Origin of the sequence: Streptomyces olindensis, assembly GCF_040645895.1 — a bacterium.
GTDB classification, from domain to species: domain Bacteria; phylum Actinomycetota; class Actinomycetes; order Streptomycetales; family Streptomycetaceae; genus Streptomyces; species Streptomyces olindensis.
Genome location: NZ_JBEYZD010000015.1, coordinates 1 through 57,671, shown reverse-complemented (window position 1 = coordinate 57,671; position 57,671 = coordinate 1). Strand labels below are relative to the sequence as shown.

Genomic DNA, 57,671 nt, shown 5'->3' with positions numbered 1-57,671 from the left:
CCTGATGACGGTGGAGATCACCTCGCACGACCCGGACACCCACCACCGCGACCGTGCGGAGAAGCCCCGGGCCTACGCCGGCGCCGGGATCCCCCTGTATCTGCTGGTCGACCGGGACACCCTCTGGACGGCCGTGCACAGCGATCCGGACCCCGCGCTCGGGTACCGGCAGGTTCACATGGTCAGGTTCGGCGGCGTCCTCACCCTCCCCGAGCCCCTCGGCATCACCCTCGACACCGAGGAACTCGCGGAGTACGCCGACTGATCACGCCGCCATGTCCCGCCGCCGCAACCCGGCGAGCCCCGCGGCCACCAGCACCACCGCCAACCCGGTCATCACCCCCACCGGCCCCCACTCCATGGATCCCCCGGGCAGCTTCGGCAGGTGGCCGAAGGGGGAGACGTCCAGCACCGCCTGCGGCACGTCCAGGGCGGGGCCGACCCAGCCGATCAGCAGGACCGCCCCGGCGACGGCCCACGCCGCCGCGGCCCCCCGGGGCAGGACGCCGTACAGCAGCACCGCCACCCCGCCGATCACCCACACCGCCGGGAGCTGCACCAGGCACGCTCCCAGGATCGGGCCGGTCTCCTTGCCGTAGCCGACGGCGAGGCCCGCACCGGCCAGCAGCATGATCAGGGCGGACCCGCCGAAGGCGATCGCCAGATGGCCGGCCGCCCACCGCAGCCGCCCGACCGCGCCCGCCAGGACCGGCTCCGCCCGCCCCGAGGTCTCCTCGCCGTGCAGCCGCAGCACCGACGCCACGACGTACAGCGCCGCGACCAGGCCGAGCATGCCGACCATCGACGCCAGGAACGCGTCCGTCAGGCCGGACCGGCCGCCCATCCGCTCGAAGATCCGCCGGGCGTTGTCGTTGTCGCCGACCAGGTCGGCCGCGCCCTCGGTCATGCCGCCGTAGACGGCACCGGCCAGGAGGAAGCCGATGCTCCAGCCGAGCACACCGCCCCGCTGCAACCGCCAGGCCAGGGCGCCCGCGCCGCCCAGCCGGCCGGTCGCCGGGCCGGACCGCGTCGGCAGGAAGCTCATGCCGATGTCCCGGCGGCCGGCCAGGGCGTACGCCACCGCCCCCTGCACCAGCACCGCCGCCCCCGGCAGCGCCAGCACCCACCACCGTTCGCCCGCGTAGGGCCGCAGGTTCTCCAGCCACCCCAGCGGCGACAGCCACGTCAGCACCGACGAACCGTCCCGCGTCCCCGAGTCGCCCGCCGCGCGCAGCACGAACGCGGCGCCCAGCACGGCCGCCGTCAGGCCGCGGGCCAGGCGCGCGCTCTCGGTCAGCTGCGCGACGACCGCCGCCATCGTGGCGAAGACCAGGCCGACGCCGGCGATCCCGAGCCCGAGCGCCAGCGCCCCGGTGATGCCCTGTCCGGCCAGCCCGGCGGTGAGCAGCAGCGCCAGTGCCGCGTTCGCGACCACCGCCGCCAGCAGGGCCGCCGTCAGGGAGGCCCGGCGGCCCACCATCCCGGACGCCACCAGCTCCTGACGGCCGCTCTCCTCCTCGTCCCGGGTGTGCCGCACGACGACCAGCAGGCTCGTCACGGCGGCCAGGGCGCCCGCGTAGACGCCCGCCCGCCACGCCGTCAGGGCGCCCAGCGAGTCGCCGAAGACCGGGCCGACCAGCGCCCGCAGCGAGGAGTTGGTCCCGACCTGCCGGACCAGGTCGGCCCGCTCGGCCGGGGTGCCGTACAGGCCCTCCAGGGTGCCCGGCATGGAGAGCACCATGAGCGCGTTCACCGCGATCCACACCGGGATCATCAGCCGGTCGCGGCGCAGCGCGAACCGCAGCAGCGTGCCCGTCCCGGCCAGGTGGCGGGTGCCGCCGGACCGCACGGCGAGGGTGGTCATCGGGCCGCCACCTCGGCTGCCTCGTCCTGGTAGTGGCGCAGGAAGAGTTCCTCCAGCGTGGGCGGCGTCGACGTCAGCGACCGCACGCCCGACTCGGTCAGCGACCGCAGGACGCCGTCCAGCCGGTCGGTGTCGACCTGGAGCCGGACGTGGCGCCCCCGCACGTCGAGGTCGTGCACGCCGGGCAGGTCCGCCAGTCCGTTCGGCGGGCCGGCGAGTTCGGCGACGACGCTGGTGCGGGTCAGGTGGCGCAGTTCGGCGAGGGACCCGCTCTCGACGGTGCGGCCCTTGCGGATGATGCTCACCCGGTCGCACAGCTCCTCCACCTCGCTGAGGAGGTGGGAGGAGAGCAGGACCGTGCGGCCGCGGTCGCGCTCCTCCGCCACGCACCTCTGGAAGACCTCCTCCATCAGCGGATCCAGGCCCGAGGTGGGCTCGTCCAGGATCAGCAGGTCGACGTCCGAGGCGAACGCGGCGACCAGGGCGACCTTCTGCCGGTTGCCCTTGGAGTAGGTGCGGCCCTTCTTGGTGGGGTCGAGCTCGAACCGCTCGATCAGCTCCGCCCGGCGCCGGGCGTCCAGGCCTCCGCGCAGCCGGCCGTAGAGGTCGATGACCTCGCCGCCGGAGAGGTTGCGCCACAGCGTCACGTCCCCGGGCACGTACGCGATGCGGCGGTGCGCCTCCACCGCGTCCGTCCACGGGTCGCGGCCGAGCACCCGGGCGGCGCCCGAGTCGGCGCGCAGCAGGCCGAGCAGGACACGGATGGTGGTGGACTTCCCGGCGCCGTTGGGGCCGAGGAAGCCGTGGACCTCGCCGGTGGCGACCTCCAGATCGAGCCCGTCGAGTGCGTGCGTCCGTCCGAACGACTTGTGCAGTCCGGAGACGCTGATGGCCTTCGTCATTTTTCAGAAGCTACGCTTTCTTCAGAAACTTGTGAAGTTAAGGAAGCGTATGAATCGCGGATAGGGTGATCGGCATGACGGAATCAGCCGGCACCGGCCGGGACGCGCAGGCCGTGTCGAGGTTCGTCGAGTCCTTCGCGGCGCACCTCGTGGAGGCCGGGATGCCCCGCATGCCCGCCCGGGTCTTCGCCGCGCTGCTCTCCTCCGACGAGGGCTCGATGACCTCCGCGGAACTGGGCGAGCAACTGCGCATCAGCCCGGCGGCGGTCTCCGGGGCGGTGCGCTACCTGTCCCAGACGCACATGGTCTCGCGCGAACGGGAACCCGGCTCGCGCCGGGAGCGCTACCGGGTGCACGGCGACCAGTGGTACGAGGCCCTGACCAACCGCGAAGCCGTCCTCAAGCGGTGGGAGAGCGCCCTGCGCGAAGGCGTCACCAGCCTCGGCGCCGACACGCCGGCCGGCCGCCGGATGGCCGAGACGCTCGCGTTCTTCGAGTTCCTCGACGGCGAGCTCGCCGCCCTGATGGAACGCTGGCGCGCGCACCGGAAGAAGACCTTCGGATCGGAGTGAGTTCCTCCGGGAACCGATCACGGTCGCGTGAGCGGTTGGCAACGCTGAGTGGCGTCTGGTCCGGGCCGAAGGGGAGGGCGCATCATGACACTCATGGCAGAGCGACCGGTGATGAGCGGCACCAGGCCCCGCAGTGGCTTCGAGGAGCTTCTGGACCTCCTCGACGAGCTGAACGTGCCCGACGGCTACAAGGCCGAGATCGTCAGCGGGAGCATCGTCGTGTCGCCGTGGTCCAAGGGGTACTACCTCGACGTCATGGAACTGGTCTGTGACCAGCTGCGGCCCCATCTGCCCGAAGGGCACCGAATCAGCTGCGCGCCGTTCCTCTATGCCTTTCCCGGCTCCGAATCCGCGTACGGACCCGATATCCACGCAGCTCACCGTCGGGCGTACCGGACCACGAGCAACCGGCTTGACCACGAAGCCCTGTCCTTCGTCGCCGAGCTCACCTCCCCCTCCACCCGGACCGGCGACCTGACCGACAAGGCCGAGGTCTACGGCAAGGCGGGCGTCCCCATCTATCTGATTCTCGACATGCAGGAGCAGCAGGCCATCGTCCACGGGTCACCGTCGGCCAAGGGGTACGAGCTGCGCCTCACCAAGCCCTTCGGCGAGAAGCTCTCCATCCCGGACCCGTTCGGCTGCACACTCGACACCGCCGGTTTCATGGCCCCCGAGCCGGAGGAAGCCGAGGACTGATTCACGGCGTCGCCGGCACCGTCAGCCCCCACGCTCCCTCCCGGACCACCCACGTCCGGGTGCGTACCGGACCCGACACGACGGCGTCCGCACGGTAGCGGAAGTGTGCCCCGGACACCGTCACCGTCCGGCCCTGTGCGAGCAGCGGCGAGGCCTCGGCGCCCACGGACACCGGACGGACCTCCACCGACGCCACGCCGGCGGCCCCCGGCGACACCGACACCGCCTCCACCGGCTGGTTCAGATCGACGAGGGTCTCGCCGTCGACCTCGACCCGCAGCCGGGAGGGGCCGGGCTCGGGTGCGGCGGCGGGCCGGGACGGGCGGCCGGCCGGGACCAGGGTGCGTACCAGGGACTGGCAGGTCCGCAGCCAGGGTCGGCCCGGGGCCGTCTCGGGCTCCGGCTGCCGCGCGGCGGCCGTCACCGGCGGTATCCGCAGCGCGCCGAGCACCACCCCGTCGCTGTCGTCGACGAGCAGGTCCATCCGCCGCTCGACCCCGTCCAGCACGGCCCGCGCCGCCGCCACCGTCCCCGTCGGCACGCCCAGCGACCGGGCCAGGGACAGCGCGCCCCCGACCGGCACCACCGACAGCGCACATCCGGCCAGCTCCCGGTGCCGGTGCAGCAGCGACACCGCGCGGATCAGGGCCCGGTCGTCCCCCACCACCACCGGGCGGCGCGAGCCCCGCCGGCGCAGCGCCCGGGCGAACTCCTCCGGCCCCTCCGGCAGGCACAGCTTCACCGCGGCACCCGCTCCGAGCACGTCTTTCGCGATCCGTACGGACTCGCCGTCCGACCGACGGGCGACCGGGTCGATGACCACCAGCAGCTGCTCGGACGTCGCGGAAGTCGCCACCTCGGCCATGCCTCGCTTCCTCGGGTAGCATCTTTGTGCAAGAGCCCCTTGCGCTATTGCGCCAGGGGCTTCGTCTATTCCGGGGCATCCGGTCCGACGGTTGGCGGCCAACGGCGGTCGCGGTGCACGCGGCTGCAGACGCTCCGCGTTCGCCCTCGACCATGGACATGCCCCGCCCGGAAGGGGTGTACGCGCGTGCCCGCACTTGTGCTGCTCGGTGCTCAGTGGGGTGACGAAGGCAAGGGAAAGGCCACCGACCTGCTCGGTGGTTCGGTGGACTATGTAGTGCGCTACCAGGGCGGCAACAACGCCGGCCACACGGTGGTCGTGGGCGACCAGAAGTACGCCCTCCACCTTCTCCCTTCCGGAATCCTGTCCCCCGGCTGCACGCCGGTCATCGGTAACGGCGTCGTCGTCGACCCGTCGGTCCTGCTCTCCGAGCTGAGCGGTCTGAACGAGCGTGGTGTCGACACGTCCAAGCTCCTCATCAGCGGAAACGCGCACATCATCACGCCGTACAACGTGACGGTGGACAAGGTGACCGAGCGCTTCCTCGGCAAGCGGAAGATCGGCACCACCGGGCGCGGCATCGGCCCGACCTACGCCGACAAGATCAACCGCGTCGGCATCCGCGTGCAGGACCTCTACGACGAGTCGATCCTGACGCAGAAGGTCGAGGCGGCCCTCGACGTCAAGAACCAGATCCTCACCAAGCTCTACAACCGGCGCGCGATCGCCGTGGACCAGGTGGTCGAGGAGCTGCTGGCCTACGCCGACAAGCTCGCGCCGTACGTCGCCGACACCGTCCTGGTCCTCAACCAGGCGCTGGAGGAGGACAAGGTCGTCCTGTTCGAGGGCGGCCAGGGCACGCTGCTGGACATCGACCACGGCACGTACCCCTTCGTCACCTCGTCCAACCCGACCGCGGGCGGCGCCTGCACGGGCGCGGGCGTGGGCCCGACGAAGATCAGCCGGGTCATCGGCATCCTGAAGGCGTACACCACCCGCGTCGGGGCCGGCCCCTTCCCGACCGAGCTGTTCGACGAGGACGGCGAGGCGCTGCGCCGGATCGGCGGCGAGCGCGGTGTCACCACCGGCCGCGACCGCCGCTGCGGCTGGTTCGACGCGGTCATCGCCCGCTACGCGACCCGCGTGAACGGCCTGACCGACTTCTTCCTCACCAAGCTCGACGTCCTCACCGGCTGGGAGCAGATCCCGGTCTGCGTGGCGTACGAGATCGACGGCAAGCGCGTCGAGGAGCTCCCGTACTCCCAGACCGACTTCCACCACGCCAAGCCGGTCTACGAGATGCTGCCGGGCTGGAGCGAGGACATCTCCAAGGCGAAGACCTTCGCCGACCTGCCGAAGAACGCCCAGGCGTACGTCAAGGCGCTGGAGGAGATGTCCGGCGCCCCGATCTCCGCGATCGGCGTCGGCCCGGGCCGGGACGAGACGATCGAGATCAACTCGTTCCTGTAGCCGCACCGGACGGCACGCGCACCACGCCCCGGCGACCCTCGCGGTCGCCGGGGCGTCGTGCTGTCTGCTCCCGATGGAGCACTCAGGGGGCATAACCGTCATATCGGGACATAGTCTGAGCCTGCGATTCGCGACAGCAGCCACCACCATCCCAGCCACCACCACCCCGAGACGGAAGAAGTGAGTGCTATGCGCGTGATGCTCAAGGCGACGCTGGACACCGACAAGGGCAACGACGCCATCCGGGGCGGCAAGATGCCGCAGATCATGCAGGAGGCCCTGGAGAAGCTGAAGCCGGAGGCGGCCTACTACGGCCCCTGCGGGGGCCGCAGGACGTGTTTCATGGTCTTCGACATGCAGGAGAGCGCCCAGCTCCCGCCCCTGCTCGAACCGTTCTTCACCAGCCTCAACGCCGACGTCGAGGTCTTCCCGATCATGAACGGCGACGACCTCCAGAAGGGCCTGTCCCAGCTGGCCTGACCCTCAGCTGAAGACGATCATCGACCCCTGCGCCAGGCTCCGGGTCACGGCCGCGTGCAGGCCGAGCCAGACATGGCGTTCGCGGGCGAACGGACTGGGGTCGTACGGGGCGGGGACGGCGGGTTCCTCCAGCTCCGTGGGCACGAGCGGCGGCTGGGGGGCCGCCGGCGGGTTGGCCGGGTCGATGCCGATGGCCGGGGCGACCAGTTCCAGCTCCCGCAGCAGGGCGTGCGAGGAGCCCAGCGGGCCGCCGCCCGCCAGGAGTTCGTCGTCGGCGAGCGGACTCGGGAAGTCGACCGGGACGTAGGCGCCCGCGTGGTCGTAGTGCCAGACCAGGTGCGACTGCTGGGCCGTCGACTCGAACATCTCCAGCAACTGCTCGTAGTCCCCGCCCAGTTCGTCCACCGGCGTCACCGGCAGGCCGCACACCTGGAGCAGGTAGGCGCGGCGCAGGAAGTGCAGCGCGTCGTAGTCGAAGCCCGCGACCGGGGCGACGTCGCCCGACAGGCCCGGCATGTACTGGTACACCGGCACCGGTGGGAGCCCGGCCTCGGCGAGCACCTTGTTGTATTGCGCGAGTTCCTCGGCGAACGGGTTGTCCGGCGTGTGGCACAACACGTCGACGAGCGGTACCAGCCACAGGTCACAGGCCAAAGAAGGCTCCTCGCTCAGCGCGGTGGTCGGGTAGCACGGTGGTCAGGGAAGGGTATCGGTGCGGCACGCTCACGGCTCCCGCCGTGCATGTCCCATACCCAGACGGACCCGGGCGACGCAGGTCACCCGGAGGCGAGCCGCTCGATCAGGGCCAGCGAGTGGGCGTTGTAGCCGGCGATGATCGTCCGGGCCGTGTCGTTGTCACGGGCGATCAGGGCGTCGACCAGCTCGGTGTGACCGGCCCACAGCTCGCCGCGCAGGTCGGTGAGGCGGCGCAGGTGCTGCACCGCGCACACCCAGGTCTGGACGCGCAGCCGGTGCAGGAAGTCGGCGAGGTAGGGATTGCCGAAGCAGGCGCCGAGCTCGCGCCAGAAGCGCAGGTCGTAGCCGATGAGGACGGTGAGGTCACCGGCCGCGGCGGCGCGCTGCGCCTCCTCGCCGCGCCTGCGGACCCCGGCGACGACGGCCGCGGCCCGGGGGTCGTCGGGCCGCACGGCGCCCGGGTGGCCCTCGGTCAGCGCCAGGAACATGCCCTCGATGACCAGGCCGCGCGCCTCGATCATGCCGCGGAAGTCCTCGACCGAGTACTCGTGGACCCGGAAGCCGCGGTGCTGGTCGGCGTCGAGCAGCCCCTGCGCGGACAGGTCGACGAGCGCCTCCCGGACCGGCGTCGCGGACACCCCGTACTGCTCGGCGATCTCCTTGACCGTGAACTCCTGCCCGGGCTGCAGACGCCCGGCCAGCACCTCGTCGCGAAGCGCTTCGGCGATCTGCTGGCGCAGGGTGCTGCGCGTGACGGCGCCGTTGCCGGTGCTGCCGGGCATGGTCAGGGCGTCTCCCTCGTCGCGTTCGGGTGGCGTGCGCGTATATGTCTACGGGCACGCCACCTTACGCGTTCGAATGAGGCGCGAGGATGTCTGTTACTGACGGGTTTACAGGTGTTTACTCGGTGTGCTCGTCCGCCACGGAGAGCGCCGCGTCCAGGGCGGCCAGGCCCTCCTTCAGCTCCGCCTCGCCGACGTTGCAGGGCGGCACCACGTGCGTCCGGTTCATGTTCACGAACGGCCACAGCCCGCCGGCCTTCGCGGCGGCGGCGAAGCGGGCCATCGGCGCGTTCGCCTCACCGGCCGCGTTGTACGGCACCAGCGGCTCCCGCGTCTCGCGGCTGCGCACCAGCTCCAGCGCCCAGAACATGCCGACGCCGCGCACCTCGCCCACGCTCGGATGCCGCTCGGCCAGCGCCCGCAGCTCCGGCCCGACGACCGTCTCGCCCAGCCGGGCCGCCTGCTCGACGATCCCCTCCTCGGCCATGACGTTGATCGTCGCGACGGCGGCGGCGCACGCCAGCGGGTGCCCGGAGTACGTCAGACCGCCCGGGTACGGCCGCCTGCCGAAGGTCTCCGCGATCGCGCCGGAGATCGCCACCCCGCCCAGCGGCACATAGCCGCTGTTCACGCCCTTGGCGAAGGTCAGCAGGTCGGGCGTGACACCGAACAGGTCCGCTGCGAACCACTCGCCGGTCCGCCCGAAGCCGGCCATGACCTCGTCCAGGACGAAGACGATCCCGTGCCGGTCGCAGATCTCGCGCACCCCGGCGAGGTAGCCGGGCGGCGGGACCATGATCCCGGCCGTGCCCGGGATGGTCTCCAGGATGATCGCCGCGATCGTCGAGGGCCCCTCGAAGGCGATCGTCGCCTCCAGGTGCTCCAGCGCCCGCGCGCACTCCTGCTCCTCGGTCTGAGCGTAGAAGCGGGAGCGGTAGAGGTAGGGCGCCCAGAAGTGCACCACCCCGGCCGTGCCGCTGTCGGAGGCCCAGCGGCGCGGATCGCCGGTGATGTTCACGGCCTGCTGCGTGCCGCCGTGGTACGAGCGGTAGGCGGAGAGCACCTTCGGGCGGCCCGTGTGCAGCCGGGCCATCCGGATGGCGTGCTCCACGGCGTCGGCGCCGCCGTTGGTGAAGAAGATCTTGTCCAGGTCGCCCGGGGTCCGCTCGGCGATCAGCCGGGCCGCCTCCGACCGGGCCTCGATCGCGAAGGCCGGCGCGAAGGTCGTCATCCGCGCCGCCTGCTCCTGGATCGCGGCGACGACCGCGGGGTGCTGGTAGCCGATGTTGGTGTAGACGAGGCCGCTGGTGAAGTCGAGATAGCGCTTGCCGTCGTAGTCCCAGAAGTACGACCCCTCGGCACCGGCGACGGCGAGCGGGTCGATCAGCTCCTGGGCGGACCAGGAGTGGAACACGTGGGCGCGGTCGGCGGCCTTCACGGCGGCACCGGCTTCGGGGTTCGGCTGAGGGGTCATGCGGGCGAGCGTAGGCGCCGTGGGGAGGGCGGTGGTATCGGCGGCCTGTCTGGCGTCGGCGGCATTCCGCGACAGGTTGTCCAGGCGGGGAGGGGAATGGATTGGGCTAAGTTGACAGCTTGCTGTCGAAATGTAAGGATGCTGTCATAAGGCACAGGGTCCGAGGAGGAGCCATGAACGCCACGCCAGCCACCACCGGCCATGACCGCAAGCCCGTCCATCTCGCCGTCTACGACACCCTCGCCGACTGGGAGACCGGCCACGCCACGGCCCACCTCGCCCGCGCCGGCCACGAGATCCGCACGGTCGGCCCGTCCACGGCCCCGGTCGCCAGCATCGGCGGCCTGCGCGTCCAGCCCGACCTCGCCCTGGACGGCCTACGGCCCGAGGACAGCTCCCTGCTGATCCTGCCGGGCGCCGACCTCTGGGACACGGGCGCCGACCTCGCCCCCTTCGCCCGCACGGCCCGGGCCTTCCTGGAGGCGGGCGTGCCGGTCGCCGCGATCTGCGGGGCCACCGCCGGACTGGCCCGGGTGGGCCTGCTCGACGACCGGGCCCACACCAGCGCGGTCTCCTTCTACCTCGCCGCGACCGGCTACGCGGGCGGCGAGCGCTACGTCGAGGCCGACGCCGTCACCGACGGCGGCCTGGTCACCGCGGGCCCGACCGAGCCGGTCGCCTTCGCCCGGGAGGTCCTCCGGCTGCTCGGGGTGTACGAGGGTGAGGTGCTCGACGCCTGGTACCGGCTGTTCCACGACTCCGACGCCTCGGCGTACGCCGTGCTGGAGAAGGCCGGGGCGGCATGAGCCGGGAGCGTCAGGACCTGTTCAGCCGCAGCGCCCTCGGGGTGTTCCGGCTGAACGGCCAGTACCTCGCCGTCGCGGAGGAACTGGCCCGGCCGGCCGGGATCACCGCCGCGTGGTGGCAGGTGCTCGGCGCGGTCCTCGGCGAGCCGCTGCCGGTCTCGGGCATCGCCCGCGCCATGGGCATCACGCGGCAGAGCGTGCAGCGCATCGCCGACCTGCTGGTGGAGCGGGGGCTCGCGGAGTACCGGCCGAACCCGGCGCACCGCCGGGCCAAGCTCCTCGCGCCGACCGGTGGGGGCCGTGCGGCGATCGCGCGGATCGACCCCGGGCACGCGGCCTTCGCCGACCGGCTGGCGGAGGAGTTCGGGGAGGCCGAACTGGCGGAGGCGGTACGGCTGCTGGAACGGCTGTCGAAGGTGCTGGACGGGCTCGGTCCGCCTGTTACGGAACCGTAGACATCGCCCAGGTCACCCCGCCCGGACCCCGCACTATTCTCGGTCTGTTGCTCGCGTGTGGGGGAAGGCGGCTGAGCGATGGAGACGTTGGGGCCCGGGGATCCGCAGCGGATCGGCGCGTACCGGTTGCTGGCGCGGCTGGGGGCGGGGGGTATGGGGCACGTGTACCTGGCCCGCTCGGAGCGGGGCCGTACCGTCGCCGTGAAACTCGTGCGCGAGGAACTGGCCGCGCAGGAGGAGTTCCGCGAGCGGTTCCGGCAGGAGGTGGGGGCCGCGCGGCGGGTCGGCGGGTACTGGACGGCGCCGGTGCTGGACGCCGACACGGAGGCCGCGGTGCCGTGGGTCGCCACCGGGTACGTCGCCGGACCGAGCCTGCAGCAGGTCGTCGGGCACGACCACGGGGCCCTGCCCGAGCGGACGGTCCGCATCCTCGCGGCCGGGCTCGCGCACGCGCTCAAGGACATCCACGCCGCCGGCATCGTCCACCGCGACCTCAAGCCGTCCAACGTGCTGGTCACCATCGACGGCCCGCGCGTCATCGACTTCGGCATCGCCCGCGCGCTGGAGACGGTGACGGACGGCGGGCTCACGCGCACCGGCGCGCTCGTCGGATCGCCCGGTTTCATGGCGCCCGAGCAGGTGCGGGGCGACCGCATCACCCCGGCGTGCGACGTCTTCTGCCTCGGCTCGGTCCTCGCCTACGCCGCCACCGGCAAGCTGCCCTTCGGCACCGCCAACAGCGGCGTGCACGCTCTGATGTTCCGCATCGCCCAGGAGGAACCGGACCTGGAGGGCGTCCCCGAGGGCATCGCCGACCTGGTCCGCGACTGCCTGCGCAAGGACCCCGCCGCCCGCCCGACCCTCGACCGCGTCCTGCAGCGCACGGGCGCGGACGACACCGTCTCCGACGGCCGCGCCCTCGACCCCTGGCTCCCGAGCGCCCTGGTGGCCCAACTGGGGCGCCACGCGGTGCGGTTGCTGGACGCGGAGAACCCGGAGGGGGAGACCGCGGCGGAGGGGGCCGGTGCCGCCGGCCTTCCTGTCCGGCGGCGGGATTCCGGTTCCGACGGGAGCCACGGGAGCCAGGGGAGCCCCGACCCAGACCCGGGTCCGGCACCCGAACACGCCCCCGCCGCCGACGAATCGTCCCCGGGCCCCGCGCTGCCCCCGGTCCCCGCGACGGTGCCCGCCGCACCCCCGGCCCCGCCTCCGCCGGGCCGCCCGGGCGAAGGGCCGCCGCTGAACCATCTGCCCACCATGGTCGCGGGCCAGAGCGCCGCCCCGGCGCCGCAGCAGGCCCCGGGCGCCCCGCCCCACCCGCGGACGCCCCCGCCCCCTTACCCGGCGTACGGCTACCCCCAGCAGCACCCCCAGCCCGGCCCTCCGGCAGGTGCCGCACCCCCGTACTCGGGTTACGGCGGCCTCGGCTCCACACCGCCCTACGGCCCACCGCCCTACGGCACGACCCCGCCCTACGGTCCGCCGCAGGAGCCGCCGCGAAGAAACGGCCGTTCCACCGCGCTGCTCGTCCTGATCGCCCTGGTCGTCGCGCTGGCCGCGGGCGGGTCGGTGTACGCGCTGATGCAGGGCGGCGGCGAGGGCGAGCGCGCCGACGGCGACCCCACCCCCACGCAGAGCACCGGCGCGTCCCCGACCACGCCGGGTCCGTCCCCGACGACCCCGGAGCCGGACACCTCCGCCTCCCCGGCGGACGGTGCGATCCCGACGGCGTACCTGGGCACCTGGGCCACGACCATCGACAACGCCGACGGAGCGCACAGCCGCTCGCTGACCATCCGGCAGGGCGAACCGGGCGACACGGTCCTGTCCCTCGTGGCGGACGGCCCGACCAAGGGGGGCGGCAGCTATCACTGCGTGTTCGAGGGCCGGCTGACCACGGCCCCCGGCGCCGGCGGCGTGCTGAAGATCGGTCCGTCCACCGTGAAGGCCGGGCAGCCGCGCAGCGCGTGCACCCCGGGCGCGGCCACCGAGGTCACCCTCCTCCCGGACGGCACGCTCCAGCGCGTCAACACGAGCAGCGGGGAGCGGCTGACGTACACGAGGGAGTGAGGCCTTGCGGCCTGGTTGGCGTGTCCACGACCATATGAAGGTCGGCCGGCACCCCCAGACCCGGGAGGATCCATGCGCCCCAGCAGGAGAACGCTGTTGACCGCGACGGCGGCGGTCGGGGCGGCGGGGGCGGCCACGGGCACGGCCGCGGGCACGGCCGCGGCGGAATCGCGGCCGGGATCCGGCCGCCCGCCCGTGACGGCCCAGCGCCCGTCCCGCGAACTCCGGGCGCTGCTCCGGGAGATCGACCCGGACCGCATCGCGGCGACCGTCCACAAGCTGGTCTCCTTCGGCACCCGCCACACCCTCTCCGCCCAGGACGATCCCGCCCGGGGCATCGGCGCGGCCCGCGACTGGCTGCTGTCCGAACTCCGCTCCCACGCCGCCGGATCGGGCGGCCGGATGACGGTGGAACTCCAGTCGTACGTCCAGGAACCGGCCCCGCGCATCCCGGTCGCCACCCGCATCACGAACGTCGTCGCCACCCTGCGCGGCTCGGTCACCCCCGACCGGGTCTACGTCGTCGCCGGCCACTACGACTCCCGCGTCACGGACGTCATGGACGCCACCTCCGACGCGCCCGGCGCGGACGACGACGCCTCGGGCGTGGCCGTCGTCCTGGAACTGGCCCGGGTGCTGGCCGGACGCCGCCCGGCGTCGACGATCGTGTTCGCGGCGGTCGCGGGGGAGGAGCAGGGCCTGTACGGATCCGCGCACCTGGCCCAGCGGTTCAGGGCGGCCGGGACGGACGTCCAGGGCATGTTCACCAACGACATCGTCGGCAGCTCCACCGCGGACGACGGCACCCGGGACCCGTACACGATCCGGCTGTTCGCGGAGGGCGTCCCGTCCTCGGAGACACCGGAACAGGCGGCGGTGCGCCGCTCGGTGGGCGGCGAGAACGACTCCGCGACCCGCCAGCTGGCCCGGTTCGTGCGGGACGTGGCCGACAACGACGCGACGGGCATGCACGTCCGCGTGATCCACCGCCGCGACCGCTACCGCCGGGGCGGCGACCACATCCCGTTCCTCGAACGCGGCTACCCGGCCGCCCGCTTCACCGAGCCGGCCGAGGACTTCGCCCACCAGCACCAGGACGTCCGCGTCGACGAGACGGGCAAGCAGTACGGCGACCTGCCGGAGTTCTGCGACTTCGACTTCACGGCGAGGGTGGCGCGGGTGAACGCGGCCACCCTGTGGACCCTCGCCCAGGCCCCCGGCACCCCGAGGGGCGCGAAGATCGTCACGTCGAACCTGACGAACTCGACGGAGTTGGTGTGGAGCCGGGGGCCGGAACCGGACCTGGTCGGCTACGAGGTGGTGTGGCGCGAGACGACGGCCCCGGAGTGGACCCACGTCATCCCGGTCGGCGACACGACGACCCATGAGGTGGACCTGTCCAAGGACAACGTGTTCTTCGGCGTACGAGCGGTGAACAGAGCGGGCCTGCGCAGCCCGGTGGCCTTCCCCGAGCCGGCTGCCTGACGGGCCCGGCCGCGGGCGGTCGGGCCGCAGCGGCCGGGCGCGGCGGTGCCGCTCACCGCGGCTCCGGCGGCCGCTGGCGCGGCATGTTCGGCCGGGCACCGCCGTGCGGCGGCACGGTGAAGCGCCCGTTCCCGCCCACCGTCTCCGCCCCGCGCCCGACCCCCGGGAACACCACGGTCTGCACCCCCACGGGCGCGCCCCCGCTCCGGAACTCGCCCATCCAGTCGGCCGTCTCCACCCGCACCAGCTCGGTCACGTCCTCGGAGAACCTCCGCAGCACCGACAGACACCGCTCGGCCGCCTCACCGGCCGTCCCCTCCGTCGGCCCCAGCACCTCCCGCACGCTCTCCGCCGCCCAGTCGAACTGCAACGCCTGCAACCGCCGCTGCACCGCCTGCGCCGTCGCCACGTCCCGCATCCACCCCGACGTCACCCCGAAGTACCGGTCGGCGGCCACACACGCCACCCCCAGCAGCAGCGCCAGGCACCCCCAGGGCGCGGCCCCGCCCACGGCCCCGGTGAGATCCAGCAGCGGCAGCGCGATGCCCGTGCCCGCCCCCACCGCGGTCCCGCAGCGCAGCGCCCGCGCGCACCGCCGCTTCCACACCCGGTCCCCGAGGTACCAGGCCGCCGTCTGCAGCGCCCCCCGCTCCACCCACCGGTACAGCTCGTCCAGCCGGGCCGCCGGCTCGCCCCAGTCGCCGTGCGGGAAGGCCCGCCCGGTCAGATCCCCCGGCCGCAGCCGGGCCGCCTGTTCGCCCCGCCCGTCCTGAGGCGGCCCCTCGGGCTGCATCTCCGGCTGACCCACCCGGCACTCCCTACTGACCACGAATGACCACGCGCGGCTCACTCACCGATCACACTGCGCGACGGACGACCTGCGCGCCGGACCCTTCCTACCCCCCAACGGGTGGCGAAGGCGTAGCTTTCGCCGCTTTTCCGCCCGGAAGTATTCCTTGATCGGTTATGGGGCGCGAGGGGGACTCACTCGAAAGAGTGCTGGGGCGACGGCAGGCCCGACCACGTAGGCTCGTGCCGAACGGGAAAACCCGTACCGAGCAAGGAGCTGATCGTGATCCCCGGTGGTGGCCAGCCCAACATGCAGCAGCTGCTCCAGCAGGCCCAGAAGATGCAGCAGGATCTGGCGCGGGCGCAGGAGGAACTGGCGCAGACGGAGGTCGACGGGCAGGCGGGCGGCGGCCTGGTGACCGCGACCGTCACCGGCGCCGGCGAGCTGCGCGCCCTGAAGATCGACCCGAAGGCGGTGGACCCCGAGGACACCGAGACGCTCGCGGACCTCGTGGTGGCGGCCGTCCAGGCGGCCAACGAGAACGCGCAGGCGCTCCAGCAGCAGAAGCTGGGCCCGCTCGCGCAGGGTCTCGGCGGCGGCGGCATCCCCGGCCTGCCGTTCTGAGACGCGTACCGCCTTCCTCAGGGAGGCGGCTGACAACTACGGTACGTACGGGAGGGTGCGTACCGACCTCGAAGACCCAGGAAGGGCAGTCCGTTGTACGAAGGCGTGGTTCAGGACCTGATCGACGAACTGGGGCGGCTGCCCGGCGTCGGTCCCAAGAGCGCCCAGCGGATCGCCTTCCACATCCTCCAGGCGGAGCCGACGGACGTACGGCGCCTCGCGCAGGCCCTGATGGAGGTCAAGGCGAAGGTCCGCTTCTGCGCGACCTGCGGCAACGTCGCGCAGGAGGAGCTGTGCAACATCTGCCGCGACACCCGCCGCGACCCGGCCGTCATCTGCGTGGTCGAGGAGCCGAAGGACGTCGTGGCGATCGAGCGCACGCGTGAGTTCCGGGGCCGGTACCACGTCTTGGGCGGCGCGATCAGCCCGATCGACGGGGTGGGCCCGGACGACCTGCGCATCAGGGAGCTCCTGGCCCGTCTCGCCGACGGCACCGTCACCGAGCTGATCCTCGCCACGGACCCGAATCTCGAAGGCGAGGCGACCGCCACGTACCTCGCCCGCATGATCAAGCCCATGGGCCTGAAGGTCACCCGCCTGGCCAGCGGCCTCCCGGTGGGTGGCGACCTGGAATACGCGGACGAGGTCACCCTCGGCCGCGCCTTCGAGGGGAGACGACTCCTAGATGTCTGACGCCACGCTGCACGCGACCGACCAGAACCCGGACGACTTCGCGGTCCAGATCGCGGACCAGGTCGAGAGCTTCCTGGTCGCCGTCACGGAGGTCGCCAAGGGCGACGAGCCGGAATCGGCCGTGCCCTTCCTCCTCCTGGAGGTCTCCCAACTCCTCCTGGCGGGCGGCCGGCTCGGCGCGCACGAGGACATCGTGCCCGACGAGCGCTACGAGCCCGACACGGGCCCGGACGCGGACGTCGACGAGCTGCGGGAGAACCTGGCCCGGCTGCTGGACCCGATCGACGTCTACTCCGAGGTCTTCGACCCCTACGAGCCGCGCAAGGCCCCGGTCCCGGCCCGGATCTCCGACGACCTCACGGACGTCATCACGGACCTGCGCCACGGCATGGCCCACTACCGCGCCGGCCGCACCACCGAGGCCCTGTGGTGGTGGCAGTTCTCGTACTTCTCCAACTGGGGCTCCACCGCCTCGGCCACCCTCCGGGCCCTCCAGTCGGTCCTCGCCCACGTCCGCCTCAACCAGCCCCTCGCCGAGCTCGACGGGCTGGACACGGACCAGGGCATGGGCGACGACACGCTGGAGATCGAGGCGGGCCGGGTCATGGCGGAGGAGATCGCGGGCCCGCTGGGTCTGCGCCCGGCGCAGTAGGCGGTCAGATCGGGACGGCTGTCCCGGTCACGCCGATCCCGGTGTGCGGTCCGGCCGGCACCGACACGGTGATCGTGCTCGGCCGTCCCATGTCCACCCCCTGATGGATCGTCAGGGTCGTGGGCGGACACACCAGGTCCAGCTCGCGCAGATAGCCGCCGAAGGCGGCGGCCGCCGCGCCCGTGGCGGGGTCCTCGACGACACCGCCCGGCGGGAAGGGGTTGCGGGCGTGGAACACCGTGGGGGACTCCCGCCACACCAGGTCGACGGTGGTCCAGCCCTCGCGGTGCATCAGCGCGGTGAGTGCCGGGCCGTCGTAGTCCAGGTCGGCGAGGCGCCCCCTGCTGCCGGCGGCGACGACCGGATGCCAGGCGCCGGCGAAGGCCGCGCGCGGCGGCAGCGCCGGGTCGAGGTCCTCGGCCGGCCAGCGCAGGGCCGCCAGCAGTTCGGCCAGGACGGCCTGCGGGATCGGCGCGGTCCGGGGTTCGACGCTCACCAGGGTCGCCACCACGGTGCCGTCCTCGGCGCGGTCGGTGGTGACGGTGATCGGCCCGGCCTGGGTGCGCAGCCGCAGGCGGCCGGTGCCGTGCGCCCGGGCGTGGGCCACGGCCGTCGCGATCGTCGCGTGGCCGCAGAACGGCACCTCGGCGAGCGGGCTGAAGTACCGCACGTCCAGCAGGCCGTCACCGGCCTCCACCGCGAACGCCGTCTCCGAATAGCCGACTTCGGTTGCCACCGCCTGCATCGCCGTGTCGTCGGCCCCGGCCGCGTCGAGCACGACTCCGGCGGGGTTGCCGCCCTTGGGATCGGTGCTGAAGGCCACGTAGCGCAATATCTCCATCCGCCGACCGTAGCGCGCGGCTGGGGGGCGGGCGCGGGATTTCGGGATGCGGGGCCGGGGCGGGGGAGGGGCGACGGCGGGGGTGACCGCGGGGCGGGGCAGGGGCAACCGTAGGGCGGGGCAGGGGGGGGCAACCGCGAGGCGCGGCCGGGCAGGGGGGGCCGCGGGGTGCGGCCGGGCAGGGGGACCGCGGGGTGCGGCCGGGGCAGGGGGGGCACCGCGGGGTGCGGGGCGGGGCTTGTCCGGCACCCGGGTTTCGCTGCGTTCCGGTGGTCGGCGGCGCGATGATGGCCCCATGATGACGGGGCGCTCGAAGGCGTTGATGTGGACGGGGATCGGGCTGTGCGTGGCCGGGGCCCTCGGGCTGCTCGTGGGGGCCGTGCTGGACGTCGAGGCGGCGGACCCCTGGGCGAGCGCGGCGGGGGGTGCGGCCGGGCTCGTCGGGCTGGCGCTCACCATTCACGCCCTCTTCGCGGAGAGGGCCGGCGGGACGCCCGGCGCGTCCCGGGTGACGGCGAGAGGCGCGCGGTCGGTCGCCGCGGGCGGGAGCATCGGGTCCGTCGTGACGGGGGACGGGGTGTCTGCCCAGGGCCCGGCGTCTGCGCAGGCCCTGGCTCCGCCGCCGGCCCCGGCGTCCCCGCCAACCTCGGCGTCCGCGCTGACTCCGGCATCCTCGCCGGACCCGGCATCCCCGCCGACCCCGGGAGCCCCGGCGTCTCCGCTGACCCCTGCTTCTGCGACGAACCCGGCGTCCCCGCCTGACCCGGCGTCCCCGCCGACCCCGGGAGCCCCGGGCTCCCCGCCCCCGGCGTCCCCGCCGACCTCTGCCTCCGCGCCGACCCCGGCGTCCACGCCTGACCCGGCGTCCCCGCCTGACCCGGCGTCCCCGCCGACCCCGGGAGCCCCGGGCTCCCCGCCCCCGGCGTCCCCGCCGACCCCTGCTTCCGCGCCGAACCCGGCGTCCCCGCCTGACCCGGCGTCCCCGCCGACCCCGGGAGCCCCGGGCTCCCCGCCCCCGGCGTCCCCGCCAACCCCGGGAGCCCCGGGCTCCCCGCCCCCGGCGTCCCCGCCGACCTCGGCCTCCGCGCCGACCCCTGCCTCCCCGCCTGACCCGGCACCCTCGCTGCCCCCGTCCGATTCCGGCTCCCCGCCCGCCGCCGCGCCGCGTCCCGGGGGTGGGTCCGTCGTCGCCTCCGGTGAGCGTTCCGTCGCTGCGGGCGGTGACATCGGGAACGTGTCCACGGGGGACGCGTGAGCGACGGGGCCGCGCAGGCCCGCGGGGAGCGGTCCGTCGCGGCCGGTGGGAACATCGGCCAGGTGATCACGGGCGACCACGTCGTCCAGCACACCACGCTGCTGCCGCCGGAGGCCCTGGCCCCGGGAGCGGATCCGGGGCGGGTGTGCCATCTCCCGTACCGCACCGCGCTGTTCGTCGGGCGGGAGCGGGAACTCGCCCGGCTGGACGAGGCGTTCGGCACGGCGCACGGCGTGGTCGTGCACGCGGTCCACGGCCTGGGCGGCATCGGCAAGTCGACGCTCGCCGCGCACTGGGCGGCCCGGCGCGCGGCGGACTTCAACCCGGTGTGGTGGATCACGGCCGAGACCCCGGCCGACCTCGACGCGGGTCTCGCCGCGCTCGGCCGCGCCCTCGAGCCGTCCCTGGCCGGGGCCCTGCCGGAGGAGGCGCTGCGCGAGCGCACCCTGCGCTGGCTCGCCTCCCACGACGACTGGCTGCTCGTCCTGGACAACGTATCGGACCCGGCGGACATCACACCGCTGCTCGACCGCGCTCCCTCCGGCCGTTTCCTGATCACCACCCGGCGGGGCGCGACCGGGTGGCGGGGGATCGCCGAGCCGCTGAGCCTCGACGTGCTCGAACCCGCCGAGGCCGTCGAGCTGTTCACGAAGATTCACCAGGGCCCCGCCGACGGGGTCGAGGACCTGTGCGCCGATCTGGGCTTCCTGCCGCTGGCGGTCGACCAGGCCGCCGCGTACTGCCGGGAGGCGCGGATCGGCCCGCGGACCTACCGCGAGCTCCTCGCCCGGTATCCGGCCGACATGTACGCCGCCACCGCCGAGGGCGGTGAGGCGCAGCGCACCGTCGGACGCGTCTGGCGGGTGACCCTGGACCGGCTGAACGACACCCCCATGGCCCTGATCGTGCTGTTCACGATCGCCTGGTGGGCACCGGACGGGATCCCGCGCCGCTACCTGGAGCCCTTCCACGTACCGGGCCTGGGGCCGCTGGGCTCTCCGCTCGCGGTGACCGAGGCGCTGCGGCGGCTGGCCGCCCACAGCCTGATCACCCTGCACGGCGACACTCTCTCGGTGCACCGGCTGGTCCAGGCCGTCGCCCGCACCCCGGACCCCGACGACCCCTACCGGGACGCGGAGATGATCGACTCCTGCCGGGCCGCCGCCGTGGGACTGCTCCTCCTCCAGGCGCCCAAGGAGGCGAGGCTCACCCAGGACCTCCGGGACCTCACCACGCACATCGAGGCGCTCGCCGGCCACACGGATCCCGCGACCGACACCCAGTTCTCCCTGCTGCTGTTCCTGGACGCGGCCGCCTACCTGCAGAGCAACCACTTCACCGACCGCGCGGCCGTGCTGCTCGAGCGCGCCAGGCCCGCGGCCGAACGCATCTGGGGCCGTGGGCACGGCGACACCCTGAACGTGGCCGGGCTGCTGGCCAGATGCGTGGAGGACCAGGGGGACCGGGCGCGGGCCGTCGCCCTGCTCGAAGAGGCGCTGGCGGAGAGCCTGGAGCACAACGGCCCCGCCGATCCGGCGACCTTCCGGATACGCCGCTGGCTCGTGCAGTGCCTGACACGCGGGGGCTGCGACCACGCCGGGGCGGCGGCCCGCGAGTACCTCGCGGAGGCGACCCGCCTGCTGGGACCCGAGCATCCCGAGGCCTTCGAGGCACGGCTGCACCTGCACTGGGTCGACGAGCCGTGGCCGCAGAGCCCCCAGGTCGAGGACTACCTGGCGGAAGCCAGGAGACTGCTGGGCGAGGACCACGCCTCGGCCAGGCGGCTGGAGGAGGACAGCGTGGTCGCCGCGCTGGTCGCCGGCGAGATTGAGGAGGCCCTGGCCCGGGCGGAGCGGCTCATGGCCAGGTGCCTGCGCGTCCTCGGGGACCAGCACGGGGACACGTACAAGGCGCGCCTGCTGCGGGCCGGCCTGGCGGCACTCACCGGTGACCCGGCGCTCGCCCGTGAACTCGTCCTCGGCGCGGGCCAGCCGTTCAAGATGGAACTGGGGCTGCCGCCCACCGAGCACTGCCGCCTGCTGATCCTGGCCCTCGCCACGGCGCTCACGCCGCAGGAGGCGTGAGCGCCCCGTCACGAAGCGTCATTTGGGTCCGCCTTGTACGCCCGCTGTACATCGCCTGCACGGGCCCTAACCGGTGCCACGCGAATCTGGAGTCACTTCCTCCCCCGGAAGCGAACCGGAGCCGACGGAGGGAGCAACACCCCTCCCTGATGAAGGAGTTCGCGATGGCCACCCGTTCCACAGGCAAGCGCATAGCCCTCGCCACCGCAGTCGCCGTCGTCGCCGCCGGCACCTTCGCCGCCGGTGCCGGCGTCGCCGGGGCCGACTCCAGGGGCAAGGCCCACAAGCCCGCCGGGACCGCCACCAAGGCACAGGTGCTCGGCCTGTTCGACAACTGGAACGCCGCGCTGCAGACGGGCGACCCGCAGAAGGTCGCCGACCTGTACGCCAAGGACGCGGTGCTGCTGCCGACCGTCTCCAACAACGTCCGCACGGACCGAGCCGAGATCGTCGACTACTTCGAGCACTTCCTGCAGAACAAGCCGTCCGGCACGAAGATCGAGTCCGTGGTCAACATCCTCGACCGCGACACCGTCATCGACACGGGCGTCTACGAGTTCGCGCTCACCGACCACAAGACGGGCGCGAAGAGCACCGTCAAGGCCCGCTACACCTACGCCTACGAGAAGCAGCCCGACGGCAGGTGGCTCATCGTGAACCACCACTCCTCCAAGATGCCGGAGGGGTGAGCCGCCTCAGCGGTCGGCCCGGTGGGACGCCCGGAGCGTGATCGTCACGCACAGGCCGCCCCCGGGAGCGTCCGTGAGGGACACGGTCCCGCCGTCGTCCGTCGCCAACTGCCGGACGACGGCGAGACCGAGGCCGGAGCCCGACTTGCCGGTCAGGCCCTGGCCCCGCCAGAAACGGTCGAAGGCACGGGACTTCTCGGCGTCCGACATGCCGGGTCCCTCGTCCAGGACCGACACCTCCACCACGTCGCCCCGGTGCTCCACCCGCACGGTGATCGTCCCGCCGTCCGGTGACACCTCCAGGGCGTTGGAGAGCACGTTGTCCAGCATCTGGTCCAGGTGACCGGGGCTGGCCAGCACAGACGACCGGCCGTCGGCACTCCCCCTGAGCGCGATGGTGACTCCGCGCTCGTCGGCGGCCGGTCTCCACACGGCGAGCCGTTCCCGCACGATGTCCATCAGCGGGAGCGGCTCGGCGGCCGACACCTTGGCCTCGGCCCGGGCCAGCACCAGCAGGCCGTTGACCAGGCGGCTCATCCGGACGACCTCCGCCGTCGCCTGCTCCACGTCCTCGCGCACGAACTCGTCGTCGACCCCGTCCGCGATGTTGTCCAGGGACAGCCGCAGCGCGGTCAGCGGGGTGCGCAGCTGGTGGGAGGCGTCCGCGACGAAGATGCGCTGGGCCGCGATCAGCGTGTCCAGGCGTTCCGCGCCCTGGTTGAGGGTGCGGGCCAGCGTCTGGGTCTCGGGCGGGCCGGTCACGGGGGAGCGGGCGGTCAGGTCGCCGTCGCTGAACTTGCTCGCCATGTCGTTCAGCTGGCGCAGGGGCCGGGTGAGGCGGCGGGCGACCACGACGCCGATGACGGCCGCGACGCCGAGCACGAGCAGGGCGAGGACCGCCCGGAAGCCCCAGATCTGCCACAGGCGGTCGGTCATCTCGCCGGTCGAGTACACGATGCGCACGGCGCCGACGACCCGGTCCGTGCCGGTCGCGCGGGCGGGCACCGTGACCACCAGCTCGGGGCCCCAGATGAAGGAGGAGCCCCAGTCGGTCGTGGGTTCGCCGTCCTCCAGGGCCCTGGTCAGTGCCGCGTCCGCCGCCGGGCGCGGCAGGTCCGCCGGGCAGCTCGCGGTGCGGGTGACCTGGATCTCGTCCTCGTAGGCCCGGGCCATCTCCTCCAGGGCCTGGCAGGAGGCGGGCCGGTCGTCGCCCAGCAGCAGGGCCATGGCGTCGGCCTCGCGCAGGACGGCCGACCTGGTGTCACCCCGCAGCTGATCGGTCAGGGTGAACGCCACCGGCACGGTGAACAGCGCGATGGCCACCGCGACGAGCAGGACGTAGCTGCGGACGAGCTGGCGGATCATGACCCTGCGGCGCCGTTCTGGCCGTTCGCCCGCGCCTCGCCGCTTCCCTCGTCCTTGACGATCTCCAGGCGGAACCCGACCCCGCGCACGGCCTCGATCGCGATCGCCCCGGCCAGCTTCCGGCGCAGCGCCGCCACGTGCACGTCCAGCGTCTTGGTCGGCCCGAACCAGTTCGCGTCCCAGACCGCTTCCATGATCTGTTCGCGCGACATCAGCGCCCCGGGCTCCTCGGTGAGGAAGGCCAGCAGGTCGTACTCCTTGGGCGCGAGGGCCACCTCCTCGCCGTCCAGGTGCACCCGGGCCGCCTTGCGGTCGACGGTCAGGCGCGGGCCGTAGCGGTCGGGGCCCGTGCCGGGGGCCTCGGCGGCGGGGGTGCGGGGCTGCACGCGCCGCATGACCGCTCGTATCCGGGCGATGACCTCCCGGACGCCGAACGGCTTGGAGACGTAGTCGTCCGCGCCGATCTCCAGGCCCACCACGCGGTCCGTCTCGTCGCTGCGGGCGCTGATCACGATGATCGGGACGTCACCGCGCTCGCGCAGCGCCTTGCAGACGTCCAGGCCGTCGGTGTCGGGCAGGCCGAGATCCAGCAGGACGACGTCGTACGGTCCCTCGTGCTCCAGGGCCGCGGCGCCCGTGCTCACCCACTCGACCTCGAAGCCGTAGCGCTTCAGGCCGCGCCGCAGCGACTCGGCGACCGGTTCATCGTCTTCCACCAGGAGTACGCGCACAGGCGAACCATAGTGCTTGAAAGTTTGCTCACCGGGACCGGACGGGTGTCGCCTGTGACGCCGGGCACTTTCTCGCGTGGCCCGTGCCCAGATGGGCATGAGCAGCTCTGGACGAGTACCCCGGAAATCTCACCATGCGATATCGCGGAAGGGATTTTCGGACGCTCGTTAGACTGAGCCGACCGCAGTACGAATGCGTATGAGCGGATAGAGACGGATTGAGCGAGGAGCGCACGTGGGCCTTGTCGTGCAGAAGTACGGAGGCTCCTCCGTAGCCGATGCCGAGGGCATCAAGCGCGTCGCCAAGCGGATCGTGGAAGCGAAGCAGAACGGCAACCAGGTGGTTGCCGTGGTTTCCGCGATGGGCGACACGACGGACGAGCTGATCGATCTCGCCGAGCAGGTTTCCCCGATGCCTGCCGGGCGCGAGCTCGACATGCTGCTGACCGCGGGAGAGCGGATCTCCATGGCCCTGCTGGCCATGGCGATCAAAAAGCTGGGCCACGAGGCCCAGTCGTTCACCGGCAGCCAGGCAGGTGTCATCACCGACTCGGTCCACAACAAAGCCCGGATCATCGACGTCACGCCGGGTCGGATCAAGACCTCGGTGGACGAGGGCAACATCGCGATCGTCGCCGGTTTCCAGGGCGTCAGCCAGGACACCAAGGACATCACCACCCTCGGCCGCGGCGGCTCGGACACCACCGCGGTGGCCCTCGCCGCCGCCCTCGACGCCGACGTGTGCGAGATCTACACCGACGTCGACGGCGTGTTCACCGCCGACCCGCGTGTGGTGAAGAAGGCCCGGAAGATCGACTGGATCTCCTTCGAGGACATGCTGGAGCTGGCGGCGTCCGGGTCCAAGGTGCTGCTCCACCGCTGCGTGGAGTACGCCCGCCGGTACAACATCCCGATCCACGTCCGGTCCAGCTTCAGCGGACTCCAGGGCACCTGGGTCAGCAGCGAGCCGATCGTCAAGAAGCAAGCGCAAGGGGAAACGCAGGTGGAGCAGGCTCTCATCTCCGGTGTCGCGCACGACACCTCCGAGGCCAAGGTCACGGTCGTCGGCGTGCCGGACAAGCCGGGCGAGGCGGCCTCGATCTTCCGCACGATCGCCGACGCCGAGATCAACATCGACATGGTCGTGCAGAACGTGTCCGCCGCCTCCACGGGGCTGACGGACATCTCCTTCACGCTGCCGAAGACCGAGGGCCGCAAGGCCATCGACGCGCTGGAGAAGAACAAGGCCGGCATCGGCTTCGACTCCCTGCGCTACGACGACCAGATCGGCAAGATCTCCCTGGTCGGCGCGGGCATGAAGACCAACCCGGGTGTCACGGCCGACTTCTTCACGGCGCTGTCCGACGCGGGCGTGAACATCGAGCTGATCTCGACCTCCGAGATCCGCATCTCGGTCGTCACGCGCGCCGACGACGTGCCCGAGGCCGTCCGTGCCGTGCACTCCGCGTTCGGGCTCGACTCCGACAGCGACGAGGCCGTCGTCTACGGAGGCACCGGCCGCTGATGGCCGCAGACGGGCAGACCGGCCGATCGGGCCGGCCCACGCTCGCCGTGGTCGGAGCGACCGGAGCCGTCGGCACGGTCATGCTCCAGATCCTGTCCCAGCGGGCGGACATCTGGGGCGAGATCCGACTCGTCGCCTCCCCGCGCTCGGCCGGCCGCAAGCTGGCCGTGCGCGGCGAGGAGACCGAGGTCGTGGCGCTCACCGAGGAGGCCTTCGACGGCGTCGACGTCGCCCTGTTCGACGTCCCCGACGAGGTCGCCGAGCGGTGGGCGCCCGTCGCCGTCGCCAAGGGCGCGGTGGTGGTCGACAACTCCGGCACGTTCCGGATGGCCCCGGACGTGCCGCTCGTCGTGCCCGAGGTCAATCCGCACGCGGTGCGGATGCGCCCGCGCGGCATCATCGCCAACCCCAGCTGTACGACGCTCTCCATGATCGTCGCGCTGGGCGCGCTGCACGCCGAGTACGGGCTGCGCGAGCTGGTCGCCTCCTCGTACCAGGCCGTCAGCGGCGCGGGGCGCGAGGGCGTGGCCACCCTGCGGCAGCAGCTGTCCCTGGTCGCCGGCACGGAACTGGGCACCAGCCCCGGTGACGTGCGGCGGGCCGTCGGGGACCGGACGGGGCCGTTCCCGGAGCCGGTCGCGCTGAACGTCGTGCCCTGGGCCGGTACGGCGCGTGAGGACGGCTGGTCCTCGGAGGAGCTGAAGGTGCGGGACGAGACCCGCAAGATCCTCGGCCTGCCCGGCCTCCCCGTGGCCGTCACCTGCGTCCGCGTACCGGTGATCACCACGCACTCGCTGACCGTGCACGCCCGCTTCGAGGGCGAGGTCACGGTCGACAAGGCCCGCGAGATCCTCGCCACAGCCCCCGGCGTCGTGCTGTTCGACGACCCGGCCGCCGGGGAGTTCCCGACCCCCGCCGACGTCGTCGGCACCGACCCCACGTGGGTCGGGCGGGTGCGGCGCGCGCTGGACGACCCCACGGCGCTCGAACTCTTCGTCTGCGGCGACAACTTGCGCAAGGGCTCCGCGCTCAACACCGCGCAGATCGCCGAACTGGTCGCGGCCGAGCTGCCCTGACCCGGCCGCTCACCGCCCTGCCGGGGGTCTCGTGAGCCTTCGCCGTGGTGAGACCTAAGGCCCGTGTCACAGGTGGTTTGTAGGATCTGTGTACGACATGTGAGCCGGTCGATGGTTCGGACCACTTGTCCGAGGCGCTTCGGCATCAGAGGATTTACCTCCCCGCCCTCCGCAACCGCGCGGAGGGCGGGGAGCGTCTTTGCGGTCGCCTCTTGGGCCGTGGGAGCGCTTCATCAGGCGTGGGGACGCCTGGAACCGGACGTGGGGACGTCCGTTCACATCTGGACATAGGGGAAGAGCGGGACGCATGAGGGCATTTGATGCACTATCGGTTGTGCTGCCTGACGCGGGTAGACCGTCGGCGACGACGGTCGGCGTGAAAGTGACGCCCGGCACGTACAACCCTCGCGGGGGTCAGCGTGTCCAACAGGCGTGGCAGAGGTACTCGACTTCAGCGCGGCACGCGGCACGGTCCTTCGACCGCCCCGTCCGGCGGCTCTCCGACCCCGCATGCCCGGTACGCCCGGTGGCATGCCGGTGATCGCGCCCGTGCCCGCAGCGCGGCCGGCCCGCATACCGAACCAGCGTGACGGCGCCGAGGACGGTGTCGCGGCCGGTACGACCGTCGACCACCTCACCGAGACCTACCGCGCGCACTACCGCTCGCTGCTGGGTCTCGCCGCGCTCCTCCTCGACGACACGGCCTCCTGCGAGGACGTCGTCCAGGAGGCCTTCATCCGTGTCCACTCCGCCCGCAAGCGGGTCCGCGACCCCGAGAAGACCCTGGCGTACCTGCGCCAGACGGTCGTCAACCTCTCGCGCTCGGCGCTGCGCCGCCGCATCCTCGGCCTCAAGCTGCTGTCGAAGCCCATGCCCGACATGGCGAGCGCCGAGGAAGGCGCCTACGACCAGCTGGAGCGCGACTCCCTCATCAAGGCGATGAAGGGCCTGCAGCGCCGCCAGCGCGAGGTGCTGGTGCTGCGCTACTTCGCGGACATGACCGAGGCGCAGGTCGCCGAGACGCTCGGCATATCCCTGGGCTCGGTCAAGGCGTACGGCTCGCGCGGGATCGCGGCGCTCAGGCTGGCCATGGAGGCGCCGGCATGAGCGAGTCAGACGGCGCGCGCCGTGACGGGCGCCACCGGCACGAGCCCTTCGAGTGGCACGAGCCGACAAGGCTGCACGGGCAAGATCCGAAGCAATCGCACGCTGGGAACGGAACTGTGAACCACGGCCCCGACGACCAGGGCCCTCAGGGGCTCGACTCGGACGAGCTGGACCTGCGCACGATGCTGCACCAGGTGGTGCAGGAGGTGGAGCCGCGCGACGGCACCCTGGACTACCTGCGCAAGGCGGTGCCCCAGCGCCGGGCACGCAAGCGGCAGGCCGTCGTGGGCATGGCCGCCGCCGCGCTCTTCATCGGCACCGCCATCCCCGCCCTCGTACACGTCTCCAACGCCACCGGCTCCGACGCCAACCCCTCGGCCATAGGCCACGCCTCCGAGGCCCAGGGCGGCGCGAGCGAGGGCAAGGGACCGGACGGCGGCGAGAGCAGCGGCGCCGGCACCTCCGGCAAGCCCGAGGGCAAGGACAAGGACGGCAAGAAGGAAGAGGACAAGGGCCAGGGCTCCGGCGCCGCCACCGGCACGCCCCAGGGCGCCGGCCCGTCCTCCACCGCCGCCGCCGGCATCCCGGCGTGCACCCCGGCGCAGCTCGGCCCCGCGGCCGGCAGCAGCGCCGCCCCCGACTCCACCGGCGCGGTCTACGGCTCCTTCCGCGTCACCAACGTCTCCGCCGCGAGCTGCACGGTCTCCGCCCCCGGCTCGGTGACCGCGCTGCCGCAGGGCGCGGCCGACCCCGCCAAGATCGGCGCCGCCCGGCACGTGGCCGGGGACGCGGCGGCCGGTCTGCCCAACCCGTCCCTGGAGGCCGCCGAGCTGGTGCTCCAGCCGGGCACCGCCTACGACGTGAAGTTCGCGTGGGTCCCCACCGAGACCTGTCCCACCCCGGGCGGCGATCCCGGCGACCCCGACCCGACGCCCGACCCCACGCCGTCGGACGGCACGACGACGACCACGGGCGGCACCTCCACCGGCGGCGACGCGGGCGTGGCCCCGCAGCTGGCCACGGAGGACGGCACGACCGACGGCAGCGTCGTGGTGACGTACTCCCCGGCGTCCGGCTCGGCCGGGAGCACGGTGACCGTGCCCAACGCGTGCGCGGGGACGGTGTACTGGACGGGGCTGCTGGCGGGGGCGTAGACGCGCGGTCGCCGTTGCGTCACCCGCGCGGCGGCACCCCGTCACGGCGGGTCGCGGACGGTTGCGGACCACCCGGCGAACGCCGCCTCACTTCACGGCGGCGTCCACGGCGACAGGCTCCTCCTCCGGCACCAGCCCCAGCTCCGCGTCCCGCGCGAACTCCACCTCACGCCGCAGCAGCCGGAACCACATGAAGATCACGAATCCCACGAAGGCGAACCACTCCGCGGTGTAACCCAGGTTCTGGAACGCCTTCAGGTCCAGCCCCGTGTCCGGCGGAGCCGCGGCGGGCACGGCCTTCATCCCCGCATCGCCCTCGGCCAGCGTGACCCACGCGTCGTACACGTCGTAGGGCACCAGGTTCACCAGGGACGCCGCACTGATCGCCGCCGTCTGCCCGGCCGGCAGTCCGCCCTGCGCGCTGACGCCGTTGTCACCCGGCGTCTCGGACGCCTGGAGCGCCCCCGTGACGGTGACCTCACCGGCCGGCGGGGCGGGGGCCTCGGCCGCGTCGGCGGCACCGGGCAGCCAGCCGCGGACCACCGGCAGCGCCTCGCCCGAGTCGGTGCGCAGCAGCGTCAGGACGTAGAAGCCCTGCTTGCCGTCGAGCTGCCGCCCCGGCACCAGCAACTGCTTGCCGTAGCGCCCGGTCGCGGTGACCAGCTTGCCGGACGTCGCCTTCGTCACCGGCAGCATCTCGCCGAGCGGCCGCGGCGCCTCGCGCTTCGCCTCGGCGACCTGCTCGGTCGCCGTGCGATGGTCCTGCACGCGGTCCTCGAACCGGCCCAGCTGCCAGGACCCCATGAAGATGCAGAAGGGGATCGACAGCAACAAGAAGAGGTTGATCCCCCACCATCGGGGCGTCAGCAGAAACCGGTACACACCCCCACGGTACGGGGCCGCCGGACCGCTCCCGCCCGCGGGGTCGGCAACGGGAGGCGGCCGCCGGGCCGTTTACCCGACCTGCCCGGAAGGGGAACCGGTGGAGGTTATCCACAGGCTGGGGACCTCGCCAGCGAAATGTCGGTGACGGCGTGCAGTATGGGGCCATGACTGAGAGCAACGGGTCCGACGCTCGGGATCAGCGGGACCAGCACGAGCAAGAGGTACAGGCGGGACAGCAGGAGCGGATGCCGGACTGGGAGAAGCGCTTCCGCGCGCCCCGCGTCTCCCTGCCCGACTGGGCGGAGGACGCGCCGGACCGCTCCCTGTTCGTGTCGAACGCGACCGGGACGTACGAGCTGTACGCCTGGGACCGGTCGACGGGCGAGCAGCGCCAGGTGACGGACCGGCCGAACGGCACGACGGACGGCGTGCTGTCGCCGGACGGCGCCTGGATCTGGTGGTTCGACGACAAGGACGGCGACGAGTTCGGCGTGTGGCGCCGCCAGCCCTTCGAGGGCGGCGCCGACGAGCCGGCCGCCGAGGGCCTGGACGCCTCGTACCCGGCGGGCCTCGCCCTCGGCCGGGACGGGCGCACGGCGGTGGTCGGCCGCTCGACGGACGAGGACGGCACGACGATCCACCTCGTCCGCACCGGCGAGGCCCCGGCGGAGATCTACCGCCACCGCGAGTCGGCCGGCGTCGGCGACCTGTCCCACGACGGCTCGCTCATCGCCATCGAGCACACCGAGCACGGCGACGCGATGCACTCGGCCCTGCGCGTCCTGCGCCCCGACGGCACGCCGGTCGCCGATCTCGACGACACCAAGGGCGGCACCCGCGAGCTGGGCCTGGAGGTCCTCGGCTTCGCCCCCGTCGACGGCGACACCCGCCTGCTCATCGGCCACCAGCGCCGGGGCCGCTGGGAGCCCCTCGTCTGGGACGTGGCCACCGGCGAGGAGACGGACCTGGCGCTGGAGCTGCCGGGCGACGTCGGCGCCGAGTGGTATCCGGACGGCAGCGGCCTGCTCATCGTGCACAGCTTCGAGGCCCGCAGCGAGCTGTTCCGCTACGACCTGGCGAGCCGCGCCCTGGCGGAGATCCCGACCCCGCCCGGCACGGTGTCCGGTGCCTCGGCCCGGCCCGACGGCAGCGTGGAGTACCTGTGGTCGTCGGCGGCCGAGCCGTCGGCGGTGCGTTCCACGGCGGGCGGTGTCGTGCTCGACCCGCCCGGCATGAAGTCGCCCGGCTCGGTGCCGGTGGAGGACGTGTGGGTGGAGGGCCCGGGCGGCCGCATCCACGCCCTCGTGCAGAAGCCGGCGGGCGCCACCGGCCCGCTCCCCACGGTCTTCGACATCCACGGCGGCCCGACGTGGCACGACAGCGACTCCTTCGCGGCGGGCCCGGCGGCATGGGTCGACCACGGCTACGCGGTGATCCGTGTCAACTACCGCGGCTCGACGGGCTACGGCCGCGCCTGGACGGACGCCCTCAAGCACCGCGTCGGCCTCATCGAGCTCGAGGACATCGCCGCGGTGCGCGCCTGGGCCGTCGAATCGGGCCTCGCGGACCCCGACCGCCTGGTCCTCACCGGCGGTTCGTGGGGCGGCTACCTCACCCTCCTCGGCCTCGGCGTCCAGCCCGACGCGTGGACGCTGGGCATCGCGGCGGTGCCCGTCGCCGACTACGTCACGGCCTACCACGACGAGATGGAAGCGCTGAAGGCGATGGACCGCACGCTCCTCGGCGGCACCCCGGAAGAGGTCCCCGAGCGCTTCGAGGCCTCCTCCCCGCTCACCTACGTCGACCAGGTCAAGGCCCCGGTCTACATCTCCGCCGGTGTCAACGACCCGCGCTGCCCGATCCGCCAGATCGAGAACTACGTCAAGCGCCTGGAGGCGAGAGGCGCGGTCCACGAGGTGTACCGCTACGACGCCGGGCACGGATCGCTGGTGGTGGACGAGCGGATCAAGCAGGTCCGGCTGGAGCTGGAGTTCGCGGAGAGGCACCTGAAGAGCGTCACCGGGTGAGGTGACACGCGTCTCGTGACGCCGAGCCGTGCGCGGCACCGCTCGGCGTCACGTCCCGGTCCGCTCCCGCCGTCTGCGCCCCAGCAGCTCCGCGAGCCCCCGCCGTGTCGCCGCCAGCACGACCCGGTCCCCGGACCCCAGCACATAGGTGGACGGCAGATCCCACACCAGCCCCGAAGCCGGAGCGCCGTCCTCCTCCGCGCCCTCCCCGTCACCGCGCCGCCCGGAGGGAGCCGTGTTGAGCGCCAGCACCCGCCACGCCCCGGCCCGGAACGCGTCCCCGACCGTGCGCCCCTCCAGCTGCGGATGCCCGGCCACCTCTACCTCCGCGAACAGCAGCACCCGCCGCTCCACCGGAATCGCCCCCAGGATCTGCCGCCCCATCATGGCCCCGGCGAACGCGGGCGCGGCCAGGTGCGACACGCTCCGGCTCCGGGTCAGGGCGAACGGGTGCGCGGCCCGGAGCGTCCGGTACACGGCCGTCGCGAAGTCGTCGTCGTACAGCCGCAGCACCACCCGCAGGTCCGGCCGCACGGACCGGGCGTACAGCGCGGCCTCCAGATTCGTCGTGTCCGCACTGGTCAACGCCAGCAGCGCATGGGCCCGATGGATCTTCGCGGCCTCCAGCACCCCTTCCTGCGTGACGTCCCCGAGCACCACCGGCACCCGCAGCCGCCGCGCCGTGGCGAGACCCCGCGCCTCCGGATCGGACTCCACGCACACCACGGGGATGTGCAGTTCCCGCAGCCGCGTCAGCACCCGCGTGCCGATCTTGCCGAGCCCGAGCAGCACCACGTGCCCGCCGAGCCCGCGCGGCGGCTTGCGCAGCGCGGACGCGCTGCGGAACGTGCCCAGGGCCTCCAGCACCGCGGCCAGCAGCACCGGCAGCAGCAGCAACCCGACCAGCCCGGACAGCAGTTGCAGGACCTGCCGCCCCGTCGACGCGTGGAACGCGGGGTCGTTGATGCCGAACAGGTCGAGCAGCGTCACGTACGTCGCGTACAGCGGATGCTCCCCGGTCACGAACATCAGCGCGACGGCGAGCGCGAGCACACATCCCACCAGACCGGCCAGCGACCAGCGCAGCCGGCGCGAGAACAGCGAGGCGAACGGCGGCACACCGCCCCGGCCCGACGGCAGGGACGGCCCGGAGTACGACACCTGCTCCAGGACCACGGTCCCGCGCCCGGTCGCCGACGCCACCGCCGCCTCGTCCGGCAGCAGCCGCGGCCCCTGCTCCCCGCTGCCCTCCGAACCGTCCGCCCCGGCCGGGTCGTTGCTCGTCGCGGACAGCAGCGCCAGGGTGCACAGCCCGGGATCGGCCACCTCGCCCGGCCGCGGCGGCTGCCGCTCCACCGCGCGCAGTACGAGCCCCTCCGTCTGGACGACCTTGCTGGTGCCGACCAGGGCGGTCGCGGCCAGCGCGGGCGCTGCCGTGTCGGCGTCGGAGAGCACGGTCGTGGACGCGTCGAGTCCCGCGGAGCCCGGCCCCGCCGCGCCGGCCAGGGCGGCCGTCTGGTCCAGCAGTTCCTCGATGTGCTGCCCCAACCGCCGGTTGTACAGCCGGAGTACGAGACGCAGACGGGGGTTGAGGCGCCGGGCGGTGAGGGCGGCGCGGATGTTGGTCTCGTCGTCGTCGTACACGAGCGCCAGCGCGGCCGCCCGGTCGGCGCCCGCCTCGCCGAGCACGGCCTCGGTGATCTCGGCGGCCTCGACGACCTGTTCGGCCGGGGCGGGTTCGGCGCCGCCCGTGCCCGAGCGGTTGGCGGCCGCGTTCACGAACCGGTCGAGCAGCGCGGCCGACGCGGCCCGGGCCCGTCCGACCACCGGCTGCCGCACCCGGCGGCCCGAGGGCGGCACCACGAGCGTGACCTGTTCGCCGTAGACGCCCCGGAGTTCGGCGGCGAGCCGGTGCGCCAGCCCGTCGTCACCGCACACGATCATGTGCGTGGCCGTGTCACCCGGCTGACCTTGGTTCGGAACGCTCCCCACGAGGAGAAGACTGCCTCACCGGGACGGCTGGTTCCAGAAAAGGGCCCTGGGGCTTGAACGCCCGGGCCCGTCGGCGCGTACAGAAGGGGAGGGAATGGGAATGCCCGTGCGCACAGGCGGAGGTACCGGGCCCGTGGCCATCACGAAGACCGCCCCGCCGGAGAGCGGCGAGCGCGCGGACAGCGAGCCGGACCGCGAAGAGGGCAGGCACTTCGACTCCCCGCTCCTCCTCACTCTCCTGCTGCTCACGGCGGTGATGTTCCAGGACCCGATCCGCGGGGCGCTGTCCGCACCCGTGATGCAGAGCTGGATGACGGTGTTCGTCGCGGTCATGGTCCAGGCGCTGCCGTTCCTGGTGCTGGGCGTGCTGCTCTCGGCGGCGATCGCGGTGTTCGTGCCGCCGTCCTTCTTCGCCCGGGCCCTGCCCGCCCGCCCGGCCCTGGCGGTCCCGGTCGCGGGCGCGGCGGGCGCGGTGCTGCCGGGCTGCGAGTGCGCGTCGGTGCCGGTGGCCGGGGCCCTGGTCCGCCGAGGGGTCACACCGGCCGCGGCCCTGGCGTTCCTCCTCTCGGCGCCCGCCATCAACCCGATCGTGCTGACGGCGACGGCCGTCGCGTTCCCCGGCGACCCCGAGATGGTCCTGGCCCGCTTCGTCGCGAGCCTGCTGGTGGCCTGCGCGATGGGCTGGCTCTGGCACCGCCTGGGCCGCACGGACTGGCTGCGCCTCCCGGCCGGGACCTCGCACGAGGGGCAGGGCAAGGGGGCGGCCTTCTGGGACGCGGTGCGGCACGACGTCACGCACGCGGGCGGCTTCCTGGTGGTCGGCGCGATGGCCGCGGCGACCCTGAAGGCGGTGGTGCCGGCGGGCTGGCTGCGTCTGGCGGCCGACCACCCGGTGCTGTCGGTGCTGGTCCTCGCCGTGTTGGCCGTGCTCCTCTCCCTCTGCTCGGAGGCGGACGCGTTCGTGGCGGCCTCGCTGACCCAGTTCTCCCTGACGGCCCGTCTGACGTTCCTGGTGGTGGGGCCGATGATCGACCTGAAGCTGTTCGCGATGCAGGCGGGCACCTTCGGCCGCGCCTTCGCCCTGCGGTTCGCCCCCGCGACCTTCGCCCTGGCCGTCGTCGTGTCGGCCCTGACCGGAACGGTCCTGCTGTGAACCGCCTGGCCCAGTCGGCCCTCCTGTTCCTGCTCGGCGCGACCCTGCTGCACGCCGGCACGACCGACCTCTACCTGCGCTACGTCAAGTCGGGCCTGCGCCCGCTGGTCCTGCTGGCGGGCGCGGTGCTGATCGCGACGGCGGCGGCGACGCTCTGGTACGACCGCCGCCGCGGCAAGACGGCCGTCCACCACCACGAACCCCGCGTCTCCTGGCTGCTCACCCTCCCGGTGCTCGCCCTGATCCTGGTCGCCCCGCCGGCCCTCGGCTCCTACAGCGCGGCCCACACGGGCACGGCCCTGACGAAGCCCTTCGGCTTCCCGGACCTCCCCGACCGTGGCCCCCTCCGCCTCGGCGTCGCCGACTACGCGGGCCGGGCGGTCTACGACGACGGCCGCTCCCTGCGCGGCCGCCAGCTGAAGATCACCGGCTTCGTCACCCTGGACCGGGCGGGCACCCCCTACCTGGTCCGCATGGGCCTCAACTGCTGCGCCGCGGACGCCCAGCCGGTCAAGATCGCCCTCACCGGCGACGTCCCCCCGGTCCTGAGCCCCGACACCTGGCTGGAGGTCACCGGCCGGTACACCCCCCGCCGCACCAAGGACCCCGTCAACGACGGCCCGATCCCGTACATCGAGGTCACCGGCTCCCGCCCGGTGCCCACCCCGCACGACCCGTACGACGAGACGTGGAACACCTGACGCCGCCGTAGTAGAAATGCCCCTCCCGGGTACCCGGAGAAGCCGCTGTTCAGCGAGGGGGACTCATGACCACACTCGAAGACGAGCGCACCGCCGCACTCGACCCGGCGCCCCTGACCGAGGCCCGGGAGCGACTCGCGAAGGCCGACAGCAGAGCGGGACTGACCCTGGCGACGCTGGGCGCGGCCCTGACCGCCCTGCTCGGCGCGATCACCGCCGGCGTCATCGCGCCCGGCCAGTACGCCGTGATCCCGCAACTCCTCGTCTGGTCCGGCTGCGCGGCCTGCGCACCGGCGCTGGTCCTGCTCGGCCTGGCCGCCCGGCCCCCGTTCCCGTCCGGTCACCAGACCCGCCCGGAGTTCCTGTCCCGCGCGACCGCGCTCAAGTACCGCCGTATCCGCCTCGCGATGGTGTGGGGCGCGGCCTTCCTCACCCTGACCCTCGCGGGAACCCTGGCGGGAACGCTCGCCTGACCGGGATCTGACCGGGATCTGACCGGGATCCGACGGGGATCACCCCTGACCTGCGGCGCCGGGGTCGTACACCCACACGGCGACCTCGCCCCCGCAGTCCAGACACGCCGTCATCGCCAGCGCCCGGGCGACCTGCCGGGCGCCCTCCGCGCTGCTGACGGTCCCGCCCATCGGCCTGCCCTCACGCTTCAGGTCCCGTACGTGGATCAGATGGGGCGAGTAGGTCCGCAGGCAGGTCACACACTGCAGCGGGGCGCGCAGGACGGCCCGGGTCTGCGGCGCCTGCTCACCGAACGCCTTCGACAGGGCGTCGTACAAGGGGTACAGGTCGCTCGCCGACGCCGCGTCGATGGTGGTCCTCAGCAGTGCGACGTTCCCCGCCACGGCGTCGCGGCGGAACGCGTCGACGTCCTCGTGCGGGACGCAGTGCCGTTCCCCGACCACGAGTTCCCGCCGCGGCACCCCATCGCCGTCCTGGCGCGTCGTCTCGTCCCCGACGAACCGGACGAAGACGCCCCCACGATCATTGAAGGTGTTGCGGACGACCCGGTACCGCGACGTCGTCACGTCGTCCCGCAGCCCGTGCCACGCGAGGATCTCCCCGATGGGGATGTCGTCGGCCCGTCTCACGTCGGCGATCCACAGGGCTTCCAACTCCCCGGCGGCGTCCCGCATCAGCACGTACTCGTCGCCGACGGCCCGCCCCGCCTCCGGCTTCTCGGCCCTCTCCCCTTGCTCCCGCAGCCGCTCCCGCCGTCTCCGGAACCACGCCACCACGACCACCGCCTCCGAGTCCAGGCCCTCGTCCGCCCGAGGGAACGCCTACGCCAGCTTCGTTCCGCCGCGCTTCTCGGCGCGGGACAGCAACTCCCACGGCAACAGCGGCATCACGTTCCGGTCGGCGGCGAGGTAGGCGAGGTGCAGGGCGCGCTGCGGCTCGTCCACGCAGACGAGCCAGTGCGCCACGTCGACGCGTCCGAGCGGCGCGCCGGCACCGCGGAACACGCCGTCCACCCACTGGATGTAGCCGCCGGACATCAGCCGCCGGATCCGCCGCGGCCTGGCCTGGGGCAGCACGCTCACGACCACGTGCACGTCGTCGCCGAACGGCCGCCCGGCCCCGTCCGGCGCCCCGGCGACGAACGCCAGCGCGCCGTCCTCCGCGAGCCGCCGCCACCCCGGCCGCCGGGTCAGCGCCATACCGGTGGCCTCGACCTTGCGCAGGTGCTCGGGGACGACCCGCCGCACCCAGCCGTGGGCCTCCCCCGCCCACACCACCACGGCCAGGGCCACCCGTCCCCCGGACACCTCGTACCGGAACGTGGCCGTACGGGACAGGGAGCCGGGCGTGAGCCCGCCCTCCCGCTCCAGCCGGAACACGAGGGCCTCGGCCAGCCCCTGGCTCGGCTCGCCCGCCGGATAGGTGGTGAGCCGCGTCCCCTTCAGATCACCCCCGGACTCCCTCTCGATCGAGTCCACGAGCCCACGGATCTCCTCGACATCGAGGTCGTCCCCCTGATGCAGAATCAGCACACGCTCCGCGCCCATGCCCGCATGGCACCACGGGTCGGCCGGGACCGGTCCCGGCCCACGGGGCCTCGGGCCGAACGGCCGGCCTCGAAGCCGTAGTGGCGGACGTCCTTGATGATCCAAGTGGCCGTTGCCGGGGGGCAGTCGGGCGGTGGACGCCGGTCAGAGGCTCGCGCGCAGGTGGCTGACCGTGACGAAGTGGAAGCCGCGGGCGGTCAGCGTGCGCAGGATCTGCGGGACGGCGGCCACCGACGTGGGGTGGATGTCGTGCATCAGGACGACGTCGTTGCGCTCCGCCTTGCTGATGACGGTCCGGGCGACCTTGGCGGCGTCGCGGTACTTCCAGTCCTCGGTGTCCACGTCCCACAGCACGGGGGAGAGCCGGGTCGCGGCCCGGACCCGGGGGTCGATGGCGCCGTAGGGCGGGCGGAAGAGGGTGGGGGCCTTGCCGGTCGCGGCCTTGACGGCGGCGCTGGTGCGGCTCAGCTGTGAGGCGATCTGCTGAGGGCTGAGCTTGGTGAGGTCGGGGTGGTTCCAGGAGTGGTTGCCGATCTCGTTCCCGGCGCGGGCGGCGGCGCGGACCAGGTCCGGGTGGGCGGCGACGTTCTGGCCGGTGGTGAAGAAGGTGGCGCGGGCCTTGTACCGCGCCAGGTAGGTCAGCAGGGTCGCGGTCTCCGGGGCCGCCGGTCCGTCGTCGAAGGTCAGGGCGATGCACTTGGCTTTCCTGCAGTCGGTGTCGTCGTCGCCGGAGGCGGTGTGGGTGGGCACGGCCTGCGCGGGGGTGTGGCTCGCGCCCAGGTCGAGTGAACGGCCGGGCGTCCTGGTCTGCTCCTGGACGCGCCGTCCGAAAGCGGACAGCCAGGGGCTGACCGTCTCCCTGGGCAGGGTCACCACGTAGGCCCCGGCGGCCGGAGCGCCCACATCGCCGCGGTCGAAGGCCACGCGCAGCCCGCCGTCGGCGGTGAACGCCATGTCGTCCAGGACGGCGGAGCGGGAGGCCGGGTCGGAGAACGCGCCGTCGAGGGCGGCGTCCACGCCTTCGCGCCCCTTGAGCCGATCCTTCAACGCGGTGACGAAGCGGTCCTGTGACTCCCCGGCGATGAGACCGAGGGCCGTGCGGTGGGCGCCGGCCCTGCCGTCGTACCAGTACGTCCTGTTCGACAGCCCGGACCCGGCGACGCTGCCGTCCTGGGTGGTGAGCCGGACGCCGAGGACGTCGCCGGACGCGACGAGGAACTGGTGGCTGATGTTGAGATCAGGACCCTCGGTGTCGCCCGCGCCGCCCTCGCACACCACCGAGCGGAAGCGGTCCAGGGCCCGCTGCACGTCCTTCTTCATCGCGGCCGTCATCGCCTCCGCGCCGGGCACGGCCGGGTAGCTCGTCGCGAAGGGGCAGGAGCTGTGCTCGCTGCTGTCGCCGACGATCTCCAGACCCTTGATCTTCGACGGATCGACACCGCGGACCGGCGACGGGGTGGGGGCGGAGCCGGGGCGTCCGTCGTCGGCGGACGCCGTGACGGAGGGGCCGTCCGGTCCGGCCGAGCAGGCGGCTGTGAGGGACAGGGCGCCGAGCAGCAGGAGCGAGGGGAAGAGGGCGTGAGTGCGCATGGACCAGAACCTCAGGGGAGGGGATTTCGCGACGTCACCGACGGGAGGCCGCGGTCGTTCTGGTCACTGATCGTTCAGGCCGGAGGCGTTTTTCAGCGACCCGCGGGGCACTGTGAACAATCAAATCCCTCACTCGTCGGGGCAAATCTCCCGATATGGCGCGTCAGGAACGTAGGTCCGCCACTGCGCCTCGGTCAGTCCGCCGCCGGTGCGACCGCAGATGGTGCGGACGGCCCGGTCCGGGTCGATGGGGAGACCCAGGAGCGGTACATAAGGACCGGCGGTGTAGACCGTGCCGCCGTCGCCCGCGAAGGCGAGGGAGCGGATCTCGTCGCCGGGCGTGGGCAGGTCCGCGCCGAGGAGCTGCTGCGACTCGGTGTCCCACAGCCGCACGGTCCCGTTCGCGCCGCCCACGGCCAGCGTGCCGCCGTCGGAGGAGAAGGCGAGCGCCCCCACCGCCTCCGGATCGCCCTGGGCGACCGTGTCGGAGGTGCCGGTCAGCGCACCCGTGCGGTGGCGGAGTGCGCCGTCCCAGAGGGTGACGTGCCCGGTGGAGTCGCCGACGGCGAGCCGGCTGCCGTCGGGGCTGAAGGCCAGCGCTGTGACCTCGCGGCCGTCGGCGAGCGAGCGCCCGGTGACCTTTCCGGCCCGGAGATCGGCGTACTGATCGTCGGAGCTCACGAGCAGCGCTCCGTCCGGGCGCGCGGCGAGCACCTCCCCGGCCGGACCCCGCACGTCCCGCGACCGCCGGTGGTGCTCGGTGTCCCACACCTCCGTCGTGGAGCTGTCGCTGTCGTAGGGGGAGCGGACGACCCACAGCGTGCGGCCGCCGGGCCCCAGGGCGAGGCCGGTGACCGGGCGGTCGGCGGCGCCGGAGGTGTCCACGACACTGCGCACCTTGTGCGTCGTTACGTCCCACACGGTGAACCGGAGCCGCAGGGAGCCGCGAGAGGACACGGTGTCGGCGACGACGAGCGCGCGGCCGTCCGGGCTGAAGGCCGGCCGGGGGACGTCCTCGTCGGACGAACTCGGCAGCGGGCCGAGCGCCGCCCGGGCGAGGACCGCGCCCGTGCGTGTGGAACGCAGCTCGAAGCGGTAGCCGCTGCCGGACCGGGCGACGGTGGCCAGGGCGGTGCCGTCCGGGCTGAGCACGCTCGCGTCGGCCGGGGTGCCCTGCCGGTGCGGGGTGAGCCGGTCGGTCAGGTCGAGGGTGTGGACGGTGGCGCCATCGAGGTAGCGCAGCAGGCGCTGCCTGCCCGGAGTCCAGGTCAGCCAGTGCGTCTCGTCCGCGGCCAGCCGCTGACGGAAGACCTGCGTGCCACCGGTCGCCAGCCGCCACACGGCGAGTTCCTGTCCGTCCGCCGTGGCCAGGAACTCCCCGTCGGGAGAGAGGGCGGCCTGGGAGAAGCCGGTGTCGCCGCCGCTGGTGAAGTCGGCGAGCGCGCGTCCGCCGCGCACGTCCCAGACCTGGGCCCGGGTGCCGTAGACGGCGGTCAGCCGCCTGCCGTCCCCGCTGAGACCCAGCAGACGCGCGCCGCCGTCCGCGCCGGATCCGGTGCCGCACACCGTCGCGTCCGCCTTCTCCCAGGCGCCCGGCAGCCGCTTGCCGCCGGCGGTGTCCCACAACTGGAGCGGCCCTTCCGCGGGGCAGAGGGCGAGCAGCCGGCCACCGGGACCGACGGCCGCGGAGGAGAGGGTGCGCGGGATGTTGGTGCTGAAGAGGACCTTGCCGTCGTCCGTCCGGTGCAGCCGGAGCGTGGCCGGGCCGTCCGCCGGGCCGGTGAGGTACGCGCTCCCGTCGGACGCGCTGCCCTGCAGCGACGCGTCGCCCAGCTCGGCGGCGGGCCTGCCCAGCGGAAGGTCCCACAGCCTCGCGCCCCCGTCCGGTCCGATGACGTCGAGGTGGCGCGCGTCGGGACCGGCGTCGCCCGCCTCCGTACCGTCCGGCAGGTGGTAGGTGGCGGTGACCTTGTGATCGGCCACGTTCCGGGCGGTCACCGTGGTGCCGTCGACGCTGAGCAGGGTCCGGCCGCCGTCGGCGAGGAAACGCCGGACGCCCTTCCCGGTCCGGGGGTCGGTGAAGGCGTCCCGTTCCGGCTGCGCCAGGGCGCCGAGCAGCGCCGAGCGGGACTCGGTGAGCGGGGCGGTCCGCCAGGCGGCGACCCCGAGCAGCGCCGCGGTGCGCGGATCGGTGGAACGCAGACTCCCGGCCACCGTGGCCAGGCGGCGGGCGGCGGCCTTGGCCGCCTCCTCCTGGCTCGCCCGGTCGCGCTGCCAGGCGATCAGGCCGGCGGCCAGCGCCAGCACCAGGAACACGGACAGACCGACGGTCAGCGAACGCGTCCGTCGCGCCGTGCGCAGCCCGGCCTCCCGCTCGGCGTCCCTGGCCGCGAGGGAAGCGGTGAGGAAGGCGCGCTCCAGCGGGGTGAGGTCGTCGTCCGGTTCCTCGACGCGGGCGAACAGCTCCTCGGCCCGGGCCAGTCGCGACCCCCGGTACAGCGCACCGGGGTCGCGTTCCAGTTCCTCCCAGCCGCGGGCGGCCTCGCCGAGCCGGCGCTGCGCGCGCAGCCGCTCCCGGCCCTCCTCGATCCAGCCGGCCAGCCGCGGCCAGCCGGTGATCAACGCCTCGTGCGCCAGCTCCACCGTGTCGCCGTCCAGGGTGACCAGCCGGGCGGCGGCAAGGCGTTCCAGCACGTCCTGGGCACCGCCGCCGAGTTCGGCACGGGACGCCGGACGGCGGGTGTCGGGTGTTCCCTCGCCGGGAGCGATCAGCCGCAGCAGGATGCGCCGCGCGATACGGCCCTGCTCCGCCGGCAGTCCGCCGTACACCTCCTCCGCGGTAGCGGCGATCGCGCCCCGCACACCGCCCGTCTCCTCGTACGCGGCCAGGGTCAGCAACCGGCCGCGGCGCCGCCGCCAGGTCTCCAGCAGGGCGTGGGAGAGCATGGGGAGCGCGCCCGGCCGGTCGACGACTTCCTCGGTGATCCGGGCGGTGAGGGCGTGCTCCACGTGCAGACCGGCGGAGGCGGCCGGTCCGCTGATCACCTCCCGCAGCTCGTCCCGGCTCATCGGCCCGACCAGGGAAGCGGCCCGGCAGACGGCCTCGGCCAGCTCACGGTGGTCGGCGCAGTGGCCGTAGAAGTCGCCGCGGACCGCGATCACCACGCGCAGCCGGCTCTCCGGCCGCCGGGCCGCGAGCAGCAGCTCCAGGAACCGGTCGCGTTCCGCGCGGTCGTGGCACAGGGTGAACAGTTCCTCGAACTGGTCGACGATCACCCAGGTCTCCGCGTCGCCGGCGCGCGGGACGAGGGCGGTCTCGTGCGTCCGGGCAGGCCGCTCTCCGGGGGTGAGCACGCGGATCACCGCCGGCCGCTCGGCACCTTCCGCCTGCAGCAGTCTCGGTATCAGTCCCGCCCGCAGCAGCGACGACTTGCCGCTGCCGGACGCCCCGAACACCGCCGCGAACCGGTGCTCGCGCACCAGGTCCAGCACGCCGGTGACGAGCGCCTCCCGGCCGAAGAACAGATCGCTGTCATCCGGTTCGAAGCGGGCCAGTCCCCGGTACGGCGGCCGCTCGTCCGGCGCCGGCGCCCGGACCGCGGCGTCGGCCTCCCGCCAGCGCCGCTCCCACTCGTCCGGATCGGCGTCCAGCGCCTCGGCGTACGCCCGGACGACCGCCGGGGACGGCAGTTGATCACCGGCCGCGGCCTGCGACAGCGCGGTCACGGAGAAGCCCGCCCGCTGGGCCATCTCCCGGTACGGCGGCTTCCCGGCCTTCTCCCGCAGGGCCCGCAGGTCGTAGGCGAGCCGCTGCACGGGACCGGCATCGGGGTCGACCGGCTTCTCGCGTCGCCCCACCGAGAGCACCTTTCACGTTTCACCCCGACAACAGGCGTTCAAGCTACGTTTCCACCGCATCCTGCGCAAAGGTCCAGCCCTGTGAGGCTGCCCACGGGGCGGGCCGGAACGGGGGGGAGGTGCGGGAGCCGCCATCGGGATCTAGCGGTCAGCCGTAGAGCCGACCTTAGAGTGCCTTCGATGACATTGGTCGCTTGCATAACGGGACTCTGCCGTCGAAAGCCCCCTCGGCCCGAGGACATTTCCGGTGTGCTGGTGCGGACTGGAACGTGTTGCCAATCAGATTGACCTTTTACCCTTCGGGCAGCATAGGCAAGCGAACACGGAACGTCGCGCCGCCGAGCTCGCCGTACGCTTCAGCAGATACCTCACTCTCCTCGACCACAGGCCGTCGACCACACATATCGGATACTGCATCCCTTACTACCGTTAGTCCAAGGCCGGTACTTTTTCTCCCCTCGCCCGTCACGCCAGGCTGCCACATATCGGTGAGGTCAACGTCGATGATACCTGGACCTGAGTCCGAAAACTCTAGCACTGCGCGATCTCCGACAGCGTCGGTCCGCACCAAAATGCTTCGACCATCAAGATCGTTGGCGTGTGCGAATGAACTAACGGAGTTGATGGTTAGGTTCCACACGATAGAGGTCAGGTCTGAGATAGAGCCAGCCACGAGAATCGACTCGTCTCGAAAGTCTTCGACTAGGGTAATCCCTTGCTTCTCCAAGATGGGGCGGAGGGCGCTCAGCGAGCGCTCGACCGCCTCGTTGAGATCGAGAGACTGGACTCGAAACCTCTCGCTGTCGATCGCCGATGCTGCGATGGTGAGGGTTTGATTTTCTGCTGCGCCTGCTGCTTCGGCTACAGGGATAGTCGTAAACGTGGCGGAAAGGATGCCTCTTGTAGCGAGCCACCTGTAAAGAAGACGCTCCAGTGGGACAACCGGCAATACTGGCTCTTGGCGCCGGGTGAGTGGACTCGGCACGAGGGGAAGAAGTTCTGTCTGTCCGTCGTACTCTGTAACTCTGCTGTGGTCCGTGGAGACCCTGCGTGGTGGCTTATTCTGAACACTATAACTAGACTCGCTACGGCTTGCAGGCGCGGGTTTCCCTAGCCGTTCGTTATCCCGGATTCTCTTCCTCTCCCTGGCGGCCCAGTCTGTGGCACTCCGGGCGAACTCTCGCAGTTCGATAAATGCAGAATTCTCCTGGAATCCCATCCGGTCCGTCTTAGGGACGAGAAGTCCGTCCGGGTCTTCTACGGATACCCGACCGACACTAGTGTTCGTCGATGGCCTCAGCTCAGGGCTGCGGGCGCGGAGCAGATTGAGATCCAGCCAGTCGAAGCCCTGATCTCCATAAGGGTGCACGCGCAGCCCTCGGTGGAACAGGTGAACACCACCTACGACTCGAAGCCATGGCCGCAGGTCTGTGTACCGTCGTTTTGATCCACGAAGCTCGAAGGATCGCTTGTTCAACAGGAACATCCACAGCTCGAATGATGCGGCTGGTGCCTGATAGCGCAGAGGAGATTGAAGGCGTCCGCTGCTTGTATCTGGTGCAACGTCGATGTGGTCGCCCCGCGTGATTACCTGGCCTCGCCAATCATAAAGAACGGCACTCGCGAACCCATCTTCGTCAAGATGGGCCTCCAGCTTGTACTCGCACTCGTCGAAGAAGCTGTGGTTCACTGCATTTGATACCTGCTCAAATTGTGGGGCAATGAGCGTTGCAGTGAAATTTGTGAGCTCGTCGTTGAAGAAGCCAGTGAGTAGTCGCATTGCGCGTGCGAGGCGCTCCATCTGCTCGTTGTCGAAGCCTTGCTTGAGGCGATGCACGGTGAGCGACGTACCGGCAGCCTTGGAGGTTGGCCGGCTCACGATCTCAAGCTCCACCTCCTCGACGGAGCGGACCGCTTCGTAGTCAGACCAGTCAATGACGAGGGAGTGCTCCACGCCGGGCTCGCTGCGTGGACGCGACACCAGCTCTACCCGGCGGCCAAGACGGAGTGCCGCCAGCCGACCGAGACCCTTCTCTCCAATCCGGCGTCGATTGGAGCGACTGTCTGGCGTACCAGGCTTGGACGACCTCCCGATGAGCAGAAAGCCTTCGCGGATCTCTTCGGCCGTCATGCCGTCCCCATCGTCCTCAACCACGAGCGTTCCGCCAGGTTGCGTGGCGTTGTGAAGCTGGACGACGCTCCTCGTCGCGTCCGCGTCATACGCATTACGAACCAGCTCGATCACCCCGAGGTCGGGATGCGGGATCAGCTCCTCACCCAGACGGATCAGAATTTCCGGTGCAAAGCGCAGATGAGTACTCAAGCTTCCCCCTCCATATTGGATCCGCCAGGGTCACAAGATCTCTGGAGGCATGCAGCGTAGCTATCTGAAAGCACGAAGTAGGATGCATGGCCAGATAACTCCCCTACTGACGACCACAGTTGGCCGATTTTCGACCACGACGCCCACGCCTGGCATGGACACGACGTAAAGGGCGAATGCTTGCGTCGCCCTACGCATGACGCGGAAGCCGGACCGTACGCTCCGTCGGCGCCTTCGACCGGCTCTACGCCCAAGGCGCCGCCTCCGGTGCCGGCATATGCCGCGGCTGTACGGCAAGCCGGTTAGCGAGTGCTGTGACATCCATCCGAGGTGGGCCCGCAGCAGACGAAGGATTTACGCAACCACTACGAGGCTTGCCCTACACGCTCCTGCATGGCTGGCGCAGCGACGAGCAGGTGATTGCACTGCGTACGCTGATCACCGATGCACTCGCCGGCACTACGGAGGACGGCCCGAGGAGATCTACCCACTTCCCGGCGCCGTGGGAGACGCGGTCGCTATCGGCTACGTCGATCAGAGAGTTCCGCCTTGGCCAGGCTCGCCGTCGGTACTCTCGAGCACCTGTATGATCGAGGTGTGAGGTCACCCACTTGTAGCGGGTGCCAACAAATTTTCGGTGACCACAGCGGTGGGGAAACGCCCGGCAACATTCCGAACCCGGAAGCTAAGCCTGCCAGCGCCGATGGTACTGCGAGGGGGACCTTGTGGGAGAGTAGGTCGTCGCCGATCCATAATTGAGGGCCGTCCCGCCTGTGCGCGGGACGGCCCTTGCCAATCAGCCTAGTCGCCGTAGGGCCCCAGGAAACGCTCCCCGTTGAAATGCACCATATGGGTGCTATCTTCTGCGACCCAGACCTCTGTCTCCCAGGCGATATCGGCAGCGAACTGGCGGAACTTCTTCTTGGTCTGGAATGCCGTCACGAACACGAGCCCCGGGCGAGCGCCAGCGAAGAGATCCTTGAGTTGCGCAACTCGGAGGCTGTTGACCGGTCCGGTCGAGATGACGGCCTCGACCAACACCAGCCAATCCCTCTCCGTGTAGTGGATCACCACGTCTGGCATCTTGCCGTGGGGGTCTACCGCCACACCTAGCTCGGCAAGATACTCCGGTCTCTCGACGATCCACTTGGATCCAGTGTCTCCCAGGTACACGACCTCGCCGCCGGGAGTAAATTGGGGCGCGAAGGATTCGACGACAGCTCGGATCAGTTCGCTATGATCGCCAGGGCTCAGAGACCTCATGCTGCCGTCAGGCAGCACGACTGGGACGCGATGAGCCTCTCGTTCGGCAGCCCACTTTTCGCGCAGCTTTCCCCATTCTTCATGGAACTCTGCTAGAGCGGCATTCCAGGAAGGCGTGCCAAAGGTGGCAAGCGCCTTTATGGCGAGCGGGCTTGGGTGGTATCGGTTATTCTTATCGTTCGTTGCCCTGTCTGGGGCGTCGGAGTTCTTGAAAAGGACACCTGCAGAGACGAGTTGATGCACAGATTCTTTGCGGACCGACTCCCGGCTGTTCGGTGCATACCTGATCGGGTCTTTCGTGCCCTTCGGGATGTCAGGATAGTGTTCGGCCATCCAGTCCATACATTCAGTTATTCCGAGAGCATTGACCTTGACCTCCGACCAATCCTGAGTGGGTCTTAGGTCGAACATTGCGAGCAACACAAGAGCAGTCCGGGTGTTCTGTTGTTTTAGAGGCATTCCGAGAGCTGCCAAAACCTCCCTCGCCTCCCCGAGCTTTTTCTCTTGGTCTTCTCTCGTCACTTTGCTCGCCCTCCCCAGGCAATCGAGTGCATAAGCCGGGGTCACACTACAGGGCGCCTCGGGCGGGGCTCTGCACAGGACCCGCCAGCCTGCATGTATCGACTGATACGTTTTCGGCCAACGTATCGGGAATCAGCCAGCGGTCACCAGGCATCGTCAGTTCGGTGCGGCGTCTAACCCTTACTGCAGGTGGTGCTCAACGATGTCGTCGATCCTCTCTTGGCGCGGCAACGTTCCGTGCGGCCAGTCGCGACCGATGGCCTCTAGCTGGCTCTTGCTTGGATAGCGGAGGTTCCTGAGATCGGTTGCGTTGACTTGGGTGTGGCCGTTGAACCGCCTGATGAAGCGATCCAGGAGGGTGGAATTCAACCAAAGGCAGAGACCGCGGGTGAAATCACGAGTAAGTCCTCCGCCGTCACAATGGAAGACATTCACGTGGTTTTCGAACCCAATTCGTTCGCATGGTGTGTTTTCTGGATCGAACACCGCGGCGACAACCCGACGCTTTTCTTCCTTGGAGGATAGGCGCTTCACGACGACGTAGTGGCCGGGCGGAAAGGTCAATTTCCTGGTGTCGCCGTTCAGCATGATGGCGTTATTCTTTTTCGCCTCGGGAACGGGCCAATTGATGCCCCCGTCGCGCATGTGAAGGGGGTAAATGAGTGGTACTGCTCCATTAACTGGGTTGGGTCGGAGATGCTCCTTGCTGCGGAAATCTACTACGCGTCCCGTCGATACTTGGCAGTTAATTTCCAGTAGCGTGGCTTGGAGACTTGCATGGGCGGCGGCGAGTTGGACGTCTTCCTCGTCGGCGCTAATGTGAATGAAATGCTCTGGATCTGACGGGTGCACCATATCCTCGTACCGGACTTTGCGGCTGCGGACCTCGCTCGAGTAGCTGCGGCTGCTCGAAATCGTGACGGGTCCTCGGTCCGGAGAGTCGGTGCGAGTGGCTGAAAAAATGACGTTCTCTTGAAGTACATCTGTGTCGGCGAAGACCTTGTTCCGGGCCTCGAATACATGTACGTGGTCGATGTGCATGCGATCAAGGAAGTATCGACGGAATGGTCGGAAGTACGGGCCGTTGGCAAAGCTGCGGGGCGTGATCGCCATCAGCTGTCCACCGGGCGCAAGCAAGTGAGTCCCGAGCGCCATGAACGCCGAGTAGAGGTTGGACGTCTCTGTGCAGGCGGCTGTCACCGCCTTGCGCTCACGCGAGTTGGCGGCAAGCTTCTTGTATGGGGGGTTCATGATCACCAGATCGAATGGGCCTCGGCGCTCACCAAAGATCCCTTCCGCTTCCGTCGCCCAAGCAATGAAATCGCCTCGCACGAGGTTTACCTCGACGTGGCTGTCGACGGCGCGCCCTGCATTGACGCAGTCTTCGAGCGTGGCTACCAAGCTGTCGTGCAACTGAGGGTCAACTTCGCAGGCGGTGACGTTGATCCGCGTACCGGGCAGATGGCGAAGGGCTCGCATCACAAGTGACGCCGTGAGTGAGCCAACGCCAGCACCCGGGTCCAAGATGCGGATGGTATCCGCAGCTTCCAGCCTGGCCAGTGAGGCAATGAATTCCGCAGCCGGCGCTGGTGTGAAGTACTGGCCCAGCTTCGCGCGCTGCTTGGCGTCGAGCGCGGAAGAGAGCTGCTGCCTACGAGCTTCGGTGCGGAGTACAAGATCCGTTGCGACCTCTGGTGCTTCTGTTGCCATGCGGCACAGCCTAGCCAGCGGAAACCAGCACCGGTGGCCCTGTGGATAACCGCATCAAGGCGACACCCGGTCCTGCGTCCGAGATGTGTTATGTGCGGTTCGGTCTTCTCGCCATCGGATGACCTCATGGTCTCTCCGGTGCTGTGTCCGCAACGTTTCCTTAGTCGCGCACCGGCACCCTCCGCAAGAGGCGGTATCGGCGAACCGCCAGCTGGTGCCCTCGCTGTAGGCGGTGCAGCCGAGCGCGGCCATGGCTGCGACGGGCACTGTGACTGACGTCATGGCTTGTGGCGCCCGACGGCGTCGCGCAGGTGCTGGCGGAATTTGGTGGTCAAGGACGGCCCGACACATCCCTGACGCACTGAAGCCACGCGACCACGTCTCCGTCGACTCCGCTGTGCGTGGCGGTGAACCGGTCATCGAAGGAACCCGGCATTCCGCCGCAGAGTAGCGACCCTGGTCAGGGACGGTGTACCCCGGACCGAGTCAGCGACTTCTAAGGGGTCAGCGCGGCAGCCGCCCGGGACGCGGTCGATTTCAGCGACTACGTGGATAGCTACGCCGATGGCTCTCGGCAGGTTGTCGCTTGAAGCTGCTGCTCGATGAGAACGTCCCCAGGCCCATAGTCGGGATCGTGCGCATTCTTCTGACCGCGCACGACGTGGTGCACGGCCACGAGCTGGACGGTTGGGCCGGCACGAAGGACATCGAGCTGTACGCGAAGGCCAGGTCGGAGGGCTTCCAGGCGATCATCACCAATGACGCCAAGCAACTGAACCGGCCCATGGAGGTCGAGGCGATCGCGCGGTCGGAACTCCATCGCATCAAGTACCGCCAGAACAGCATGGCGGCTTAGTCGGCCTTGGCACCGCCATCGCCACCGTATGTGCGGCGCTTCCTCACGCCTTGGCCGAGCTGGAGGAGGCGGACGGTCAGCGACTCGTCTCCCTCACGGCCGTCGATCCCTCCCGACGCAGCCGATTGCAGGTCACAGACCCTGCTGTGGAGAGCCGCCGAAGCACTGGCTAGGTCGCTGAACACGACGTCTACGACGGCTGCACCGCCGACATCAGCCAGGCCGACTGCCTGGCGCGATGCGTAGTGCACGTGATTGAGCGGATTCCTCCCCGTCCCCTGGGACATCCCTGCCAGGATCGGACACGTGACATACGTAGTGACTGTGGACACCCACATCCCGAAGGGCACTCCGGAGATGGACCCACTTCAGCGCGCCGGCGCCGTGGCGCTCATTGAGGACGGCTTCGACTCGGTCGAGGCCATCGAGGGTCCCGACGGCATGGAAGTCGACCTCCTCGACAGCATCGTGGCCGTCTACCCGGGCGGAGCGCTTCTGAAGGTGTTCGTGGACGCTCCGGCTCTGGAATTCGCCGAGGAGGCTGTGCGCTCGGTCGTGGGTGAACTGCTGGAACAGTCTGAGCTGTTGGCTGACTGGCAGATCGAGCGATGCGAGGTCGAACTGCACCCGGATCTCGCCCAAGAGAGTCTCGCCGCCGCCGACGGTCCCGATGTCCCGCCCGATGATCCGGCTGACCGTAAGGCCCGGCATGCCGAGCGTCCCACGGTCGAGGACGACAGAGAGGGCTATGACGCCAAGGCGGAAGCTGAGGCAGTACGCGGGCAGATGCTGGCACTGGCAGACGAGCTGCGCTCCTTCCCGCCCGTGATGTTCGGCGTCCTGGACGACGAAGACGATGAGGAAGAAGACCATGACAGCGAGTTCGCCGTCTCGTCGGAGGACGCCAAACTCGCCGCCGGTGCCTTGGTGTACGCGACGGAAATCTTGGTGGACGAGCTGTTCCAAGACGTGCAGACCCTGACGGAGGAGGACACAACCGCTGCGGAATGCGACGGTCCCCTGTGGCTCTTCGAGGACCTTCCCGAGCGATACGCCCTCCAGTACGACGCCCGCTTCGCCCGCCGCTTCCTGGTGACGGTTATCGCCATGACCACCCGCTTCACGGACGGCAGCTTCCAGCAGCTGAGCTGCGTCGCCGAGGAACTCGCGCTGAAGCTGCTGCTGAACGAGACAAACGTGACCCTGGAGACCTTCGGGTTGCTCGACGACGGCGTCTCGGCCGCACTCGACGCGTTCACGAACAATGTCTACGAGGACATGGACCACGAGTGGCTCTACGACGACTCCATGGACGGCATCGACGAGAGCGCCGTCGGGGCGGCTCTCGGCGTCGCACCGATGGCGTTCAAGGCGTGGTTCACCCCGTTCAACCAGGGCAGGTACGTCCACCCGTCCGCGGCTAATGAACCGGAGGGGGCAGCGCAGTGAGTTGTCCCGTTGCCCGCCTCTTACGCAGCCAGGTTCTGCCGGAGCCACGGGCCTGACATCGAGGACGAGCCGCTGCTTCACTCACAGGTCGAACAGTGCGTCGCCCGCATCCGATGCCGCTTTCAACGCCTTGGTCGCCTCTGTGGGCACGGGAAGGATGCCCGCTGTGGTCAGGTCCGTCACCGTGATCAGTGGGCCCGCGCACACCTCATTGAAGAGGTCGGCCTGTGCCGACTCCTCGCGCACGAGCAGGCCGAGGACATTCAGCAGTTCCAGCAATTCCGTGGTCCATGAGGGAAGCCAGCGCTGAGCGAACTCATGGTCCAGTTCGAGGCGCCGCTTGCCGGCGGGATTCCTTCGGCGGTAGCCAAACCACTTGTCGAGAACGTTCATCCCGGACACTTCGTACTCCCGGACCGCTCGAGGCACCGGACTGATCCGTCCACTGCCGATCCACAGGTCCTGTGTCACGGGGTCGTACGCCAGCTTCTCCGGCATGGCATCCGCATGGTCCGGAATCTCCGTGACGCATCGGGGGCGGTCGCCTGGTAGCAACACCCTGCCGTACGGTCTCCCGGCCGTCTCATCGGCGTACCGCTCGCCGTAGGTGTGCAGCCACAAGACTCGCTGGCCGATGGCAACCGCCCGTCCCCACAGGTAACGGTCAGCGGTGAGGGGTATCCGGGCGCCCGGGACTTCCAGGTCTTCCTGGAATCGAGCTGTGTACTCCGGATGGGACGCCATCGCGGCGATGTAGGCCAGCAGGTCTTCGGCGACGACCAGTACGCCGAGTCGCCCGGAGATGAGGGGGAGCAGACCGGGCGTGACGTTGGGCAGCGTACCGGCGGCGTTGCGGTAGAGAGGACGGGCGCAACCGCTGCGGTTGTTGAAGTAGTGCATGTCGGGAATGAGGGCGCTGAAGACCAGTGCTGGCCCGTTGACCACCGGGTGGGCGTTCTGCTCGATGGTGTAGATCTGGCGGTCGCTGCGGACTCGCCAGAGGTCTGCTCTGCCGCGTTCCATCAACCGGCTGTCCGGCAGGACATATTGCCGGTCGAAAGACCGGAATCCGATGCGCACCGTTTGAGCGTTTGTCCTGTGCTCGGTGGCGAGTGTTGTTCGTCCATGAGATTCGACCCCCGGCAGGGGCGGGACATTGTCGTCAGGCGTTCGCTCTCCCGAGTTTCCGAGCATCTCGGCACGCCGCTCAGTGTCCGCAGCGACAAAGCGCCGCCACCGTTTGTGGAGCGTGTCCTCGTCCGGTGCATAGACCCACATGCGCCCCGGGGTGACGCCCCGGGACGACCACGGCATCAGGTCTCTCAACTGCGGGCAGGACTCCCACAGATCGCTGCTGGGCGGCAGGAAGGCATCCGTCCCGCCGGTGGCGCACTCGCGCCATTCGGGGTCGTCGAGCCTGAGGGTCGTCAGACGTTCGATCTTCTCGTCGCGGCGCCCGCCGACCTTGAGGTGTCTTACCTTTGCGGTCTGCTGGTCTGTCCGCGGCCTGGGGCTGTCCCTGTCCCGCCATCGTACAAAGATCGCGATGCACAGCTCCTGGGCGACCTCAGGGAAGATGCGGGTCGCGACATCCGTGCGGTGGCCCTCCGGTGACAGGTCGATGATCCAGCCCTCGTCGGCGGTTTCCCGCAGGTAGCGCCGCATTCCGGCGAACGCCCGCCCCTTGAGCCATGCCTTCGGTGTGATCAGGGCGACGACACCGAATGGAGCGTCGTCGTGTGCGTCGAAGACCTTCCAGGTGGCCCAGCGCCAGAAGTAGACGTAGAGGTTGGCGATCTTCGACTCGTACCTGCCGTTACCAGGTTGCCGGAAGGCCCCCAGCGGGGCGGGGATGTCCGCCTCGGGCTCACCTCGTTCCACCCACTTGCCGGCGCCCCGGCTCACGGCGTCGTGAGGCGGGTTGCCCATGACGACCATGACACGCTCGTCCCGCTTGACCTGGTTGGCCTGGCGGCGGGATTCGGCGAGCGCCCGGTAGGTATGGGGGATCCAGTTGAACTCGGCTGTCGGGCTGTCCAGGGCATCAGCCACCAGCAGCCTGAGGCCCTGGGAGGGGGCCGCGGACCCGTACTGCTTGAGCATGGCGTGCATGCGCAGTTCTGCGACTGCGAACGGACCGACCTGCATCTCGAAGCCGACCAGCCGACGCCCCACCATCTCTCGCAGACGCGGGCCCACCGCACCCGGGCCCTCTTCTTCGGCGATCGTCCCTGCAGCGAGCTCCAGTGCCGACAGCAGAAAAGTGCCAGTGCCCATGGCCGGATCGACAAGGACCACATCGGGAGAAGCGAAGCCGGACGGAATACGGAATCCCTCCCGTCTCAGGACGTCCTCGACCAGCCTGGCCATGGCCGAGACGACACCACGCGGTGTGTAGTACGAGCCGGTGCGTACCCGCAGCTCAGGGTCGTAGATATGAAGGAAGCGCTCGTAGAGCAGGAAATAGGCGTCGCCCGTTCCGTCGTCGAGCACGTCCCATCTGACCGCGCTGATGACACGGAGCAGCGTGTTGAGCGTGGTGGACAATCCAGCGACCGAGTCTCCGGCGAGGGCGTCAAGTGCCTGGCCCATCAGCGAGTGCTTCTTGCCCAGCTTCGTGGCGATACTGTGCATGGTCTCGCCCTCGAAGGTGATCTCCTCCACCCGAGCGAGCAGAAGGGCGAATACGACGGCTTGGCCGTACTGTTCGACGAACTCGGCGTCGGTCGCCTCCGGGAACAGCAAGTGCCGCCAGTCCTTGGCCAGCTTTGTAAAGGCCGGCAGACGGCGTCGGCTCTTCTCCTGCGCGATCGCCTCACCGACCTCTTCCGACAGAAGTTGGCAGAGGCCGGCGACTGCTCGGATGAGCTGGCTCGTGGTGCGGGGTGTCTGCGGTTCCCAGGTAAGGAAGTCGTACAGCACTCGGGCAAGCGCCCCGTCGGCGGGAGCAAGCCGGGCTCCGGAGGTGAGGACCGAGCCGCGCAGGTAGGCCACTTCGCCAACCTGCTCGCCCTGCTGGTGGACAGAGAACTCGTTACCGTCACAGAGCAGTACGTTGTTGAGCAGCCGCAGTTTCGCCCACTGCTCGGCGTTGCGGCCTGTGTAGACGGACGGGTCGGCCTGAGTGCCAGGCTTCTTGAGCTCGATGTAACCGACGAGAGCGCTGCCGACCTCGACCGCATAGTCAGGGCGGGCTCCCATGTCGACGAGGGGAACTTCGCCGATGAGGGTGACGTCCAGACCAAGGCCACGGCACACAGACCGGATCATATTCTCCAGCGGTCCCCGGAGCTGGTCCTCCTGCCACCCGCTGCCTCTCAGCTTTGGTGTGACCTCCGCTCCAAACGCGGACACAGAAGCTTGGACTGCCTGTTCGAAGCTGTCATAGATCCTCCGTCGGGCACTCATACCGCCCCATCCCCCAAGGCGGGCAGATCCGGCCGACGTCATGTCGGTGCGGCTATCTGCCGCACCTTGCTCCCGTCGGGGTCGGACTTCATTCCGGCCCTCGCTGTTCCATGACCGTAGGAGGGGAGCGCGGGGCGCAAGGAGGGTGCATGCGAGGGCGCACGGAGGCGCGTATGCGCGCAATATGCGCCCATGTCGGACTGGAGCTGCGACGTTGGATGCGTCAAGTCAAGTCCGTCGCGAGGCGGCGGGCGCTGTCCAGGGGCTCGTCTGGGGTTCAGCCGGATTGCCGAGACATACCAGCAGCACGACTCGGGAGCGCATAGTGCCCAGTTAACGAACGCGCACATGAGAGGGATGCGGCGACGCGGTGATCAGGTGGATGCGGCTGCTGCGAGCTGGGAGACCCCGACCAAGATCTTCTCCCAGATTTCTCCCAAACGATCTCCAGGAACCACTCAGGGGCCTGATCCACTCACTGGATCAGGCCCCTGACCTGGTACTTCACTGTCGGGGTGGCGGGATTTGAACCCACGACCTCTTCGTCCCGAACGAAGCGCGCTGCCAAGCTGCGCTACACCCCGATGTCGCTGCTGTCGCGGCGACGTCGTTTACTTTAGCCCACCGGTGGCTAGACACGAAATCCGGTTTTCCCGCGGTGGCGGATGGGGTTCGGGCGGGCGTGGTCCAGGGCCACGAGGAGGACCGCCAGGGCGTAGAAGGAGAGGCCAAGGAGGAGGGCGTTGCCGAGGACGCGCTTGTAGCCGTCCTGGCCGACGTCCAGGAAGGGGTAGAGGTAGCGGTCGGCGGCGCCGGGGAGGAGCAGCTCGCCGCGGGTGAGGGAGAAGGCCAGGTAGGCCAGGGGGAAGAGCAGCCAGGTCGGGGCGTGGCGCAGGCGCAGGCGGCCGGGGGTCGTCAGCAGGAGCCAGTCCAGTACGGCGGCGATCGGCGTCACCGTGTGGAGCGTGTGGTGGGCCAGGGCCCGCCAGCCCTGCGGCGCTGCGGCCTCGCCCGTGAGGGAGAAGGGGCTCGCCTCGTTCGCCAGGAGCAGATGGTGCACGAGGGCCGCGATGACGACGTAGAGCAGGGTCGCGCCCAGGACGGATCCCGGCAGGGGGCGGCTGGCCGTCCAGGCGCGGCGGGCCGAGAAGATCATGACGACGGCCAGCAGGATGTTGCTCTGGACCGCGAAGTAGCCCAGGACCCGGGACGGGTCGCCGAGGAGCAGTTCGAGCGTCACGCCGGCGGCCGCCGCGAGGGCGATCAGCAGGCGATAGGCCGCGGCCGCGGGGCGGCGGACCGGGGCGACGACGGCCGTGGCGGGGACGGGGGAGGGCCGGAGTGCGGGCTTGCGCGGGATCGCGGGGAGGTCCGGGAGGTCCCTGGGTATCGGGGCTGTCATGCCCCCACGCTGACAGAAACGGACAAAGGGGGCGATGCGGGTGCGGCTGTGTGGGTTACCCCCGAGCCCGGTTACCGCCGAGCCCTGCCCGGTCCTACGCCCCGCTCCGCCCCGTCGACGTCCGACTCCGCGCCGTCGACGTCCGCGGTTACTCCCGTCCCACCAGTGTCAGCAGCGTCGCCTCCGGCGGGCACGCGAACCGGACCGGCGTGTAGCGGTTCGTGCCGCAGCCCGCCGACACGTGCAGGTACGACGTACGTCCCTCCGCCGTGTGCGTGGACAGGCCCTTCACCCGGTCCGTGTCCAGGTCGCAGTTGGTGACCAGCGCGCCGTAGAAGGGGATGCACAGCTGGCCGCCGTGGGTGTGGCCGGCCAGGATCACGGGGTAGTCGTCGGCCGTGAACGCGTCCAGCGTGCGCAGGTACGGCGCGTGGACGACGCCCATCGAGAAGTCCGCCGTGTCGGACGGGCCGCCGGCCACCTGCTCGTAGCGGTCCCTCTTGATGTGCGGGTCGTCCAGACCCGTCAGCTCCACCGAGAGGCCCTCGATCTTGAGCGTGCCGCGCGTGTTCGTCAGGTTGAGCCAGCCCGCCGCGTCGAAACCGTCCCGCAGGTCCTCCCACGGGTTGTGCACCGCGCCGACGGCCGGCGGGTTGCCGTTCAGTCCGTGGCGGCCCTGCGCCTTCTCCATCAGGTAGCGGGCGGGGTTGCGCAGCTTCGGGCCGTAGTAGTCGTTGGAGCCGAAGACGTACGCGCCCGGGAACTCCATGAGGGGGCCGAGCGAGTCCAGGACCTCCGGGACGCCCTCCGGGTCGGACAGGTTGTCGCCCGTGTTGATCACGAAGTCGGGGCGCAGGCCGGCCAGGGACCGCAGCCAGCGCTGCTTCTTGCGCTGGCCGCCGACCATGTGGATGTCCGACACCTGGAGCACGCGCAGGGGGCGCATCCCTGAGGGCAGGACCGGGACGGTGACCCGGCGGAGGCGGAAGGAGCGGGCCTCGAAGCCCGCCGCGTACAACAGACCGGCGGCACCAGCCGCCGCGATTCCCAGGGGGACTCCGTATCGCGCGCGCATACGACCATCGTGTCAGACCGGGCCGGTGGCCTGCGCCCGGTGGTGCGCGAAATGGCCTGACGGCACCGGCCTTTGCCCGGCCGCCCCCTAAATCGAGGGGCGCCTTTCCGGCCGCACCTGCGATAATCGTCCCCATGACCACGCTCAAGTCGAAGCTGCAGGATGACCTCAACGCCGCGATCAAGGAGCGCGACGAGCTCCGCTCCTCGACGCTCCGGCTGACGCTCGCC

At 71.0% G+C, this 57,671-nt stretch carries 46 protein-coding genes, 1 tRNA gene, 1 rRNA gene and 1 pseudogene (1 of these 49 running past the window's edge); 26 read left to right on the top strand and 23 right to left on the bottom strand.

All coding sequences use genetic code 11. From position 1 onward, the window contains the following. Positions 1-265, top strand: the end of a protein-coding gene (locus ABZ948_RS12190; protein ID WP_359758829.1) for a Uma2 family endonuclease. Its footprint begins 329 nt before the window's first position; only the last 265 of its 594 coding nucleotides appear in the window; its start codon lies off the left edge, out of view; it ends in the stop codon at positions 263-265. On the opposite strand, the gene ABZ948_RS12185 is transcribed toward ABZ948_RS12190, so the two are convergent. Both ABZ948_RS12185 and ABZ948_RS12180 read right to left on the bottom strand, forming a co-directional pair. Then, on the bottom strand, positions 266-1,864 hold the full coding sequence (locus ABZ948_RS12185; RefSeq protein WP_359758828.1) for an ABC transporter permease: 1,599 nt from the start codon (positions 1,862-1,864) through the stop codon (positions 266-268). Then, entirely contained in the window at positions 1,861-2,766 is a 906-nt protein-coding gene (locus tag ABZ948_RS12180) for an ABC transporter ATP-binding protein (protein ID WP_359758827.1), read from the bottom strand. The genes ABZ948_RS12185 and ABZ948_RS12180 overlap by 4 nt, the downstream gene beginning before the upstream one ends. 74 nt (positions 2,767-2,840) lie before the next feature. Between ABZ948_RS12180 and ABZ948_RS12175 the strand changes: the two genes are divergently transcribed. After that, positions 2,841-3,338, top strand: a complete 498-nt coding sequence (locus tag ABZ948_RS12175) for a GbsR/MarR family transcriptional regulator (protein WP_359758826.1) — start codon at positions 2,841-2,843, stop codon at positions 3,336-3,338. An 84-nt stretch (positions 3,339-3,422) separates the two neighbouring features. Next, positions 3,423-4,037 carry a Uma2 family endonuclease gene (locus ABZ948_RS12170; RefSeq protein WP_359758825.1) on the top strand — a complete coding sequence of 205 codons (615 nt, stop codon included), beginning with the start codon at positions 3,423-3,425 and terminating at the stop codon, positions 4,035-4,037. Between the two features lies 1 nt (position 4,038). Here the strand turns inward: ABZ948_RS12170 and ABZ948_RS12165 are convergent, their stop codons facing one another. Next, a complete protein-coding gene (locus tag ABZ948_RS12165; RefSeq protein WP_359758824.1) occupies positions 4,039-4,902 on the bottom strand; it encodes a diacylglycerol kinase family protein in 864 nt (287 codons plus the stop codon). A 186-nt stretch (positions 4,903-5,088) separates the two neighbouring features. On the opposite strand from ABZ948_RS12165, the gene ABZ948_RS12160 reads away from it, so the two are divergent. Then, positions 5,089-6,372, top strand: a complete 1,284-nt coding sequence (locus ABZ948_RS12160; RefSeq protein WP_359758823.1) for an adenylosuccinate synthase — start codon at positions 5,089-5,091, stop codon at positions 6,370-6,372. A gap of 189 nt (positions 6,373-6,561) precedes the next feature. Then, positions 6,562-6,852 (top strand): hypothetical protein, encoded by a 291-nt coding sequence (locus ABZ948_RS12155; protein ID WP_359758822.1) that lies wholly within the window; start codon positions 6,562-6,564, stop codon positions 6,850-6,852. Positions 6,853-6,855: 3 nt separating this feature from the next. Here the strand turns inward: ABZ948_RS12155 and ABZ948_RS12150 are convergent, their stop codons facing one another. From ABZ948_RS12150 to ABZ948_RS12140, 3 genes are all read right to left on the bottom strand, one after another. Next, a complete protein-coding gene (locus ABZ948_RS12150; protein ID WP_031116037.1) occupies positions 6,856-7,506 on the bottom strand; it encodes a putative DNA-mimic protein in 651 nt (216 codons plus the stop codon). A 122-nt stretch (positions 7,507-7,628) separates the two neighbouring features. Next, positions 7,629-8,330, bottom strand: coding sequence for a GntR family transcriptional regulator (locus tag ABZ948_RS12145; RefSeq protein ID WP_359758821.1), 702 nt, complete (start codon positions 8,328-8,330; stop codon positions 7,629-7,631). Between the two features lie 118 nt (positions 8,331-8,448). Continuing rightward, entirely contained in the window at positions 8,449-9,804 is a 1,356-nt protein-coding gene (locus tag ABZ948_RS12140) for an aspartate aminotransferase family protein (protein ID WP_359758820.1), read from the bottom strand. A 173-nt stretch (positions 9,805-9,977) separates the two neighbouring features. Here ABZ948_RS12140 and ABZ948_RS12135 point away from each other — a divergent pair, with 173 nt between their 5' ends. The 4 genes from ABZ948_RS12135 to ABZ948_RS12120 all read left to right on the top strand — a co-directional run bounded on the left by ABZ948_RS12135 (position 9,978) and on the right by ABZ948_RS12120 (position 14,620). Further along, positions 9,978-10,610 (top strand): DJ-1/PfpI family protein, encoded by a 633-nt coding sequence (locus ABZ948_RS12135; RefSeq protein WP_359758819.1) that lies wholly within the window; start codon positions 9,978-9,980, stop codon positions 10,608-10,610. Continuing rightward, a complete protein-coding gene (locus tag ABZ948_RS12130) occupies positions 10,607-11,065 on the top strand; it encodes a MarR family winged helix-turn-helix transcriptional regulator (RefSeq protein WP_359758818.1) in 459 nt (152 codons plus the stop codon). Before ABZ948_RS12135 ends, ABZ948_RS12130 begins: the two co-directional genes overlap by 4 nt. A 78-nt stretch (positions 11,066-11,143) precedes the next feature. Further along, positions 11,144-13,135, top strand: coding sequence for a serine/threonine-protein kinase (locus ABZ948_RS12125; protein WP_359758817.1), 1,992 nt, complete (start codon positions 11,144-11,146; stop codon positions 13,133-13,135). 96 nt (positions 13,136-13,231) lie between these two features. Continuing rightward, entirely contained in the window at positions 13,232-14,620 is a 1,389-nt protein-coding gene (locus tag ABZ948_RS12120; protein ID WP_359758816.1) for a M20/M25/M40 family metallo-hydrolase, read from the top strand. A 52-nt stretch (positions 14,621-14,672) separates the two neighbouring features. On the opposite strand, the gene ABZ948_RS12115 is transcribed toward ABZ948_RS12120, so the two are convergent. Then, positions 14,673-15,428 carry an SLATT domain-containing protein gene (locus tag ABZ948_RS12115; RefSeq protein WP_359758815.1) on the bottom strand — a complete coding sequence of 252 codons (756 nt, stop codon included), beginning with the start codon at positions 15,426-15,428 and terminating at the stop codon, positions 14,673-14,675. 264 nt (positions 15,429-15,692) lie between these two features. On the opposite strand from ABZ948_RS12115, the gene ABZ948_RS12110 reads away from it, so the two are divergent. The 3 genes from ABZ948_RS12110 to ABZ948_RS12100 all read left to right on the top strand — a co-directional run bounded on the left by ABZ948_RS12110 (position 15,693) and on the right by ABZ948_RS12100 (position 17,379). Continuing rightward, positions 15,693-16,034 carry a YbaB/EbfC family nucleoid-associated protein gene (locus ABZ948_RS12110; RefSeq protein ID WP_114254461.1) on the top strand — a complete coding sequence of 114 codons (342 nt, stop codon included), beginning with the start codon at positions 15,693-15,695 and terminating at the stop codon, positions 16,032-16,034. Between the two features lie 93 nt (positions 16,035-16,127). Further along, positions 16,128-16,727 (top strand): recombination mediator RecR, encoded by a 600-nt coding sequence (gene recR / locus ABZ948_RS12105; protein ID WP_003991835.1) that lies wholly within the window; start codon positions 16,128-16,130, stop codon positions 16,725-16,727. Further along, complete coding sequence (locus ABZ948_RS12100; RefSeq protein ID WP_031116028.1) at positions 16,720-17,379, top strand: DUF5063 domain-containing protein; 660 nt, start codon at positions 16,720-16,722, stop codon at positions 17,377-17,379. The genes recR and ABZ948_RS12100 overlap by 8 nt, the downstream gene beginning before the upstream one ends. Positions 17,380-17,383: 4 nt before the next feature. Here the strand turns inward: ABZ948_RS12100 and ABZ948_RS12095 are convergent, their stop codons facing one another. Continuing rightward, the gene (locus ABZ948_RS12095; protein WP_359758814.1) at positions 17,384-18,220 is read right to left on the bottom strand and encodes a PhzF family phenazine biosynthesis protein; all 837 of its coding nucleotides are present in this window, start codon (positions 18,218-18,220) and stop codon (positions 17,384-17,386) included. 1,251 nt (positions 18,221-19,471) lie between these two features. Between ABZ948_RS12095 and ABZ948_RS12090 the strand changes: the two genes are divergently transcribed. Further along, positions 19,472-21,559 (top strand): AAA family ATPase, encoded by a 2,088-nt coding sequence (locus ABZ948_RS12090; protein ID WP_359758813.1) that lies wholly within the window; start codon positions 19,472-19,474, stop codon positions 21,557-21,559. A 164-nt stretch (positions 21,560-21,723) separates the two neighbouring features. Next, the gene (locus tag ABZ948_RS12085) at positions 21,724-22,248 is read left to right on the top strand and encodes an SgcJ/EcaC family oxidoreductase (protein ID WP_359758812.1); all 525 of its coding nucleotides are present in this window, start codon (positions 21,724-21,726) and stop codon (positions 22,246-22,248) included. 6 nt (positions 22,249-22,254) lie between these two features. Here the strand turns inward: ABZ948_RS12085 and ABZ948_RS12080 are convergent, their stop codons facing one another. Both ABZ948_RS12080 and ABZ948_RS12075 read right to left on the bottom strand, forming a co-directional pair. Then, positions 22,255-23,613, bottom strand: coding sequence for a sensor histidine kinase (locus ABZ948_RS12080; protein ID WP_359758811.1), 1,359 nt, complete (start codon positions 23,611-23,613; stop codon positions 22,255-22,257). Further along, on the bottom strand, positions 23,610-24,344 hold the full coding sequence (locus tag ABZ948_RS12075) for a response regulator transcription factor (RefSeq protein ID WP_359758810.1): 735 nt from the start codon (positions 24,342-24,344) through the stop codon (positions 23,610-23,612). Before ABZ948_RS12075 ends, ABZ948_RS12080 begins: the two co-directional genes overlap by 4 nt. A 235-nt stretch (positions 24,345-24,579) precedes the next feature. Here ABZ948_RS12075 and ABZ948_RS12070 point away from each other — a divergent pair, with 235 nt between their 5' ends. The 4 genes from ABZ948_RS12070 (at position 24,580) to ABZ948_RS12055 (ending at position 29,206) form a co-directional block, all read left to right on the top strand. Next, a complete protein-coding gene (locus ABZ948_RS12070; protein ID WP_359758809.1) occupies positions 24,580-25,869 on the top strand; it encodes an aspartate kinase in 1,290 nt (429 codons plus the stop codon). Continuing rightward, positions 25,869-26,945: an aspartate-semialdehyde dehydrogenase gene (locus ABZ948_RS12065; protein WP_359758808.1), complete on the top strand. Its 1,077-nt coding sequence runs from the start codon at positions 25,869-25,871 to the stop codon at positions 26,943-26,945. Before ABZ948_RS12070 ends, ABZ948_RS12065 begins: the two co-directional genes overlap by 1 nt. 531 nt (positions 26,946-27,476) lie before the next feature. Then, the gene (locus ABZ948_RS12060; RefSeq protein ID WP_010032008.1) at positions 27,477-28,052 is read left to right on the top strand and encodes a SigE family RNA polymerase sigma factor; all 576 of its coding nucleotides are present in this window, start codon (positions 27,477-27,479) and stop codon (positions 28,050-28,052) included. Positions 28,053-28,168: 116 nt separating this feature from the next. Beyond that, a complete protein-coding gene (locus ABZ948_RS12055) occupies positions 28,169-29,206 on the top strand; it encodes a hypothetical protein (protein ID WP_359758807.1) in 1,038 nt (345 codons plus the stop codon). Positions 29,207-29,293: 87 nt separating this feature from the next. Here ABZ948_RS12055 and ABZ948_RS12050 read toward each other — a convergent pair whose 3' ends face one another. Continuing rightward, positions 29,294-30,088, bottom strand: a complete 795-nt coding sequence (locus ABZ948_RS12050; RefSeq protein ID WP_359758806.1) for an SURF1 family protein — start codon at positions 30,086-30,088, stop codon at positions 29,294-29,296. A 167-nt stretch (positions 30,089-30,255) separates the two neighbouring features. Here ABZ948_RS12050 and ABZ948_RS12045 point away from each other — a divergent pair, with 167 nt between their 5' ends. Continuing rightward, positions 30,256-32,118 carry a S9 family peptidase gene (locus tag ABZ948_RS12045; protein WP_359758805.1) on the top strand — a complete coding sequence of 621 codons (1,863 nt, stop codon included), beginning with the start codon at positions 30,256-30,258 and terminating at the stop codon, positions 32,116-32,118. A 48-nt stretch (positions 32,119-32,166) separates the two neighbouring features. Here ABZ948_RS12045 and ABZ948_RS12040 read toward each other — a convergent pair whose 3' ends face one another. Next, positions 32,167-34,062, bottom strand: coding sequence for a potassium channel family protein (locus ABZ948_RS12040; RefSeq protein ID WP_359758900.1), 1,896 nt, complete (start codon positions 34,060-34,062; stop codon positions 32,167-32,169). A 181-nt stretch (positions 34,063-34,243) separates the two neighbouring features. Between ABZ948_RS12040 and ABZ948_RS12035 the strand changes: the two genes are divergently transcribed. The 3 genes from ABZ948_RS12035 (at position 34,244) to ABZ948_RS12025 (ending at position 36,437) form a co-directional block, all read left to right on the top strand. Continuing rightward, complete coding sequence (locus tag ABZ948_RS12035; protein ID WP_359758804.1) at positions 34,244-35,263, top strand: permease; 1,020 nt, start codon at positions 34,244-34,246, stop codon at positions 35,261-35,263. Beyond that, positions 35,260-35,964, top strand: coding sequence for a TIGR03943 family putative permease subunit (locus tag ABZ948_RS12030; RefSeq protein WP_359758803.1), 705 nt, complete (start codon positions 35,260-35,262; stop codon positions 35,962-35,964). Before ABZ948_RS12035 ends, ABZ948_RS12030 begins: the two co-directional genes overlap by 4 nt. A 65-nt stretch (positions 35,965-36,029) precedes the next feature. Continuing rightward, entirely contained in the window at positions 36,030-36,437 is a 408-nt protein-coding gene (locus ABZ948_RS12025) for a Pycsar system effector family protein (RefSeq protein ID WP_359758802.1), read from the top strand. A 39-nt stretch (positions 36,438-36,476) separates the two neighbouring features. Here the strand turns inward: ABZ948_RS12025 and ABZ948_RS12020 are convergent, their stop codons facing one another. From ABZ948_RS12020 to ABZ948_RS12000, 5 genes are all read right to left on the bottom strand, one after another. Beyond that, positions 36,477-37,214, bottom strand: a complete 738-nt coding sequence (locus tag ABZ948_RS12020; RefSeq protein ID WP_359758801.1) for a hypothetical protein — start codon at positions 37,212-37,214, stop codon at positions 36,477-36,479. 45 nt (positions 37,215-37,259) lie between these two features. Further along, positions 37,260-37,985 (bottom strand): hypothetical protein, encoded by a 726-nt coding sequence (locus ABZ948_RS12015; RefSeq protein WP_359758800.1) that lies wholly within the window; start codon positions 37,983-37,985, stop codon positions 37,260-37,262. A 144-nt stretch (positions 37,986-38,129) separates the two neighbouring features. Beyond that, complete coding sequence (locus ABZ948_RS12010; protein ID WP_359758799.1) at positions 38,130-39,575, bottom strand: polysaccharide deacetylase family protein; 1,446 nt, start codon at positions 39,573-39,575, stop codon at positions 38,130-38,132. A gap of 129 nt (positions 39,576-39,704) precedes the next feature. Further along, on the bottom strand, positions 39,705-43,433 hold the full coding sequence (locus ABZ948_RS12005) for an nSTAND1 domain-containing NTPase (RefSeq protein WP_359758798.1): 3,729 nt from the start codon (positions 43,431-43,433) through the stop codon (positions 39,705-39,707). 292 nt (positions 43,434-43,725) lie between these two features. Beyond that, the gene (locus tag ABZ948_RS12000) at positions 43,726-45,756 is read right to left on the bottom strand and encodes an ATP-binding protein (protein ID WP_359758797.1); all 2,031 of its coding nucleotides are present in this window, start codon (positions 45,754-45,756) and stop codon (positions 43,726-43,728) included. Positions 45,757-46,389: 633 nt separating this feature from the next. On the opposite strand from ABZ948_RS12000, the gene rrf reads away from it, so the two are divergent. Beyond that, a 5S ribosomal RNA gene (gene rrf, locus ABZ948_RS11995) occupies positions 46,390-46,506 on the top strand. A gap of 51 nt (positions 46,507-46,557) precedes the next feature. Here rrf and ABZ948_RS11990 read toward each other — a convergent pair. Further along, on the bottom strand, positions 46,558-47,541 hold the full coding sequence (locus tag ABZ948_RS11990; RefSeq protein WP_359758796.1) for a BsuBI/PstI family type II restriction endonuclease: 984 nt from the start codon (positions 47,539-47,541) through the stop codon (positions 46,558-46,560). A 180-nt stretch (positions 47,542-47,721) separates the two neighbouring features. Then, positions 47,722-49,251, bottom strand: coding sequence for an Eco57I restriction-modification methylase domain-containing protein (locus ABZ948_RS11985; protein ID WP_359758795.1), 1,530 nt, complete (start codon positions 49,249-49,251; stop codon positions 47,722-47,724). A gap of 634 nt (positions 49,252-49,885) precedes the next feature. Here ABZ948_RS11985 and ABZ948_RS11980 point away from each other — a divergent pair. Both ABZ948_RS11980 and ABZ948_RS11975 read left to right on the top strand, forming a co-directional pair. After that, positions 49,886-50,107, top strand: a complete 222-nt coding sequence (locus ABZ948_RS11980) for a PIN-like domain-containing protein (protein WP_359758794.1) — start codon at positions 49,886-49,888, stop codon at positions 50,105-50,107. A 306-nt stretch (positions 50,108-50,413) separates the two neighbouring features. After that, positions 50,414-51,556, top strand: coding sequence for a hypothetical protein (locus tag ABZ948_RS11975; protein ID WP_359758793.1), 1,143 nt, complete (start codon positions 50,414-50,416; stop codon positions 51,554-51,556). Between the two features lie 81 nt (positions 51,557-51,637). Here the strand turns inward: ABZ948_RS11975 and ABZ948_RS11970 are convergent, their stop codons facing one another. The 4 genes from ABZ948_RS11970 to ABZ948_RS11955 all read right to left on the bottom strand — a co-directional run bounded on the left by ABZ948_RS11970 (position 51,638) and on the right by ABZ948_RS11955 (position 57,441). Further along, complete coding sequence (locus tag ABZ948_RS11970) at positions 51,638-54,826, bottom strand: type ISP restriction/modification enzyme (protein WP_359758792.1); 3,189 nt, start codon at positions 54,824-54,826, stop codon at positions 51,638-51,640. A 648-nt stretch (positions 54,827-55,474) separates the two neighbouring features. Then, positions 55,475-55,548 (bottom strand) — tRNA-Pro (locus ABZ948_RS11965). Positions 55,549-55,595: 47 nt separating this feature from the next. After that, positions 55,596-56,366: a Pr6Pr family membrane protein gene (locus ABZ948_RS11960; protein ID WP_359758791.1), complete on the bottom strand. Its 771-nt coding sequence runs from the start codon at positions 56,364-56,366 to the stop codon at positions 55,596-55,598. A 148-nt stretch (positions 56,367-56,514) separates the two neighbouring features. Continuing rightward, entirely contained in the window at positions 56,515-57,441 is a 927-nt protein-coding gene (locus ABZ948_RS11955; protein WP_359758790.1) for a metallophosphoesterase, read from the bottom strand. Positions 57,442-57,575: 134 nt separating this feature from the next. On the opposite strand from ABZ948_RS11955, the pseudogene ABZ948_RS11950 reads away from it, so the two are divergent. Then, positions 57,576-57,671 (top strand): annotated as a pseudogene (locus tag ABZ948_RS11950) (GatB/YqeY domain-containing protein); the annotation flags it as partial.

Bases quoted from the DNA above. Each gene is read 5' to 3' on its own strand.
- ABZ948_RS11955 (WP_359758790.1), bottom strand. From the start codon at position 57,441: ATGCGCGCGCGATACGGAGTCCCCCTGGGAATCGCGGCGGCTGGTGCC.
- ABZ948_RS12145 (WP_359758821.1), bottom strand. From the start codon at position 8,330: ATGCCCGGCAGCACCGGCAACGGCGCCGTCACGCGCAGCACCCTGCGC.
- ABZ948_RS12015 (WP_359758800.1), bottom strand. From the start codon at position 37,985: ATGGGCGCGGAGCGTGTGCTGATTCTGCATCAGGGGGACGACCTCGAT.
- ABZ948_RS12185 (WP_359758828.1), bottom strand. From the start codon at position 1,864: ATGACCACCCTCGCCGTGCGGTCCGGCGGCACCCGCCACCTGGCCGGG.
- ABZ948_RS12065 (WP_359758808.1), top strand. From the start codon at position 25,869: ATGGCCGCAGACGGGCAGACCGGCCGATCGGGCCGGCCCACGCTCGCC.
- ABZ948_RS12180 (WP_359758827.1), bottom strand. From the start codon at position 2,766: ATGACGAAGGCCATCAGCGTCTCCGGACTGCACAAGTCGTTCGGACGG.
- ABZ948_RS12125 (WP_359758817.1), top strand. From the start codon at position 11,144: ATGGAGACGTTGGGGCCCGGGGATCCGCAGCGGATCGGCGCGTACCGG.
- ABZ948_RS12165 (WP_359758824.1), bottom strand. From the start codon at position 4,902: ATGGCCGAGGTGGCGACTTCCGCGACGTCCGAGCAGCTGCTGGTGGTC.
- ABZ948_RS12085 (WP_359758812.1), top strand. From the start codon at position 21,724: ATGGCCACCCGTTCCACAGGCAAGCGCATAGCCCTCGCCACCGCAGTC.
- ABZ948_RS12135 (WP_359758819.1), top strand. From the start codon at position 9,978: ATGAACGCCACGCCAGCCACCACCGGCCATGACCGCAAGCCCGTCCAT.
- ABZ948_RS12175 (WP_359758826.1), top strand. From the start codon at position 2,841: ATGACGGAATCAGCCGGCACCGGCCGGGACGCGCAGGCCGTGTCGAGG.
- ABZ948_RS11960 (WP_359758791.1), bottom strand. From the start codon at position 56,366: ATGACAGCCCCGATACCCAGGGACCTCCCGGACCTCCCCGCGATCCCG.
- ABZ948_RS12170 (WP_359758825.1), top strand. From the start codon at position 3,423: ATGACACTCATGGCAGAGCGACCGGTGATGAGCGGCACCAGGCCCCGC.
- ABZ948_RS12130 (WP_359758818.1), top strand. From the start codon at position 10,607: ATGAGCCGGGAGCGTCAGGACCTGTTCAGCCGCAGCGCCCTCGGGGTG.
- ABZ948_RS12095 (WP_359758814.1), bottom strand. From the start codon at position 18,220: ATGGAGATATTGCGCTACGTGGCCTTCAGCACCGATCCCAAGGGCGGC.
- ABZ948_RS11970 (WP_359758792.1), bottom strand. From the start codon at position 54,826: ATGATCCGGTCTGTGTGCCGTGGCCTTGGTCTGGACGTCACCCTCATC.
- ABZ948_RS12100 (WP_031116028.1), top strand. From the start codon at position 16,720: ATGTCTGACGCCACGCTGCACGCGACCGACCAGAACCCGGACGACTTC.
- ABZ948_RS12010 (WP_359758799.1), bottom strand. From the start codon at position 39,575: ATGCGCACTCACGCCCTCTTCCCCTCGCTCCTGCTGCTCGGCGCCCTG.
- ABZ948_RS12140 (WP_359758820.1), bottom strand. From the start codon at position 9,804: ATGACCCCTCAGCCGAACCCCGAAGCCGGTGCCGCCGTGAAGGCCGCC.
- ABZ948_RS12080 (WP_359758811.1), bottom strand. From the start codon at position 23,613: ATGATCCGCCAGCTCGTCCGCAGCTACGTCCTGCTCGTCGCGGTGGCC.
- ABZ948_RS12040 (WP_359758900.1), bottom strand. From the start codon at position 34,062: ATGATCGTGTGCGGTGACGACGGGCTGGCGCACCGGCTCGCCGCCGAA.
- ABZ948_RS12045 (WP_359758805.1), top strand. From the start codon at position 30,256: ATGACTGAGAGCAACGGGTCCGACGCTCGGGATCAGCGGGACCAGCAC.
- ABZ948_RS11985 (WP_359758795.1), bottom strand. From the start codon at position 49,251: ATGGCAACAGAAGCACCAGAGGTCGCAACGGATCTTGTACTCCGCACC.
- ABZ948_RS12060 (WP_010032008.1), top strand. From the start codon at position 27,477: ATGCCGGTGATCGCGCCCGTGCCCGCAGCGCGGCCGGCCCGCATACCG.
- ABZ948_RS12025 (WP_359758802.1), top strand. From the start codon at position 36,030: ATGACCACACTCGAAGACGAGCGCACCGCCGCACTCGACCCGGCGCCC.
- ABZ948_RS12155 (WP_359758822.1), top strand. From the start codon at position 6,562: ATGCGCGTGATGCTCAAGGCGACGCTGGACACCGACAAGGGCAACGAC.